At 74.1% G+C, this 56160-nt stretch carries 55 protein-coding genes and 1 riboswitch (2 of these 56 running past the window's edge); of the genes, 25 read left to right on the top strand and 30 right to left on the bottom strand.

From position 1 onward, the window contains the following. A protein-coding gene (locus G3T38_RS22600) for an alanine racemase (protein WP_163771945.1) crosses the window boundary here: on the top strand, positions 1-687 show its 3' portion. 384 nt of this gene lie to the left of the window's left edge; the window shows 687 of its 1071 coding nt (coding positions 385-1071); its start codon lies beyond the left edge, outside the window; the stop codon is at positions 685-687. A 53-nt stretch (positions 688-740) separates the two neighbouring features. Continuing rightward, positions 741-1469: a peptidylprolyl isomerase gene (locus G3T38_RS08930; RefSeq protein WP_163771944.1), complete on the top strand. Its 729-nt coding sequence runs from the start codon at positions 741-743 to the stop codon at positions 1467-1469. A 25-nt stretch (positions 1470-1494) separates the two neighbouring features. Here G3T38_RS08930 and G3T38_RS08925 read toward each other — a convergent pair whose 3' ends face one another. Continuing rightward, on the bottom strand, positions 1495-1899 hold the full coding sequence (locus G3T38_RS08925; protein ID WP_163771943.1) for an ArsR/SmtB family transcription factor: 405 nt from the start codon (positions 1897-1899) through the stop codon (positions 1495-1497). Positions 1900-2090: 191 nt separating this feature from the next. Here G3T38_RS08925 and G3T38_RS08920 point away from each other — a divergent pair, with 191 nt between their 5' ends. The 10 genes from G3T38_RS08920 (at position 2091) to G3T38_RS08875 (ending at position 14521) form a co-directional block, all read left to right on the top strand. Beyond that, a complete protein-coding gene (locus G3T38_RS08920; RefSeq protein WP_163771942.1) occupies positions 2091-2369 on the top strand; it encodes a Fe-S cluster assembly protein HesB in 279 nt (92 codons plus the stop codon). 127 nt (positions 2370-2496) lie between these two features. Then, positions 2497-4968, top strand: a complete 2472-nt coding sequence (pepN, locus tag G3T38_RS08915; protein ID WP_163771941.1) for an aminopeptidase N — start codon at positions 2497-2499, stop codon at positions 4966-4968. Between the two features lie 68 nt (positions 4969-5036). After that, entirely contained in the window at positions 5037-6230 is a 1194-nt protein-coding gene (locus G3T38_RS22595) for an exonuclease SbcCD subunit D C-terminal domain-containing protein (RefSeq protein WP_163771940.1), read from the top strand. Beyond that, complete coding sequence (locus G3T38_RS08905; protein WP_163771939.1) at positions 6227-9271, top strand: AAA family ATPase; 3045 nt, start codon at positions 6227-6229, stop codon at positions 9269-9271. Before G3T38_RS22595 ends, G3T38_RS08905 begins: the two co-directional genes overlap by 4 nt. A gap of 44 nt (positions 9272-9315) precedes the next feature. Beyond that, complete coding sequence (locus G3T38_RS08900; RefSeq protein WP_163771938.1) at positions 9316-10848, top strand: TldD/PmbA family protein; 1533 nt, start codon at positions 9316-9318, stop codon at positions 10846-10848. Then, a complete protein-coding gene (locus G3T38_RS22190; protein ID WP_163771937.1) occupies positions 10845-12236 on the top strand; it encodes a metallopeptidase TldD-related protein in 1392 nt (463 codons plus the stop codon). The genes G3T38_RS08900 and G3T38_RS22190 overlap by 4 nt, the downstream gene beginning before the upstream one ends. A gap of 88 nt (positions 12237-12324) precedes the next feature. Next, entirely contained in the window at positions 12325-12645 is a 321-nt protein-coding gene (locus G3T38_RS08890; protein WP_163771936.1) for a YtxH domain-containing protein, read from the top strand. A gap of 10 nt (positions 12646-12655) precedes the next feature. Next, a complete protein-coding gene (locus G3T38_RS08885; protein WP_338037550.1) occupies positions 12656-13063 on the top strand; it encodes a phage holin family protein in 408 nt (135 codons plus the stop codon). After that, the gene (locus tag G3T38_RS08880; protein WP_163771934.1) at positions 13050-13394 is read left to right on the top strand and encodes a DUF3618 domain-containing protein; all 345 of its coding nucleotides are present in this window, start codon (positions 13050-13052) and stop codon (positions 13392-13394) included. The genes G3T38_RS08885 and G3T38_RS08880 overlap by 14 nt, the downstream gene beginning before the upstream one ends. A 2-nt stretch (positions 13395-13396) precedes the next feature. Beyond that, the gene (locus G3T38_RS08875) at positions 13397-14521 is read left to right on the top strand and encodes a YihY/virulence factor BrkB family protein (RefSeq protein WP_338037549.1); all 1125 of its coding nucleotides are present in this window, start codon (positions 13397-13399) and stop codon (positions 14519-14521) included. Between the two features lie 4 nt (positions 14522-14525). Here the strand turns inward: G3T38_RS08875 and G3T38_RS08870 are convergent, their stop codons facing one another. From G3T38_RS08870 to G3T38_RS08810, 13 genes are all read right to left on the bottom strand, one after another. Further along, positions 14526-15899, bottom strand: coding sequence for a serine hydrolase (locus G3T38_RS08870; protein WP_163771933.1), 1374 nt, complete (start codon positions 15897-15899; stop codon positions 14526-14528). After that, positions 15896-18802, bottom strand: coding sequence for an aminomethyl-transferring glycine dehydrogenase (gcvP, locus tag G3T38_RS08865; protein ID WP_163771932.1), 2907 nt, complete (start codon positions 18800-18802; stop codon positions 15896-15898). The genes G3T38_RS08870 and gcvP overlap by 4 nt, the downstream gene beginning before the upstream one ends. A gap of 71 nt (positions 18803-18873) precedes the next feature. Continuing rightward, a riboswitch (glycine riboswitch) is annotated at positions 18874-18971 on the bottom strand. A 134-nt stretch (positions 18972-19105) separates the two neighbouring features. Beyond that, on the bottom strand, positions 19106-19714 hold the full coding sequence (locus tag G3T38_RS08860) for a MerR family transcriptional regulator (RefSeq protein WP_163771931.1): 609 nt from the start codon (positions 19712-19714) through the stop codon (positions 19106-19108). Positions 19715-19914: 200 nt separating this feature from the next. Beyond that, a complete protein-coding gene (locus G3T38_RS08855) occupies positions 19915-20382 on the bottom strand; it encodes a bifunctional nuclease domain-containing protein (RefSeq protein ID WP_163771930.1) in 468 nt (155 codons plus the stop codon). A gap of 51 nt (positions 20383-20433) precedes the next feature. Then, the gene (gene ftsR, locus G3T38_RS08850; RefSeq protein ID WP_163771929.1) at positions 20434-21183 is read right to left on the bottom strand and encodes a transcriptional regulator FtsR; all 750 of its coding nucleotides are present in this window, start codon (positions 21181-21183) and stop codon (positions 20434-20436) included. 2 nt (positions 21184-21185) lie between these two features. Then, positions 21186-21503, bottom strand: coding sequence for an FHA domain-containing protein (locus G3T38_RS22920; RefSeq protein WP_460786288.1), 318 nt, complete (start codon positions 21501-21503; stop codon positions 21186-21188). A 325-nt stretch (positions 21504-21828) separates the two neighbouring features. Next, on the bottom strand, positions 21829-22209 hold the full coding sequence (gcvH, locus tag G3T38_RS08840) for a glycine cleavage system protein GcvH (RefSeq protein WP_163771927.1): 381 nt from the start codon (positions 22207-22209) through the stop codon (positions 21829-21831). 46 nt (positions 22210-22255) lie between these two features. After that, the gene (locus G3T38_RS08835; RefSeq protein WP_163771926.1) at positions 22256-23032 is read right to left on the bottom strand and encodes a DUF881 domain-containing protein; all 777 of its coding nucleotides are present in this window, start codon (positions 23030-23032) and stop codon (positions 22256-22258) included. Further along, positions 23025-23357: a small basic family protein gene (locus G3T38_RS08830; RefSeq protein ID WP_163771925.1), complete on the bottom strand. Its 333-nt coding sequence runs from the start codon at positions 23355-23357 to the stop codon at positions 23025-23027. The genes G3T38_RS08835 and G3T38_RS08830 overlap by 8 nt, the downstream gene beginning before the upstream one ends. Further along, positions 23354-24238 (bottom strand): DUF881 domain-containing protein, encoded by an 885-nt coding sequence (locus tag G3T38_RS22590; protein ID WP_163771924.1) that lies wholly within the window; start codon positions 24236-24238, stop codon positions 23354-23356. The genes G3T38_RS08830 and G3T38_RS22590 overlap by 4 nt, the downstream gene beginning before the upstream one ends. Next, positions 24235-24864: a cardiolipin synthase ClsA gene (clsA, locus tag G3T38_RS08820; RefSeq protein WP_163771923.1), complete on the bottom strand. Its 630-nt coding sequence runs from the start codon at positions 24862-24864 to the stop codon at positions 24235-24237. The genes G3T38_RS22590 and clsA overlap by 4 nt, the downstream gene beginning before the upstream one ends. Before the next feature lie 80 nt (positions 24865-24944). Then, on the bottom strand, positions 24945-25997 hold the full coding sequence (locus G3T38_RS08815; protein ID WP_163771922.1) for a CNNM domain-containing protein: 1053 nt from the start codon (positions 25995-25997) through the stop codon (positions 24945-24947). Then, entirely contained in the window at positions 25994-27409 is a 1416-nt protein-coding gene (locus G3T38_RS08810) for a CNNM domain-containing protein (RefSeq protein WP_163771921.1), read from the bottom strand. The genes G3T38_RS08815 and G3T38_RS08810 overlap by 4 nt, the downstream gene beginning before the upstream one ends. A 303-nt stretch (positions 27410-27712) precedes the next feature. Here G3T38_RS08810 and G3T38_RS08805 point away from each other — a divergent pair, with 303 nt between their 5' ends. After that, on the top strand, positions 27713-29194 hold the full coding sequence (locus tag G3T38_RS08805; RefSeq protein WP_163771920.1) for a DUF1800 family protein: 1482 nt from the start codon (positions 27713-27715) through the stop codon (positions 29192-29194). Positions 29195-29217: 23 nt separating this feature from the next. Further along, positions 29218-30546 (top strand): DUF1501 domain-containing protein, encoded by a 1329-nt coding sequence (locus G3T38_RS08800; RefSeq protein WP_163771919.1) that lies wholly within the window; start codon positions 29218-29220, stop codon positions 30544-30546. A gap of 21 nt (positions 30547-30567) precedes the next feature. Here G3T38_RS08800 and G3T38_RS08795 read toward each other — a convergent pair whose 3' ends face one another. The 3 genes from G3T38_RS08795 to cobT are packed head-to-tail and all read right to left on the bottom strand — an operon-like array spanning position 30568 to position 33748. Then, positions 30568-31371 carry a TrmH family RNA methyltransferase gene (locus G3T38_RS08795; protein WP_163771918.1) on the bottom strand — a complete coding sequence of 268 codons (804 nt, stop codon included), beginning with the start codon at positions 31369-31371 and terminating at the stop codon, positions 30568-30570. Then, on the bottom strand, positions 31371-32675 hold the full coding sequence (cobA, locus tag G3T38_RS08790) for a uroporphyrinogen-III C-methyltransferase (protein ID WP_163771917.1): 1305 nt from the start codon (positions 32673-32675) through the stop codon (positions 31371-31373). The genes G3T38_RS08795 and cobA overlap by 1 nt, the downstream gene beginning before the upstream one ends. Next, the gene (cobT, locus tag G3T38_RS08785; protein WP_163771916.1) at positions 32675-33748 is read right to left on the bottom strand and encodes a nicotinate-nucleotide--dimethylbenzimidazole phosphoribosyltransferase; all 1074 of its coding nucleotides are present in this window, start codon (positions 33746-33748) and stop codon (positions 32675-32677) included. Before cobT ends, cobA begins: the two co-directional genes overlap by 1 nt. A 50-nt stretch (positions 33749-33798) precedes the next feature. Between cobT and G3T38_RS08780 the strand changes: the two genes are divergently transcribed. After that, positions 33799-34320, top strand: coding sequence for a YbhB/YbcL family Raf kinase inhibitor-like protein (locus tag G3T38_RS08780; RefSeq protein WP_163771915.1), 522 nt, complete (start codon positions 33799-33801; stop codon positions 34318-34320). A 216-nt stretch (positions 34321-34536) separates the two neighbouring features. Further along, positions 34537-35499: a type IV toxin-antitoxin system AbiEi family antitoxin domain-containing protein gene (locus G3T38_RS08775; RefSeq protein ID WP_163771914.1), complete on the top strand. Its 963-nt coding sequence runs from the start codon at positions 34537-34539 to the stop codon at positions 35497-35499. A 73-nt stretch (positions 35500-35572) separates the two neighbouring features. On the opposite strand, the gene G3T38_RS08770 is transcribed toward G3T38_RS08775, so the two are convergent. The 3 genes from G3T38_RS08770 to G3T38_RS22585 form a co-directional block, all read right to left on the bottom strand. Then, entirely contained in the window at positions 35573-36208 is a 636-nt protein-coding gene (locus tag G3T38_RS08770) for a CE1759 family FMN reductase (RefSeq protein ID WP_163771913.1), read from the bottom strand. Then, positions 36205-37353, bottom strand: a complete 1149-nt coding sequence (locus G3T38_RS08765; protein WP_163771912.1) for an LLM class flavin-dependent oxidoreductase — start codon at positions 37351-37353, stop codon at positions 36205-36207. Before G3T38_RS08765 ends, G3T38_RS08770 begins: the two co-directional genes overlap by 4 nt. A gap of 76 nt (positions 37354-37429) precedes the next feature. Then, a complete protein-coding gene (locus tag G3T38_RS22585; RefSeq protein WP_163771911.1) occupies positions 37430-38527 on the bottom strand; it encodes a SpoIIE family protein phosphatase in 1098 nt (365 codons plus the stop codon). Positions 38528-38583: 56 nt separating this feature from the next. Here G3T38_RS22585 and G3T38_RS08755 point away from each other — a divergent pair, with 56 nt between their 5' ends. Further along, a complete protein-coding gene (locus G3T38_RS08755; protein ID WP_163771910.1) occupies positions 38584-39537 on the top strand; it encodes an alpha/beta hydrolase in 954 nt (317 codons plus the stop codon). Between the two features lie 105 nt (positions 39538-39642). After that, positions 39643-40191: an RDD family protein gene (locus G3T38_RS08750; protein ID WP_163771909.1), complete on the top strand. Its 549-nt coding sequence runs from the start codon at positions 39643-39645 to the stop codon at positions 40189-40191. A 66-nt stretch (positions 40192-40257) separates the two neighbouring features. Here the strand turns inward: G3T38_RS08750 and G3T38_RS08745 are convergent, their stop codons facing one another. Next, positions 40258-41043, bottom strand: coding sequence for a sulfite exporter TauE/SafE family protein (locus tag G3T38_RS08745; RefSeq protein WP_420846786.1), 786 nt, complete (start codon positions 41041-41043; stop codon positions 40258-40260). A 6-nt stretch (positions 41044-41049) separates the two neighbouring features. Beyond that, positions 41050-41847: an ABC transporter ATP-binding protein gene (locus G3T38_RS08740; RefSeq protein ID WP_163771908.1), complete on the bottom strand. Its 798-nt coding sequence runs from the start codon at positions 41845-41847 to the stop codon at positions 41050-41052. A 52-nt stretch (positions 41848-41899) separates the two neighbouring features. Between G3T38_RS08740 and G3T38_RS08735 the strand changes: the two genes are divergently transcribed. Beyond that, positions 41900-42631, top strand: coding sequence for a hypothetical protein (locus G3T38_RS08735; RefSeq protein ID WP_163771907.1), 732 nt, complete (start codon positions 41900-41902; stop codon positions 42629-42631). A gap of 66 nt (positions 42632-42697) precedes the next feature. Then, positions 42698-44011: a phosphoserine phosphatase SerB gene (serB, locus tag G3T38_RS08730; RefSeq protein ID WP_163771906.1), complete on the top strand. Its 1314-nt coding sequence runs from the start codon at positions 42698-42700 to the stop codon at positions 44009-44011. Between the two features lie 19 nt (positions 44012-44030). Here the strand turns inward: serB and G3T38_RS08725 are convergent, their stop codons facing one another. The 4 genes from G3T38_RS08725 to G3T38_RS08710 all read right to left on the bottom strand — a co-directional run bounded on the left by G3T38_RS08725 (position 44031) and on the right by G3T38_RS08710 (position 46681). After that, complete coding sequence (locus G3T38_RS08725) at positions 44031-44573, bottom strand: histidine phosphatase family protein (RefSeq protein WP_163771905.1); 543 nt, start codon at positions 44571-44573, stop codon at positions 44031-44033. 219 nt (positions 44574-44792) lie between these two features. Beyond that, positions 44793-45563, bottom strand: a complete 771-nt coding sequence (gene fabI / locus G3T38_RS08720; protein ID WP_163771904.1) for an enoyl-ACP reductase FabI — start codon at positions 45561-45563, stop codon at positions 44793-44795. A gap of 64 nt (positions 45564-45627) precedes the next feature. After that, positions 45628-46359, bottom strand: a complete 732-nt coding sequence (gene fabG / locus G3T38_RS08715; RefSeq protein ID WP_163771903.1) for a 3-oxoacyl-[acyl-carrier-protein] reductase — start codon at positions 46357-46359, stop codon at positions 45628-45630. Positions 46360-46468: 109 nt separating this feature from the next. Further along, positions 46469-46681, bottom strand: coding sequence for a dodecin (locus G3T38_RS08710; RefSeq protein ID WP_163771902.1), 213 nt, complete (start codon positions 46679-46681; stop codon positions 46469-46471). Between the two features lie 87 nt (positions 46682-46768). Between G3T38_RS08710 and G3T38_RS08705 the strand changes: the two genes are divergently transcribed. Continuing rightward, positions 46769-47125, top strand: coding sequence for a DUF3099 domain-containing protein (locus tag G3T38_RS08705; protein WP_163771901.1), 357 nt, complete (start codon positions 46769-46771; stop codon positions 47123-47125). Further along, positions 47122-47418, top strand: coding sequence for a hypothetical protein (locus tag G3T38_RS08700; protein ID WP_338037547.1), 297 nt, complete (start codon positions 47122-47124; stop codon positions 47416-47418). Before G3T38_RS08705 ends, G3T38_RS08700 begins: the two co-directional genes overlap by 4 nt. An 81-nt stretch (positions 47419-47499) precedes the next feature. Here G3T38_RS08700 and moaA read toward each other — a convergent pair whose 3' ends face one another. Next, positions 47500-48555, bottom strand: coding sequence for a GTP 3',8-cyclase MoaA (gene moaA, locus G3T38_RS08695; RefSeq protein WP_163771900.1), 1056 nt, complete (start codon positions 48553-48555; stop codon positions 47500-47502). Between the two features lie 56 nt (positions 48556-48611). Here moaA and G3T38_RS08690 point away from each other — a divergent pair, with 56 nt between their 5' ends. Then, on the top strand, positions 48612-49466 hold the full coding sequence (locus tag G3T38_RS08690; protein WP_163771899.1) for an SURF1 family cytochrome oxidase biogenesis protein: 855 nt from the start codon (positions 48612-48614) through the stop codon (positions 49464-49466). Positions 49467-49505: 39 nt separating this feature from the next. On the opposite strand, the gene G3T38_RS08685 is transcribed toward G3T38_RS08690, so the two are convergent. Continuing rightward, positions 49506-51383, bottom strand: a complete 1878-nt coding sequence (locus G3T38_RS08685) for an ABC transporter ATP-binding protein (RefSeq protein WP_241728658.1) — start codon at positions 51381-51383, stop codon at positions 49506-49508. Between the two features lie 82 nt (positions 51384-51465). On the opposite strand from G3T38_RS08685, the gene G3T38_RS22580 reads away from it, so the two are divergent. Next, on the top strand, positions 51466-53022 hold the full coding sequence (locus G3T38_RS22580; protein ID WP_163771897.1) for an adenylate/guanylate cyclase domain-containing protein: 1557 nt from the start codon (positions 51466-51468) through the stop codon (positions 53020-53022). A gap of 76 nt (positions 53023-53098) precedes the next feature. On the opposite strand, the gene G3T38_RS08675 is transcribed toward G3T38_RS22580, so the two are convergent. Together G3T38_RS08675 and G3T38_RS08670 are read right to left on the bottom strand one after the other, a co-directional pair. Then, complete coding sequence (locus G3T38_RS08675) at positions 53099-54697, bottom strand: ABC-F family ATP-binding cassette domain-containing protein (protein WP_163771896.1); 1599 nt, start codon at positions 54695-54697, stop codon at positions 53099-53101. An 84-nt stretch (positions 54698-54781) separates the two neighbouring features. After that, positions 54782-55684 carry a phosphotransferase gene (locus G3T38_RS08670; RefSeq protein ID WP_163771895.1) on the bottom strand — a complete coding sequence of 301 codons (903 nt, stop codon included), beginning with the start codon at positions 55682-55684 and terminating at the stop codon, positions 54782-54784. 82 nt (positions 55685-55766) lie between these two features. On the opposite strand from G3T38_RS08670, the gene G3T38_RS08665 reads away from it, so the two are divergent. Next, positions 55767-56160: the 5' portion of a hypothetical protein gene (locus G3T38_RS08665; protein WP_163771894.1), read on the top strand. It continues 698 nt past the right edge of the window; the window shows 394 of its 1092 coding nt (coding positions 1-394); the start codon lies at positions 55767-55769; the stop codon falls past the right edge of the window.

Below are 56160 nucleotides of genomic sequence, written 5' to 3'. Positions count from 1 at the left end.
GTCGACTCCGGTCACCACCGCAGCGGCATCGCGCCGGCGCAGGCCGGGGCCGTCGCGCTGGCCGCGGCCGACCTCGGCGTCGCGGTCGAGGGCGTCTTCACCTTCCCGGGCCACGCGTACGCGCCAGGGGCGGCGCCCGAGGTGGCGGCGCAGGAGGCGGCCGCGCTCCACGAGGCCGCGACGGTCGTCGTCGCCGCGGGCATCCCGTGCCCCGTGCGCAGCGGCGGGTCGACGCCGAGCCTGGCGGCGAGCCTCGACAGCGGGGCCGCCCGGCCGGGCGGCACACCGGCGGCCGACGAGCTGCGCCCCGGCGTGTACGTCTTCGGCGACGCCCAGCAGTGGGAGCTCGGCCACCACGCGGCCGAGGACATCGCCCTCGTGGCCGTCGGCACCGTCGTCAGCCACGCCGGCGGGCGGGCCGTGCTCGACGCGGGCTCGAAGACGTTGGGGGCGGACCGCGCGGCGTACGCCACCGGGTTCGGGCGCCTGCTCGACCACCCCGAGGCCCGCATCGTGCAGCTCTCCGAGCACCACGCCGTGGTGGACCTCGCCGGGGCGTCGCTCCCGGCCGTCGGCGAGCGGGTCCGGGTGGTGCCCAACCACGTCTGCGCCGCCGTGAACCTGGCCGACGAGCTCGTCGTCGACGGCGAGCGGGTTCCGGTCGCAGCGCGCGGGCGCAACACCTGACGTCGGAACCCTCCGCGGGCGGGACTCAGGAACGCCCCCTACGATCGCGGGCCATGAGTCCCCGCAGCCGCGCCTCCCGTCATGTCCTCGCCGTCGCCGCGCTCGTGGCCGTGCCGCTCCTGGCCGGGTGCGGCTCGGACGACGGAGGCTCGGACAGCTCCTCGGACCGCTCGTCGAAGGGCTCGTCCGCGAGCGCCTCGGACGGCTCCTCCGACGGCGCGGCGGGCACGTGCGAGTACCGGGAGACCGGTCAGGCCGCGCGCGACGTCGACCTGCCCCCGTCCGAGCCGATGGTCACCGCCGACACGAGCGCGACGATCGTGACCAGCAACGGGGACCTGAACGTCACCCTCTTCGGCGCCGACGCGCCCTGCACGGTCGGCTCGTTCGTCTCCCTGGCCGAGCAGGGGTTCTACGACGACACCCCGTGCCCGCGCATCACGACCATGCCCGGCTTCGAGCTCCTCCAGTGCGGCGACCCGACGGGCACCACCTCCGGTGGTCCGGGCTACGAGTTCGACGACGAGCTCTCGGGCGACGAGACCTACGACGCCGGCACCCTCGCCATGGCCAACGCCGGTCCGGGCACCAACGGCTCGCAGTTCTTCATCGTGTACGGCGACACCCAGCTCAGCCCCGACTACACCGTCTTCGGCACGGTGTCGGCCGACACCCTCTCCGTGATCGAGGAGATCGCGGCTGACGGCGACGACGGCAGCAACCCCGCGGGTGGCGGCGCCCCGGTGACGCCGATCGACATCGAGTCGGTCACGATCGGCTGACCCCGCTCCGCCACCCCTCCGGGCGTCATGCGTCGCGGCGCCTCGAGCGACCGCGCCGCATGACGTCCGTCGGTCGGCGCGCGTCCCGGCGGGTCTCGTGTCCGCCCGGCACCCCCTCTGCGGCGGCCACCGCGTCGAGCCGGCGCTCCAGCACCTCGAGGCGGCGGTCCGCCGCGGCGCGGTACGGCGCGAGCCAGCGGTCCACGGCCCCGAGCGGCGTCGGGTCCAGGGCGTAGATCCGTCGCGCTCCCTCGGCCCGCACACGCACCAGCCCGGCGTCGGCGAGGACCCCCAGGTGCTTGGAGACGCTGGGCTGAGCCGCGCCGGTGGCCGCGACGAGCTCGCCCACCGACCGCTCACCGGCGACGAGCTCGTCGAGCAACGCCCGCCGCGCGGGCTCGGCCAGCACGGCGAAGAGGTCCCGACCCATGCCGCCATATTCCCCGACGGGCATAGACGGGACAAGGAATCCCGATGGCCGCCACGGCCCACGGTTGAGCGGGATCCGGCCCGCGCCGCACGGACGGGGGCGGGGGGCCTGCGCCCTGCGCGCTTGATCCACCTGCTGGGGCGGGCACGGTGGGACCGGTCAACGCACGCGACACGGAAAGGCGGAAGCAGATGCTGACCCTCACCGAGAACGCCAGCACGATCGTCAAGGACATCACCGACGCGCAGCCGGAGGCTGCGGGCCTGCGGATCAGCAGCGAGAGCGCGACGGAGCCGGCGTTCGCCGTGTCCGTGGCGCCCGCGCCGGAGGAGGGCGACCAGGTGGTCGAGCAGAGCGGCGCGACCGTCTACCTCGACACCGACGCCGCCCAGCAGCTCGACGACAAGGTGCTCGACGCCGCGGTCGACGACCAGGGCGGGGTGCAGTTCGCCCTGGGGATGCGGGACTGAAGCCGGCTCATTCCCTCGTGTAACGCGGTGTCCGGGCTACTGGAGTGGTGGTCTACCACTTCCATGGACGCTCGGACACCGCGTTACAGCACGGCACGGCGGCCACCCTTCTCCTAGGGTGGCCGCCGTGACTGCTTCCAGCGTGTCCCTCCGCCACGACGAGGCCCGGGAGCGGGCGAGCCTGCTCGACGTCACCGCCTGCGAGGTGGAGCTCGACCTCGCCTCGTCCGAGGAGACCTTCGCCTCGCGCACCACCCTCCGCTTCACCAGCCGCGGCGGCGCGACCTTCGTCGACGTGAAGCCGCGCGAGCTGCGCGCCGCCACCCTCAACGGCACCCGGCTCGACCCCGGCGCCCTCGACCGCGGGCGGCTCCCGCTCGCCACCGACGCGGGTGAGAACGAGCTCGTCGTCGACGCCGTCATGGCGTTCCGCACGGACGGCGAGGGCCTGCACCACCACACCGACCCGGCCGACGGACGGCGGTACGTCTACGGCATGAGCTTCATGGACGCCGCGCCCAGCGTCTTCGCCTGCTTCGACCAGCCCGACCTCAAGGCGCCGTACACGTTCACGGTCCGCGCCCCGCGCGACTGGACGGTGACCGCCAACGCGCCCGGCCGTGCGGTCGAGCCCGGACTGTGGCGGTTCGACGAGTCGCAGCCGCTCTCGACGTACTTCGTCACCCTCGTCGCGGGGCCCTACCACCACCTGCGGGAGAGCCACGACGGCATCGGGCTCGGCCTCTCCTGCCGCCAGAGCATCGCGCGGCACCTCGAGGCGGACGCCGACGAGCTGTTCACCCTGACCCGGCAGTGCTTCGACGAGTTCCACCGGCTGTTCGGGATCCGCTATCCCTTCGGCGACTACCACCAGGCGTTCGTGCCCGAGTTCAACGCCGGCGCGATGGAGAACCCCGGGTGCGTGACGTTCCGCGATCCCCTCGTCTTCACGAGCCGGGTCACCCGCGGCACCCGGATCCAGCGCGCCACGACCGTCGCGCACGAGATGGCGCACCAGTGGTTCGGCAACCTCGTCACGCCGCAGTGGTGGGACGACCTGTGGCTCAACGAGTCGTTCGCGGAGTACATGGGCAACCGGGTCACCGCCGACGTCACCGAGTACGGCGACGCGTGGGTCCACAACGCCCACCGCCGCCGTCAGTGGGGCCTGGTCGCCGACCAGCGACCGACCACCCACCCGGTCGCCGGCAACGGCGCGACGGACGCCGCGGGGGCGCTGCAGGACTTCGACGGCATCTCCTACGCCAAGGGCTCGAGCGTGCTCAAGCAGCTCAACGCGACGCTCGGCGACGACGTCTTCCTCGCGGGCGCGGTCGACCACTTCACCCGCCACCGCTTCGGCAACGCGACCATGCACGACCTCGTCGGGTCGTGGGAGCGGGCGGGGGCCGGGGACCTGTCCGCTTTCGTGGACGGCTGGCTCCGCACCCCCGGCGTCGACGACCTGCGGCTCGACCGGGCGGCCGGTGCCGTGCTGCGGGTGCCGCCCGCCGAGCACCCCGCCGACCGCAGCCACACGGTCCGCATCGCGACCGCGGAGCCCGTCGGGGAGCCCGTCGGGGAGCCCGTCGGGGAGCGGGACGGGGAGTGGGACGTCCGCACGGCGACGCTGGCGGGACCCTCCACCCCGCTCGCCGTCGGCCCGGACACCGCGGTCGTCATCGACGCGTTCGAGGACTCGTGGTCGCGCTCCGCCCCCGATGCCGCGACCCTGGCCGCGCTCCCCCGCCTGCTGCGGGCCGGGGGCGACCCGATGCTGCGCGCCGGGGTCTGGAACAGCCTGCGCACCGGCGTGCACACCGGTGCCGTCTCCCCGGAGCAGGCGGCCGACGTCGTCGCGGCGGGGCTGGGCCCCGAGCAGGACGACGACGGCGTGACGGTCGTCGGCGGCTGGGCGCTCGGTCGGCTGCGGGCCGTCGTCGACGACCCCGCGGCACTGGACGCCCGCGTGCACGCCGCCGCCGGCGAGGTGCTGGCCCGGGCGACGCTGGGCAGCACCCTGCAGCTCGCCGCCTTCGGGCTGCAGGTGACGTCGAGCGCCGACGTCGCCGGGCTCCGCGGATGGCTCGCCGGCGACGGCCTCCCGGCGGGAGTGGAGCTCGACGAGGCCGTCCGCTGGCGCGTCCTGCTCCGCCTCGCCGTCCTCGGGGCCGTCGACGCGGCGTACCTGGACGAGCGGCTCGCCGAGGCGCCGACCGCGGTGGCGCGGGTCGAGCACGCCCGCGCCCGGGCAGCGCTGCCGACCGCCGGGGCGAAGGCCTGGGCGTGGCGCCGGTTCACCGGGGAGGACACGGCGGCCAACTACGAGGTGGAGGCCGCGGGCCTCGCGTTCTGGCAGCGCGGCCAGGAGGACCTGACCGAGCCGTACGTCGAGCGCTACCTCGCCGGCGTGCCCCGGCTCGGCGACGTGTTCTCGGGCTGGCTGCTCGGCGACGTCGTCGAGGCGTTCTTCCCCCTCACCGCGCGGCGGTCCGACGTGGTGGAGCGGGTCCGTGACCTGGCCGACCGGGCCGAGCTGCCCGGACCGGTCCGCCGGCGGTTGACCGACATGGTCGACGAGCTCGAGCGGCGGCTGTGAGCGCCGCCCGCGCCGCTGTCCCGGCGTGGGTGCGCAGAACTGTCGGTGGGCGAACCTAGGTTCGACGCGTGCGCATCCTCCACACCTCCGACTGGCACCTGGGCCGCTCGTTCCACCGAGCCGACCTGCTGGGCCACCAGGCGGCGTTCGTCGACCACCTCCTCGAGGTGGTCGTCAGCGAGGGCGTCGACCTCGTGGTCGTCGCGGGCGACGTCTACGACCGTGCCCTGCCGCCGGTGGACGCGGTGCGGCTCGCCGACGACGCGATCGCCCGGCTGGCCGCGACCCCGGCGCGTGTCGTCGTCTCGAGCGGCAACCACGACTCCGCGCGCCGGCTCGGCTTCGGCGCGCGGGTGATGGATGCCGCGGGGGTGCACGTGCGCACCGATCCCGCGGGCGTCGGTGTCCCGGTGCTCGTCGACGACCGGCACGGGCCCGTCGCCGTCCACGCGCTGCCCTACCTCGATCCCGACGCGGTCCGCGAGCCGTGGGGCCTCCCTGCCCGCTCCCACGAGGCCGCGCTGGGAGCCGCGATGCAGCGGGTGCGGGCCGACCTCTCCGGTCGGCCGGGCACCCGGTCGGTCGTCCTGGCCCATGCCTTCGTGGCGGGCGCCCAGCCGAGCGAGTCGGAGCGCGACATCGCCGTCGGCGGCGTGGACCGCGTGCCGACGAGCGTGTTCGACGGGGTGGACTACGTGGCGCTCGGCCACCTCCACTCCCCCCACGTGCTCGACGACCGGTTGCGGTACTCGGGGTCCCCGTTGGCCTACTCGTTCTCCGAGGCCGCCCAGACCAAGGGCTCCTGGTTGGTCGACCTCGCCGCCGACGGCAGCGTGCGCGCCGAGCTCGTGCCCGCCCCGGTGCCCCGTCCGCTGGCGCGGCTGCGGGGCACCCTCGAGGACCTGCTCGCGGATCCCACTCTCGCCGGTCACGAGGACGCCTGGGTGCAGGCCACGCTGACCGACCCCGTGCGCCCCCGGGGAGCCATGGAGCGGCTCCGCCGCCGGTTCCCCCACGCTCTCGTCCTCGGCTTCGAGTCGTCCGACCGGCCCGCGGGGCTGCCGCCGCGACCCACCGCCGGGCGCGGTGCCCACGACGTCACCCTCGACTTCGTCTCCTTCGTGCGCGGCACGGCCGCCGACACCGCGGAGGCGGCCCTGCTGGCGACCGCGTGCGAGGCGTGCACCGGCGACCGGGAGGCCGACCCCGTGGCGGGGCCCGTGGCGGGGCCCCTGGAGGGTCCCGTGGAGGTGGCCGGGTGAGGCTGCACCACCTGGAGATCACGGCGTTCGGCCCCTTCGCGGGCACGGTGGCGGTCGACCTCGACGCGCTGGCCGACGGCGGGTTGTTCCTGCTGTGCGGGCCCACCGGCGCCGGCAAGTCCAGCGTGCTCGACGCCATCTGCTTCGCGCTGTACGGCGCAGTGCCCGGCGAGCGCAACGGCGCCCGCCACCTGCGCAGCGACCAGGCGGCGCCCGAGGTCGCGCCCCGCGTCGTGCTGGAGGCGACCCTGTCGGGGCGCCGCTTCCGGTTCAGCCGCAGCCCCGCGTGGGAGCGGCCCAAGAAGCGGGGCGAGGGGCTGACGACCCAGCAGGCCACGGTGCTCGTGGAGGAGCGCGTCGACGGGTCCTGGAGCCACCTGACGGGGCGCATCGACGATGCCGGTCACCTCGTGGCGCGGCTCGTGGGGCTCAGCCTCACCCAGTTCTGCCAGGTCGTGCTCCTGCCCCAGGGCGAGTTCCAGCGCTTCCTCCGCGCGGGTGGCGACGACCGGCAGAAGCTGCTCCAGAGCATCTTCCGCACCGGTCGGTTCGGTGACGTCGAGAAGTGGCTCGCCGAGCACCGCCGCGTGCTGCGCCAGGAGTCGCTCGCGCTGCAGCGTCCGATCGCCGAGGCCGTCAACCGCATCAGCGAGGCGGCGGCGGTCCCGCTGCCCGCCGAGGCCCGGTTCGACGATCCCGCCGGTGGCGTCGGAGCGGACGAGCTCGAGGCCTGGGCGGCTGGGGCCGAGGCGGACGCCGCCGAGCGGTCCACCGCGACGGCCGCGGCGCTCGCACCGGCCGTCGCCGCCGCGGCCGCAGCGGCGGAGACCCTCCGCGCGGCGGAGGAGCGCGAGGTCGCCCGGCGCCGGCAGCAGCAGCTCGCCGGGCGTCACGAGACCCTGCTCGCCCGCGGGCCGGAGATGGACCTGCTGCGACGCCGGGTCGAGGAGGCGCGGCGCGCCGCGCCGGTCCTCGGTCTGGTGACCACGCGGGACCGTGCCGCGGAGACGGTGCGCGCCGCGGACACCGCCCTCGCCGCCGGTCTCCGGCGCCTCGGTCCCGTCGCTGCCGAGACCGCGGGCACGCTCGTGCTCACCCTCGACGACGTGGTGGACCCGCTCGTCCAGGCCGCGCTCGACGAGCCGGCCATCCGGGCCGCGCTGACGGACGTCCGGTCGCGCCGCGAGCGCTGCACCGACGCGGTCGCCCGCCAGGCCGAGCTCGCCGAGCTGGAGGCCGCCTGCGCCCGGGCATCGGCCGAGCTGGCCGAGCTCGAGCGCCGCAGCACCGAGCTCGACGAGGCCGCGACGACCCTGCCGGCACGCATCGGCCGGGTGCGGACCGCCCTGCGGGCCGACAGCGCCGCCGTGGAGGCCCGTCGTGCGGCGGAGCACCGGCGCTCCACCGCTGTGGTCGCGCTGGCCGCCGCGGATCGGGTCGAGAGGCTCGCGGGCGTGCTCGCCGAGGCCGAGGTCGCGCTCGTCGCGGCGCGCGAGGAGACCCAGGCCCGCCGGGAGCACTGGCTCGACCTGCGCGAGCGCCGCCTCGACGGGATGGCCGCCGAGATCGCCCTCGACCTGGCGGTCGGCGACGCCTGTCCCGTGTGCGGTTCCTGCGACCACCCCCACCCGGCCGCGGCCGGTGCGGACGCGCCCGACGCCGCAGCCGAGCGCCGTGCGCGACGGGCCGTCGACGACGCCGAGGCCCACCAGCAGGCGCGGGTGGACGCCGTGCGCGCCGCCGCCGAGAACCTGGCGCGGGCGCGCGAGGCCGCCCAGGGCACCGACGTCGCCGGGTGGCGCACGGTCGTCGCCGACCTCGACGCGATGCTGGCCGACCTCACCGCGCAGCTCGGGGGTCTCGCCGACCGGGAGGCCGAGCTGGCGGACCTCGAGGCGCGCCAGCAGGCGCTGGCCGACGACCGTCGCGCGCTCGCCGACCGCACGGCCACGCTGACGGCCGAGCTGCAGCAGCACGCCGTGCGCAGCGGTGAGCTCGCCCGGGTCGTCGGTCGTGTCCGGGCCGTCGAGGGCCAGGAGCCCGCAGCGGCCCTCGCGACGTTGACCGCCACGACCGAGCAGTGGGAGCACGTGCTGGCGGCGCGGATCGACCGCGACCGGGCAGAGGTGCACCTCGCCGAGACCCAGGAGCTGGCGCTCGCCGAGGCGAAGGAGCACGGGTTCGACGACCTCGACGCCGTCACGGCGGCGGGGCTCCCCCACGCCGAGCTCGCCGCCCTCGAGCAGCAGCTGCGGCGCCACGACGAGGAGGTCGCCTCGACCCGGGAGCAGCTGGCCGACCCGCTCCTCGTCGCCGCGTCGTCCGCTGCGCCGGCCGATCTCGACCGGCTCCGTGACGCGGCCGAGGAGACGGCGCGCGAGGCCGGCGAGCTCCGCACGCGCCACGACGTGGCCGGGAGCCGCCACCACCGTCTGCGGGCGCTGGTCGCCGACCTCCGTGCAGCGCTCACGGCGTGGGTCCCGGTCCGCGAGCAGCACGACGTCGCCGACCGGGTCGCGACCCTGGCCTCCGGCCGCTCGGCGGACAACCGCCTGAGGCTCGGGCTCGCGGCGTACGTGGTGTCCTGGCGACTGGGGCAGGTGGTCGCTGCGGCCAACCAGCGCCTGGCGCCGATGACGGCGGCGCGCTACACCCTCGAGCAGGAGGCGGGGGTGCTCCGCCTCCTCGTGCGCGACGAGTGGAGCGGCGAGCTGCGGGACCCGGCCACGCTCTCGGGCGGCGAGACCTTCCTCGTGTCCCTGGCCCTGGCGCTCGGCCTGGCCGACGTCGTCGCCGGCGAGTCGGCCGCTGACGGCGAGGGAAGCGACCTGGAGACGCTGTTCGTCGACGAGGGCTTCGGCTCGCTCGACGCGGAGACCCTCGACGACGTCATGGACACGCTCGACGAGCTCCGTGAGGGGGGACGCGTGGTCGGCGTCGTGAGCCACGTCAGCGAGCTGCGCACGCGCATCCCGACCCAGCTGCAGGTCGCGCCGTCCCGCTCCGGGTCACGATTGAGCATCGTCCACGCCGACGGCTGAGGCGCGAGCCCGGTGCGGTGGCGCGGTGGTCTAGGTTCGGTCGCATGAGCGGTCTCGGCATCGACGCGTCATTCCTCGACCTCCCGTTCCGGCACCTCGCGGACGTCGCCCTCGGCCGCGCGGCCGACCTGGGGGTCACCCACGCGGACTTCCGGTTCGAGCGGGTGCGCTACCAGGACCTGCACGTGCGCGACGGCTCCCTGCTCGGCACGCAGGACAGCTCGGACGTCGGGTTCGCCGTCCGGGTCGTCCACGGCGGTGCGTGGGGCTTCGCCTCGGGCGTCGTGCTGACCGAGGCGGAGGCCCGCCACGTCGCGGAGCGGGCCGTCGAGGTCGCACGGGTCGCGGCGTCGATGACGACGGTGCCCGTCGAGCTGGCCGACGAGCCGGTCTACCCCGACGTGTCGTGGACCTCGCCCCACGAGATCGACCCCCTCGAGGTGCCGGTCGCCGAGAAGGTCGCCCTGCTCGTCGACTTCACGGAGCGCCTCCGGGCGCACGACGTGGTCGGCCACGCCACCGCCGGGCTCCGGCAGGTGCGGGAGAACAAGTTCTACGCCGACCTCGCGGGCACCCGCACCACCCAGCAGCGCGTGCGGCTCATGCCCGAGGTCACCGCGATGGGCGCCGACGCGGAGCGGGGCGTCTTCGACTCGATGACGTCGATCGCACCACCGGTGGGACGCGGCTGGGAGTACCTGGTCGGCGGGCCCGGCGGCGGAGGGTGGGACTGGGACACGGAGCTGGCCGAGCTGCCCGGGCTCCTGGCCGAGAAGCTCCGCGCCCCCAGCGTGGAGGCCGGCACCTACGACCTCGTCATCCACCCCTCGAACCTGTGGCTCACGATCCACGAGTCGATCGGCCACGCGACCGAGCTCGACCGTGCGCTCGGCTACGAGGCGAACTACGCGGGCACGAGCTTCGCCACCTACGACCAGCTGGGGTCGCTGCAGTACGGCTCGCCCGTCATGAACGTCACCGGCGACCGCACCGCGCCCCACGGCCTGGCCTCGATCGGTTGGGACGACGAGGGGGTCGCCACCCAGTCGTGGGACATCGTCAAGGACGGCGTGCTCGTCGGCTACCAGCTCGACCGGGTGATGGGCCGTCAGAAGCCCGAGCTCAACGACGGCCGGTCCAACGGCTGTGCCTACGCCGACTCGCCCGGCCACATCCCCATCCAGCGGATGGCCAACGTCTCGCTGCAGCCCGACCCCGAGGGCCCCAGCACCGAGGGGCTGATCGAGCGCGTGGAGCGCGGCATCTACGTCGTCGGCGACAAGTCGTGGTCGATCGACATGCAGCGCTACAACTTCCAGTTCACCGGCCAGCGCTTCTACAAGATCGAGGACGGCCGCCTGGCCGGCCAGCTGCGCGACGTCGCCTACCAGGCGACGACCACCGACTTCTGGGGCTCCATGGAGGCCGTCGGCGGTCCTGAGACCTACGTGCTGGGAGGCGCGTTCAACTGCGGCAAGGCCCAGCCCGGCCAGGTCGCGTCGGTGAGCCACGGCTGCCCCACGGCACTGTTCCGCGGCGTACGGATCCTCAACACCGGAGAGGAGGCGGGCAAGTGACCACCTCGCCCACCCCCCAGGAGCTCGTCGAGCGGGCCCTCGAGGCCAGCCGGAGCGACGACGCGGTCGTCATCGTCCGCACCACGTCGAGCGCGAACCTGCGCTGGGCCAACAACACGTTGACCACCAACGGCGAGATGAGCGGCGTCCAGGTCTCGGTGCTCGCCTTCGACCGCCGCAGCGACGGCGTGGCCGTCGGCTCGGTGACCAGCGCGGCAAGCGACCTCGCGCAGGTGCTCGCCCTCGTCGAGCTGGCCGACACGGCCGCGCAGGCGGCGGACGTCGCCGACGACGCCGCCGACCTCGTCAGCGGCGGCGCCTCCCCCGACTGGTCGGAACCGCCGGCCCGCACCTCCATCGGGGTGTACGACGCGGTCGCGCCCGCGCTCGGCACCGCGTTCGGCACCGCCGGGGGCGGTGGGCGGGTGCTCTACGGCTTCGTCGACCACGAGGTCGCGACGGTCTACGTCGGCTCCACCACCGGGTTGCGGCTGCGGCACGTGCAGCCGACCGGACACTGGGCGTGCACGGCCAAGCCGACGTCGCTCGACCAGAGCGCCTGGGTCGGCGGCGCCACCCGCGACTTCGCCGACGTCGACCCCGTCGCGTTCGAGGCCGAGCTCACCCGCCGTCTCGGCTGGGGCAGCCGTCGGGTCGACCTGCCCGCGGGTCGCTACGACACCGTGCTCCCCCCGACGTCGACGGCCGACCTCATGATCTACCTGCTGTGGATCTCGGGGGCGCTCGACGCCCACGACGGCCAGTCGGTCTGGAGCCGCCCCGGCGGTGGCACCCGCGTCGGCGAGCAGGTCGCCGCGCCCGGCGTCCGGCTGCACTCGGCACCCGCGTACCCCGGGCTCGAGTCCGTCCCCTTCGTCCACACCACCGCGTCGAGCGAGAGCGCCTCGGTGTTCGACAACGGCCTGCCGATCGTGCCCACCGACTGGATCCGCGACGGGGTGCTCACCTCGCTGCTGACGAGCCGGCACTCGGCGCGCGTCACGGGTCTCCCCGTCAACCCGGCGCCCGACAACCTGGTGCTCGACGTCGCCGGCGGTGCCGGCACGACCGAGGACCTCGTCGCCGGCACCGAGCGGGGCCTCCTCGTCACGTCGCTCTGGTACATCCGCGTCGTCGACCCGCAGTCGATGCTGCTCACGGGCCTCACCCGCGACGGCGTCTACCTCGTCGAGGGCGGCGAGATCACCGGCCTGGTCACCAACTTCCGCTTCAACGAGAGCCCGGTCGACCTGCTCAACCGGTTCAGCCACGCGGGTGCGACCGACCTCAGCTTCAGCCGGGAGTGGGGCGACTACTTCTCGCGCACCGCCACCCCCGCGCTGCGCATCCCCGACTTCAACATGTCGAGCGTGTCCCAGGCGCAGTAGCCACGCCTCGGTGGGTACCGGACGCCCGCTGCGCCGACCTGGCGCGGCGGGCGCACGAGCGCCGCACCACCGACCGAGGGAGACGGACATGCGCAAGCTGACGCTGGTGATCGGGATCGGCATCGGGTACGTGCTGGGGGCGCGAGCGGGCACCCAGCGCTACGAGCAGCTGAAGGCCCAGGCCCAGAAGGCCTGGAACAACCCCACGGTGCAGGACAAGGTCGACCAGGCCCAGGAGAAGGTCAAGGAGACCGCCCCGCAGGTCGCCGAGAAGGTGAGCGGCAAGGCCAGCGAGGTCGCCCACACCGTCACGGAGAAGGTCAGGGGCGAGGACAGCACGGACGACGGCGAGAACGGCGGCGCGCACGCGGCCGGTGCCGCGCAGCCCGGTTCCGCCTTCGGTGCGTGAGGGACCGTCGGTGAGCAGCGTCCACGGGGACGAGACGACCGGTGAGCTGATCGCCCGTCTGTCGACCCAGACGTCCGAGCTGCTCCGCGGCGAGATCCGTCTCGCCCAGGCGGAGATCAGCCAGAAGGTGAAGTACGCCGGGTTCGGCGCGGGGGCGTTCGGCGCGGCCGGTGTGCTCGCGCTGTACGGCGGGGGTGCCCTGGTGGCGACGGTGATCATCGCCCTCGCCCTCGTGCTCCCCGCGTGGCTGGCCGCCCTCGTCGTGACGCTGGCGCTCTTCCTCCTCGCCGGCCTCCTCGCCGTCGTCGGTCGGAGCCAGGTGAAGCACGCCGGTCCCCCGGTGCCCGAGCGCGCCGTCGAGGGGCTGAAGACCGACGTCCGCACCGTGAAGGAGGCCCGCGAGCATGGCCACGCCTGACGATCCGCACGAGGAGCACCAGCCGACGGTCGCCGAGCTGGAGGAGCAGGTCGAGCAGACCCGCGCCGACCTCGCCGACACGGTCGAGGCGTTGGCCGCGAAGGCCGACGTCACCGGGCGCGCCAAGCACAAGGCCGAGGAGATCGTGCAGCACGCCCGGACGTCCGCCGAGGTGACCGCTGGGCAGGCCGCCCAAGCGGTCGCGAACGCCCGCGACCAGCTGACCGACGACCGTGGCAAGCCGACGCCCGCCGCCCTCGGCGGCGCCGGTGGCCTGCTCGTGCTGGGCCTCGTCGTCGTCGCGGTCGTCGTCTGGCGACGGAGGAGGTAGCCGTGGCCCTGCTCGGACGACACCGCACGGAGCGTCCCGAGGACGCTCGCGACGAGCGCGCCGAGGAGCGCGCCGAGGAGCGCGCCGACGCTCCCTCGCCCGACGACCCGCGCAAGCCCGACTCGGTCGGCGACATCGAGGCGCCGTCGTGGCGCTACGTGCTGCGCCGCACGTTGCGGGAGTTCGGCAAGGACCAGTGCACCGACCTCGCGGCGGCGCTGACCTACTACGCCGTGCTGGCGCTGTTCCCGGGGCTGGTCGCGCTCCTGGCGCTGGTGGGCCTCGTGGGGCAGGGACAGGCCACGGTCGACACGCTGCTGCAAGTGCTCCGGGACGTCGGCGCGGGCAACGCCGCCACCACGCTGGAGCCCACGCTCCAGCAGCTGGCCTCCTCGCAGACCGCCGGCGTCGCCTTCGTCGTCGGTCTCGCCACGGCGCTGTGGTCGGCGTCGGGCTACGTCGGCTCGTTCGGCCGGGCGATGAACCGGGTCTACGAGATCCGCGAGGGCCGACCCGTGTGGAAGCTGCGTCCGGTGATGCTGCTCCTCACGGCCGTCGCCGTGGTGCTCGTCGCGCTGGTCGCGCTCGCCCTCGTGCTGACCGGCCCCGCGGCGTCCGCGGTGGGCGACGCCATCGGCCTCGGCGACACCGCCGTGCTCGTCTGGAACATCGCCAAGTGGCCCGTCGTGCTCGGTGCGGTGGTGCTGGTCGTCGCGCTGCTCTACTACGTGACGCCGAACGTGCAGCAGCCGAGGTTCCGCTGGATCAGCCTCGGCGCCGTCCTGGCGATCGTCGTCTGGCTCGTCGCGTCGACGGCGTTCGGCTTCTACGTCGCGAACTTCGGCAGCTACAACCGCACCTACGGCTCGTTGGCGGGCGTCGCGGTCTTCCTGCTGTGGCTCTGGATCACCAACCTCGCGCTCCTCCTCGGCGCCGAGCTCGACGCCGAGCTGGAGCGCGGTCGCGAGCTCCAGGCCGGGATCGCCGCGGAGGAGAGCATCCAGCTGCCGCCCCGTGACACCCACGCCATCGAGAAGAGCGACGAGAAGCACGCCGACGACGTCCGGGCCGGGCGCCGCCTGCGCCACGCCGCGCGCCGTCGGCCCGAGGGCTCCGACGAGGGGTGACCGGTCAGGTGCCGGTGGTCGGGTGCCCGCCCGGCACCGGCACCTCCGGGTCGTACGGCACGCGCGTGTAGACGAAGGTCGCCACCACCAGGTGGCTGACGCTGCCGTCGCGGCGGCGGTGCACCTCGAGGGTCTCGCCGTCGTGGTAGCCACCCGTGCCCACCAGCCGCTCCTCCCCCGGGCCGCCCCGCAGGGCGAACCTGTGCGCGACGGCGTCCCCGCGGCGCACGACGACCTGGTCGCAAGTCGAGCCCTCGACCCGGAACACGTAGGGCGTGTTGCCCCAGTGCCACACGCCGACGACCTCCCGCACCAGTGCCGGCACCTCGTCGGGGGCTCGCCACGGGGCCGGCAGCGTGGGCTCGTGCGCGTGCACCAGCTCGAGCAGGTCGGCGGCGAGCCCGCCCGCCGGTACGCCGGTGGTGGAGCCCGCGAGGACGACGGCGCCCGTGCGGCGCGGGGCGTCCACGAAGCAGGCCGCCTGGAACCCGGGCATCGATCCGGTGTGCCCGCGGAGCATCCCGGAGCCACCCGCCACGAGCGCGAGCCCCAGGCCGTGGGCGCTGGCCAGCCCCGACGCGCGCGTCGCCCCCAGCGAGTGGCTCGCCAGCTCCAGCCACGACCCGTCGAGCACATCGGGGTGGCCGGCGACCAGGAACGCGGCGTACCGGCCGAGGTCGGTGACGGTGGACCAGACCTGCCCGGCGGGTGCCATGGCCCCGGTGTCGGTGGCCGGCTCGGCCACCTGCTCGCTCGTGTAGGGGTGGACGGAGGCACCCGTGGCGTGCGGCGCCTCGGGCCCGTACGACGTGCGGGTCATCCCCAGCGGCTCGAGCACGGCGGATCGCACGAGCGACCACCAGTCGGTGTCGCGGGCCCGCGCGGCCGCCTCGCCCAGCAGGGCGAAGCCCAGGTTGGTGTAGTGGTACTGCTGGCCGGCCGGGAACACCGCACCGGCACCCGGGTTGGCGGCGACGAGCTCGGCGAAGGAACCGCCGTCCGTGCGCTCCCACCACTCGCCGGCGGGTTCGGACTGCATGCCGGAGGTGTGCGAGAGCAGCTGCCGCAGGGTGCGGTCGCCGTACGCCCCGATCGGCTCGCCGAGCGCGTCGGCGATCGTGTCGCCCAGGTCGAGCAGCCCGTCGCGCACGGCCTGGAGCACGACGACCGCGGTGAGGGTCTTGGTGATCGACCCGATCCGGTACTGCGTGTCCTCGACGGGTCCCGGCACCGTCCCCCAGCCGCCCGACCACACCAGCGCCCCGTCCCGCACCACGCCGGCGACGAGGGAGGGTGCCCGAGCGGCGACCTGGATCTCCGCGACCCGGGTCAGCAGGGCACGGGCGGTCCCGGGCAGGACCGGGGTGTCGTCCCTCACGCGCCCTCCTCCACGAGCACGCCGTCCTCGGCGAAGGCCTCGAGCGGCGGGCAGGCGCAGACCAGGTTGCGGTCGCCGTACGCCTGGTCGATGCGGGCGACCGGGGGCCAGTACTTGTCGACGTCGTGGCCCTGGGGGAACACGGCCGTCTCGCGGGAGTAGGCGCGGTCCCAGTCGCCGACGAGGGCGCGCGTGGTGTGCGGCGCGTGGCGCAGCGGCGACTCCTCCGCGCTCCACTCCCCCGCCTCGACCCGGGCGATCTCCGCGCGGATCGAGATCATCGCCTCGCAGAAGCGGTCGAGCTCGGCGAGGTCCTCCGACTCGGTCGGCTCCACCATGAGGGTGCCGGCGACCGGGAACGACATGGTCGGAGCGTGGAAGCCGTGGTCGACGAGGCGCTTCGCGACGTCGTCGACCGTCACGCCCGTCGCCTTCGTCAGCGGCCGCAGGTCGAGGATGCACTCGTGGGCCACCAGCCCGCCGGCCCCGCGGTAGAGCACCGGGAAGTGCTCCCCCAGCCGCGCGGCGACGTAGTTCGCCGACAGGACCGCCACCGCCGTCGCCCGCGCGAGCCCGGCAGCACCCATGAGCCGCACGTAGGCCCACGAGATGGGCAGGATGCCGGCCGACCCGTGCGGCGCCGCGCTGATCGGGCCGATCCCGTCGCGCCGCTCCGGGTCCGGGTGGAGGGGGTGCGACGGCAGGTACGGCGCGAGGTGCGCCCGCGCGGCCACGGGGCCCACGCCGGGACCGCCGCCACCGTGCGGGATGCAGAAGGTCTTGTGCAGGTTGAGGTGGGAGACGTCGCCGCCGAAGGCGCCCGGCCGGGCGTGGCCGACGAGGGCGTTGAGGTTGGCGCCGTCGACGTACACCTGCCCGCCGTGGGCGTGCACGACGTCGCAGAGCTCGGTGATGCTCTCCTCGTAGACGCCGTGCGTCGAGGGGTAGGTGACCATGATGGCCGCCAGGTCGTCGGCGTGCTCGGCGCAGGCGCGGCGCAGGTCGTCGAGGTCGACGCCGCCGTCGTCGCGGGAGGCGACGACCACGACCCGCATCCCGGCCATGACGGCCGAGGCCGCGTTGGTGCCGTGGGCGGAGGCCGGGATCAGGCAGACGTCGCGGGTGCTCTCCCCGCGTGCCTGGTGGTAGGCCCGGATGGCCATCAGCCCGGCGAGCTCGCCCTGCGAACCCGCGTTGGGCTGGATCGAGACCCGGTCGTAGCCGGTCACCGCCGCCAGCCAGCCCTCGAGGTCGGCCACGAGCCGCTGGTAGCCGGCCGCGTCCTCCGCGGGCACGAACGGGTGCAGGTCGGCGAAGCCCGGCAGGCTCACCGGCTCCATCTCGGTGGTCGCGTTGAGCTTCATCGTGCACGAGCCCAGCGGGATCATGCCGCGGTCCAGGGCGTAGTCGCGTCCCGAGAGCCGCCGCAGGTAGCGCAGCATCTGCGTCTCGCTGTGGTGGCTGGAGAAGACCTCGTGGGTGAGGTACGGCGTCGTGCGGGCGAGCCCGGCGGGGAGGGCGTCGCGGACCGGGTCGACCCGCGCGGGCACCACGTGCAGCGCCGTGTGCAGGGCGCGGAGCGTGTGCGGCCCGCTCACCTCGGAGAACGCAACCCCGATCGTGTCCGCGTCGACGAGCCGCAGGTGGAGGCCCTCCTCGCGCGCTGCCTCGACGACGGCGGCGGCCCCGCCGGGGACCCGCACCGTGAAGGTGTCGAAGAACGCGGTCGTGGGCACGTCGAGCCCCGCCGCCCGCAGGGAGGCCACGGCCCGTGCGGCCAGGTCGTGGGTACGCTCCGCGATCCGCCGCAGGCCGTCGGGCCCGTGGTAGACGGCGTACATCGACGCCACGACGGCGAGCAGCACCTGGGCGGTGCAGATGTTGGACGTCGCCTTGTCCCGGCGGATGTGCTGCTCGCGCGTCTGCAGCGCCAGCCGGTACGCCGGTCGCCCCTCCGCGTCCACCGACACCCCGACCAGCCGCCCGGGCAGGTTCCGCTCCAGCCCGGCGCGCACCGCGACGTACGCCGCGTGCGGGCCGCCGTGGAAGAGCGGCACCCCGAAGCGCTGCGTCGATCCGACCGCCACGTCGGCACCGAGCGTGCCCGGCGACTCGAGCAGGGTGAGGGCCAGGAGGTCGGCGGCGACGACCGCGAGGCCGCCGTGCTCGTGGGTGGCCTCGATGACCGGCCGCGGGTCGCGCACCTCGCCGGAAGCGCCGGGGTACTGCACCAGCACGCCGCACAGGCCGCTCTCGGCGACCGACGCCGGCAGGCCGTCGCCGAGGTCGGCCACCACGACGTCGATCCCCATGGCCGCCGCGCGGGTGCGCACGACCGCGATCGTCTGCGGGAGCGCGTCGGCGTCCACGACGAAGGGGCCGCGCGCCTTCCGGTTCGCGCGGCGGACCAGCGTCATCGCCTCCGCGGCCGCCGTGCCCTCGTCGAGCAGGGACGCGTTGGCGGTGGGCAGGCCCGTCAGGTCCCCGACCATCGTCTGGAAGTTGAGCAGCGCCTCGAGGCGGCCCTGGGAGATCTCGGGCTGGTAGGGCGTGTACGCCGTGTACCAGCTCGGGTCCTCCAGCACGTTCCGGCGGATCACGGGCGGGGTCACGGTGCCGTGGTATCCCAGCCCGATCATCGGCTCCGCCAGCCCGTTCGCCGCGGCGAGGGCGCGCAGCTCGGCGGCGACCTCCTGCTCGGCGGCGGGGGCCGGCAGCGCCAGGTCGACGTCGCGGTCGCGGATGGACGCGGGGACGGCGGCGTCCATGAGGGCGTCGAGCGAGTCGTGGCCCAGGCGGGCCAGCATGGTGGCGACGGCGTCGGCGTCGGGGCCGATGTGGCGGCGGGCGAAGCCCAGCACGTCGTCCGTGGCGAGGTCGGGGGTCGTGGGGTCGGCGTCCATGAGGCGCTCCGTTCGGGGTCGGCCGGTTCGCCTCCCCCTCTGTCCCGACCACGGCGTGCGGTTCAGAGTCGCCTGCCCGTGCGGTCCGGGTGCCTGAGAGGTTCCGGGGAGGAATTGCCCCTTCGGCGCGCCGCGGGCGGACCCGCGGAGGCTCTCCCGCACGGGATGAGCAGCGAACGCCAACCTAGCACCCGCGCCACGACGACGTAGTCCCTGACGTTTCCGACCGGTGGATCGATCCAGGTGGTCGGAAACGTCAGGGACTACGGGGAGGAGGAGCGCCCGTACGGCGCGGGGAGAGCGTCAGCCGATGCGGCGGGCGCGACGCGCGGCGAGCTCGTCGACCGCGGTCGGTGCCGACGCGGCGGCGTCGTCGCCGGTGCGCTCGCTCGGCAGCTCGGCCAGCGAGCCCTCGATCTCGCGCCACACGCCGCCGATGGCGATGCCGAACACGCCCTGGCCACCCTGGAGCAGGTCGATGACCTCGTCGTTGGTCGTGCACTCGTAGACCGACGCGCCGTCGCTCATCAGCGTGACCCGCGTCAGGTCGTCGGTGCCGCGCTCGCGCAGGTGCGAGATCGCCGTGCGGATCTGCGGCAGCGAGATGCCCGCGTCGAGCAGCCGCTTGATGATCTTGAGGATGAGGATGTCGCGGAAGGAGTACAGGCGCTGCGAGCCCGAGCCCTTCGCGCCACGGATGGTCGGCTCGACCAGCCCGGTGCGGGCCCAGTAGTCGAGCTGGCGGTAGGTGATCCCGGCCGCGTTGCACGCCGTGGGGCCGCGGTAGCCCTGGTCGCTCGGGAGCGGCGACACGTCGTCGGTGAACAGCAGACCCTGCTCCTCGGCGACCTCCGTCGCCTCGACGACCGCGCGGTCGTCAGCCGCACCGCGCGAGTGCTGCTCGTCGTTCATGCCCACTGCGACCTCTTCTCCGGTTCCTCCGCGCAACGCAACTCCGGTGGGGGAAGGGTGTCGTGCGGAGCACAACGGTGGAGTTACAGCGAAGGGGTCCAACGTAGGCCTGCCCCGGACCCCGGTCAACGCACGACACGCCGACCGCAAGCCTCAATCTCAAGTTGAGGGTCAGACTCGTGCCCGCGGCACCGTCCGCGTCAGTCCGACTCGAAGTCCTCGGGCGTCACGTGGTCGAGGAACTCGCGGAACTTCTCGACCTCGTCCTCCTGCTCGGCAGGGACCGCCAGGCCGGCCTCGTCGAGCACGTCGTCGGCACACACGATGCGCGAGCCGGTGCGGAGCGCCAGCGCGATCGAGTCGGACGGGCGGGCGCTGACCTCGACGCCCGACGCGAGCACGAGGACCGCGAAGAACACGCCGTCACGGACCTCGACGATCCGGACCTCCTCGAGGGCGTTGCCGGTCGCCTCCAGCAGGTCCTTCATCAGGTCGTGCGTCAGGGGGCGCGGCGGGGTCACCCCCTGCTGCGCGAACGCGATCGCGGTGGCCTCCACGGCACCGATCCAGATCGGCAGGTACCGCTCCCCCGCCGCCTCGCGCAGCAGCACGATCGGACTGTTGGAGGGCATCTCCACCCGGACTCCGACGACATCGACCTCGCGCACGACGTCCACCATAGACGCACCACCGAACCGGTGGCGGCGAGGTGGCCGCACTCAGCGGTCGGGCAGGGCGGCCTTGACCAGCGTCGCGTGCAGGCGCACCGTGAGCGCGGCGATCTGGGCCGCCGTGTCGGCCGCCCGCGCCTCGGCGGCGGCGTCACGGCTGCGGCGCACGGGAGCGACGACCTGCTCCACCAGGCCCGCCTCGCGGTCCGCCGCGGCGCGGAACGCCCGCAGGTGACGCGGCTCGATGCCGAACGCGTCGAGCTCCCGGGCGGTGTCGGCGACGACGAGGTCCTCCGCGTCGTAGTGCCCCGACGCACCGGCACGCACGAGCCCGAACTGCTCGAGCACGGCCAGGAACGCGTCGTCGATGCGGGCGACCTCGATCAGCTCGCGGCGGGTGAGGCGCATCGACGTGCGCCGGCGGAACTCCTCCGGGCCCGGGAGACCGTCGGCGGCGAGCGCCACCTTGGGCACCTGCGGCTGCAGTCCCTCCAGCGGCGGCGGCTCCAGGCCGCGGTCGATGGCGTCGAGGTGCTCGCCGATCACCTTGAGCGGCAGGTAGTGGTCGCGCTGCATCACCAGCACGTACCGCAGCCGCTCCACGTCGTGCGCCGAGAACTTGCGGTAGCCCGCCGAGGTGCGCTCGGGCTTGATGAGCCCCTTGTCCTCGAGGAACCGGATCTTGGGGATGGTGATCCCCGGGAAGTCCGGACGGAGCAGGTCGAGGACCTGCCCGATGGTGAGACGCCCCGTTGCTGCGTCCTCGCTCCGGCGCGGGGCCGGGCCGGGTGCCGCCATGCTCAGACCGGCGAGCCCGAGAAGAAGACGAGCCGGTACTTGCCGATCTGCACCTCGTCGCCGTCCTTCAGCGTGACCTCGTCGATGCGGTCGCGGTTCACGTAGGTGCCGTTGAGGCTGCCGACGTCGCTGACCGTGAACACCCCGCCGTCGCGGCGGAAGTCCGCGTGCCGCCGGGAGACGGTCACGTCGTCGAGGAAGATCTCGCTGTCCGGGTGGCGACCGGCGGACACCAGGTCGGTGTCGAGCAGGAACCGGCTGCCCGCGCCGGGACCCCGCTGGACGACGAGCAGTGCGTGCCCCGGCGGCAGGGCGTCCACGGCGGCGGCGTCGACCGCGTTGAGCGCACGGTCGGAGCTCTCCGTGGCCGACGACGACGGGATCGAGATCGTCGCCGTCGCGTCCGACACCGCGCTCGGCGCCGAGGTCACCATCTTGGTGCCGCACTGGGAGCAGAACCGCGCATCGTCCGGGTTCTGCCTACCGCAGGCTGTGCAGAACGGCATGGTGATGGCCTCCTGAGCGTCCTTCGTCGATGGCACGAACCCTCAGCACGCGGCTGAGGGTGTCGGGTGGTGAGAACCTATCAGTCACGCCTGTCCGATCAAGCCGAAAGGGCAGGTCGGCGGGCGGCTGGTCCGGGCGTCAGCCCGGGAGGTCGGCCTGGTACGCCGCGGCGTCGAGCAGCCCGTCGACCGCGGTCGGGTCGGCCGGCACGACCTCGAACAGCCAACCGTCGCCGTACGGGTCCGCGTTGACGACCTCCGGTGTGGCGTCGAGGGCCCCGTTGACCGCCACCACCTCGCCGGTGACGGGCGCGTAGATCTCGCTCACCGACTTGTGGGACTCGAGCTCGCCGCAGGGCGTCCCGGCCGTGACCGTCTCGCCCACCTCGGGCAGCGTGACGTAGACGATGCCGCCCAGCTCGTCCTGGGCGTAGTGGGTCACGCCCACCCGCACGGCCGGGCCGTCGCCGGTGCGGACCCACTCGTGCTCGGCGGTGTACTTCAGGTCGTCGGGGTACACACGGCGCTCCTCGCGTCGAACGGCTGCGGTCGTGACCGACCCTAGGTCAATCGGAGCGGCGGGCGAACTGCGGCTCGGCGACGTCGGGCACGGTCGACGCGATCTCGAGCTGGTCGACCTCGTCGACCTCGACGGTCGCCGCGGCGTCGCGCTCGAAGGTCTGCGTCGGCCCGTCGGGGAAGGACATCGCCCCGTCGAGCGTGGTCGCGGTGCCGATCGCCTCGACCACGTACGGCGGGCGCAGCGGCACCCCGTCCACCTCGATGCCGTCGCCGTCCTGGATCGCCCACGACCCGGCGACGAGGCGCACCTGGTCGTTGATCTCGATCGCCTCGGCGCCGGCGGAGCGGAGCTCCTGCACCATGTCGACGATCGCCGAGGCGCGGATCGTGCCGCGGTCCTCCTCGATGGTGACGCGGATGCCCGGACCGCCGACGGGGACGGTGCCGGCGAGCACCTCGAGGGCACGGGCCTCGCGCCGCGCCTCCTCGATGGCCGCGCTGCGGGCCGTGGTCGAGGAGCGCAGGTCGTCGCGGATGTCCTCGAGGCGGGCGATCTCGGTCTCCGCCCGCTGCGTGGTGCCCGCGAGGCCGGTCAGCAGGTCGATCAGGTCCTGCTCGCGGTATCCCGAGTAGGTGTCGTCCTCCGCGGTGGTCCGCACCTGCACGATGCCCGCGAAGCCGACGACCGCCAGCAGCACCGCCACCACGACCTGGCTGCGCGACGGGCGGGTGAGCGCGTCCCGCAGGCGCGCCACCCCGGGGGGCACCTCCCGCTCGGTGGGCGCCTCGGCGCGCTCCTGCTCCGGCGTCGGCTCAGGCATGGAAGACGTGCCGGCGGATCGCGGCCATGTTGGAGAAGATGCGGATGCCGAGGACGACGATGACGCCGGTCGACAGCTGGCCCCCGACGCCGAGGCGGTCGCCCAGGTAGACGATCACCGCGGCGATGACCACGTTGCTGACGAACGAGACGACGAACACCTTGTCGTCGAAGATCCCGTCGAGGTAGGCGCGCAGGCCGCCGAAGACCGCGTCGAGCGCGGCGACGACGGCGATCGGGAGGTAGGGCTGCAGCGCGAGCGGCACCTCGGGCTCGAGCACGATCCCGAGCACGATGCCGACGAGCAGGCCGAGGGCGGCGATCATGGGGTGTCCTCCGGGGAGCGACCGGACGAGCTGGTCGGGGTGGTCGGGCTGGAGAGCGTCGGCGCCTCGGCGCCGAGGGGCAGGGCGTTGCGGAGCACCGGCGTGCTGCCCGCCGGCAGCTCGAGGGCCTCCACGTTGTCGATCTGGACCTGCAGGCCGAAGCGTGACACCACGGCGAAGAAGGTCTGACCGTAGACCGTGTCGGCGAAGTCCGCCTGCAGCGACCGCGTGTCGCCGATGGCCGAGACGACGTACGGCGGGGCGAGCGAGCGCTGGTTGACCGTGATGGCCGTGCCGGAGGTCGTGATCGAGGAGAGGGCCGTCAGGCGCAGCCCGTTGACGGAGATGGCCTCCGCGCCCACCTCCCAGAGCCCGGTGACCAGCTGGCGGAGGTCGCGCGCCATGACGACGCTCTCCCCGCCGTCCTCCCCGTCGTCGATGACGAACCGGACCCCGGGACCGGTGACGGCGCTGTAGCCGGTGGCGAGCCGCAGGACGTCGACCTCCGAGGTCACCGCGTTCTCCTGCTCCAGGGTGCGGTCGTAGGTGGTCTGCAGGTCGGTGGTCTCCTGCGTGAGGTCCGCGATCCGGTCCTGCAGGTCGGCGAGCCGGTCGCGACCGTCGTTGGCCCGGTGGACGAGCTCGGCACGCGACGTCTCGTCGGTCGAGGCCTGGCGCTCCGTCTGCACGGCGGCGGTGGCGACGAGCAGCCCGAACACCCCGACGACCACGGCGGCCGTGCGGCCGACCTTCCGCTCCCGGGGCGCCGGGGAGCTACCGGACCGCGCCCGCTTCGCCGCGACGTGCGCGTAGTCGCCCTCCAGCGCCTGCTGGACCACCCGGTCCAGCAGCGGGAGGGTGACCGGCGACCGGTCGCTCACCGCGGACCGTCCGCCGCGGACCGGGACCCGCGCCTCGCGCGCGGCACCGGCTCGGTGGTGGCGAGCAGGCGGCGTACCTGCCAGGCGTAGAGGAGACCGGCCCACCAGTACAGGCCGATGCCCCACACCGCGAAGGCCCACCCGAAGACCAGGGCGAGCGTCGCCACGACCCCGTCGCCCTCGCCGAGGAGGAGCAGGGGGAAGGCGTAGAGCAGGTTGAACGTCGCGGCCTTGCCGAGGAAGTGCACGGGCAGGGCGCTGTAGCCGCGGGTGCGGAGGAAGGGCACGAGACCCCACAGGAGGGCGTCGCGGAGCGGGAGGATCACGACCACCCACCACGGGATGACGTCACGGAGGCCCAGGCCGATGATGACCGCGAGGATGTAGAGACGGTCCGCGACGGGGTCGAGGATCTCGCCGATCGACGAGCGCTGGTCGAGGCGGCGGGCGAGGTAGCCGTCGAGGAAGTCCGTGATGCCCGAGACCACGAGCACGAGGAGGGCGAGCTCGTCCTCCTCCGGGCCGAGGACCAGCCAGAGGAACAGGGGCACGCCGAGCAGCCGGAGACCCGACAGGACGTTGGGGATCGTCCACACCCTCGCGTCGCGGGTCACCTCGTCTGCCACGAACGGCACCTTAACCACCGCCGTCGCCCGGTGAGCGGACCGGGCGGTCGGCCGCCCGTGTCCGCCCGCTCCGCCACCGCTCAGCCCACTGCCGGCTCGTCCGCGTGGGCGGCGTCGCGGATCTCGCCCACGAGCTCCTCGAGCACGTCCTCGAGGGTCGCGAGACCGAGCACCCGACCCTCGTCGTCGACGACGCGCGACATGTGCGCGCCCTTGCGCTGCAGCACCTCGAGCGCGTCGTGGAGCAGGTCGGTGGCACGGACGCCCGCGAGCGGCCGGATCCACTTGTCGTCCACGACGCGGCCACGGCGCTCCTCGTCGGTCTCGAGCACGTCCTTGATGTGGAGGTAGCCCACGAGGTCGTCGCCGTCGCGCACCGGGAAGCGGCTGAAGCCCGTGGAGGCGCACAGGTCCTCGACGTCGGCCACCGTCGCGCCGCGTGGCACGGTGGCGAGGGAGCCGAGCGGCATGATCACCGCGTCCACCCGCTTCTCGGTGAAGCCGAGGGCACCGGCGAGCCGGTCGTACTCCCCCGCCTCGATCAGGCCCTCCCCGCGCGACTCCTCGACGAGCGCCGCCACCTCCTCACGGGTGAAGGTGGACGAGACCTCGTCCTTGGGCTCCACCCGGAGCAGGCGCAGGGTCGTGTTGGCGACCGCGTTCAGCGCGATGATGACGGGCTTCAGCACGAAGACGACGACCATGAGCGGCGGCCCGAGCACGACGGCCGCGCGCTCGGGGGACGCGAGGGCGATGTTCTTCGGGATCATCTCGCCGAGCACCACGTGCAGGTAGACCACCAGGGACAGTGCGATGGCGAAGGAGATCGGGTAGACGAGGCCGTCCGGCACCCCGACCGCCTCGAACACGGGCTCCAGCAGGTGGGCGACCGCGGGCTCGCCCACGGCGCCGAGACCGACGGAGCAGATCGTGATGCCGAGCTGGGCGCCCGCCATCATGACGGAGACCTGCTCCATCGCGCGGAGGGTCACCTTGGCCCAGCGCGACCCGCCCTGCGCGATCGGCTCGATCTGGCTGCGGCGCGCCGCGACGAGCGCGAACTCCGCGCCCACGAAGAAGAAGTTGAGGGCCAGCAGCAGCACGGCCACCCCGACCGCGACGTAGTCGTTCACGGCTGCTCCTTCCGGAAGGTGCGGGTCTCCGCGATGCCGCGGACCTCGTGCTCCCCCGCGTCCGCGACGGGCTCGTCGTCGAGCAGCCGCAGGCCGACGCGGTCGACGCGCAGGCCGTCCATGTGCTCCACCGTGAGCACGGCGAGCCGCTCGCGCGGCTGCTCGTCGTCGTCGCCCGCAGGGCCGGGGACCGGCACCTCCGCGACGTCGCCCGTCACGGGGATGCGGCCGACCTGCCGCACGACGAGGCCGGCGACCGTGTCGTAGTCCTCGTGCTCGGGGAGCTCGATGCCGGTCACGTCCTCCACCTCGTCGGGGCGCAGCAGCCCCGACAGGGACCAGGTGCCGTCGCGGCGCTGCCGGGCCCGCGCACCGAGGCGGTCGTGCTCGTCGGCGATGTCGCCGACGATCTCCTCGACGACGTCCTCCAGCGTGACGATGCCCGCCTGCCCGCCGTACTCGTCGACCACGACGGCCATCTGGAACCCGTCCCGCCGCAGCAGCGCGAGCAGCGGGTCGAGGGGCAGCGTCTCGGGCACGAACCGCGCCGGCGCCATGATGCTCCGGATGCGGGTGGTGGGGCGCTCGTGCACGGGGAGGCCCACGGCGTGCTTGACGTGCACGGCACCGACGACGTTCTCGTCCGCGTCGAGCACGGGGAAGCGGGAGTGGCCCGTGGCGCGGGCGAGGGCGATCACGGCGCTGGCGCGCTCGGTCTGCTCCAGGCTGTCGGTGCGCACCCGGGGGGTCATGATCTCGCCCGCCGTGCGCTCGCCGAACTCGACCGAGCGACCCATCAGCTCGGCGGTGTCGGCGTCGAGCGTGCCCTGGTCGGCCGAGCGGGCGATGAGGGAGGCCAGCTCACGGGAGGACCGCGCGGAGCGGAGCTCCTCCTGCGGCTCGAGGCCGAGGCGGCGCACCGCCGAGTTCGCGGAGCCGTTGAGCACGCGGATCGGACCGGCCATGACGGCGGTGAAGGCCCGCATGAACCCCTGGGTCGCCTTGGCGGTGCGCAGCGGGAGCGCGATCGCCAGGTTCTTCGGCACGAGCTCGCCGAACACCATCGTCAGGGCGGTGCCGATCACCAGGCCGAGCGTCACCGACACCGGGGTGAGCGCGCCGTCGGGGACACCGGCTGCTCCCAGCGGGCCGCGCAGCAGCGCGGCGATCGCGGGCTCGGCGAGGAACCCCACCGCCAGGTTGGTGACCGTGATGCCCACCTGGGCGCCGGACAGCTGGGTGGAGAGCTGCCGCAGCGCCCGCTGCACACCGGCCGCGCCCGCCTCCTCCTCGGCGACGGCGCGCTCGACCTGACCGCGATCGACCGTGACGAACGAGAACTCGGCCGCCACGAAGAGCCCGCAGGCCACCACGAGCAGCAACGACACGGCCAACAGGACCCACTCGGTCACCGCTGTCGCCCCCCGACGTGGTCGAGGTCAGGGGGCGTCGGACTTTGCGCTGCGTCCATCGGTGGGGTCGAACCGTCCTTCGCGATCGGGGTGTGGTGCCGTGCCCGGGCGGCGTCGCGCCGCGGGCCAGGGCATCAAGGTACCGGAGTCGCCCGCCCTCCTCCGCGCCTCCGCCCCGTCGTCCGCGTGCCAGGCGCACGCGGACTTTCCTCCGGTTTTCCTCAAGGCGCCCGCGTCGCCGCCGATGACGTGCTCACGGAGCGAACCACTCGGGTCCCGCTCGCAGGCCGCCTGGAGGCACCCGTGTCCCCCGCCACCACCGCCCGCGCGTCCGCCACCCCGACCCGGTACGGCGCGGGTGCGCCCCTCGACGCCGAGCAGCGCCACTTCGTGAGCCGCTGGTCCTACGGCTACACCCCCGCCCTGGCGCGGGACGTCCTCACGGCCGGGGGCACGGCCGCCTGGTTCCGCCAGCAGCTGCAGCCGAGCACGATCCCGGACGCCGCGGCGGACGCCACGTGGGGGTGGTGGCCGTCCCTGGCCCGCACCGCCGCCGACCTGTGGCAGCGCCAGGTGGAGGAGGTCGAGGGTGGCTGGGAGGTGATGGCCTACTACGGCAGCTGGCTGATGCTGCGGCGCATCACCAGCAAGCGGCAGGTGCACGAGCTCATGACGGAGTTCTGGGAGGGCCACTTCCACGTGCCCGTGAACGGCGACTCCCACTTCGTCTACCGCGTGCCGTACGGGCAGGCGATCCGCCAGCACGCCCTCGGCAACTTCGCGGACCTGCTCAAGGCCACGATCACCCACCCGGCCATGGGGCTGTTCCTCGACAACGCGGTCTCCACCAAGAGCAAGCCGAACGAGAACCTGGGCCGTGAGCTGCTCGAGCTCCACACCGTGGGACGCGGGGAGTACACGGAGGCGGACGTCAAGGAGTCGGCGCGCATCCTCACGGGCTACCGCGTCGACGTGTGGCGGACGTGGGACGCGTCGTACCGGCCCGCGGACCACTCCACGGGCCCCGTGCGCGTCATGGGGTTCTCCCACGCGAACAGCGACCCCGACGGTCGCGTGGTCACGGCGGCGTACCTCGACTACCTGGCCCGTCACCCGGCGACCGCGCGCCGCATCTGCCGCAAGCTCGCGACCCGCTTCGTGCAGGACGAGCCGTCGACGGCACTCGTCGAGCACCTCGCACAGGTCTACCTGGCGAGCGGCACGAGCATCCCCGCCGTGCTCCGGGCGCTCGCCGTGCGCCCCGAGTTCCGCGCCGCGCGGGGCACGAAGATGCGGGACCCCGGCGCGGACGTCGTCGCGACGTACCGCGCCCTCGGGGCGACCTTCGCGAAGCCGACCAGCACGGAGGCCGCGGCGACGCAGATCCTGTGGATCGCCTCCAACCTCGGCCAGCGTCCCTTCGAGTGGGGCCGACCCGACGGTCCTCCGCTGGTCAACAGCGCCTGGAGCTCGACGTCGCGCGCGCTCGCGTCGTTCTCGTTCCACTGGAGCGCCGCCGGACGGTGGTGGCCGGTGAAGGACATCGCCTACCAGTCCCCCGCCCAGTGGCTCCCCCAGGCGAGCCTGACCCTCGCCCAGCTCGTCGACCACCTCTGCGTGCGCATGCTCGGCGTGCCCTCCACGGCCGCGCTGCTGCAGGCGTGCTGCGAGGTCACGAACTACGCGCCGACGACCCGGATCACGGCGGACCACGCCCTCGTGAAGTGGGAGTTCCACCGCCTGCTCAGCAGCCTGCTCGACTCCCCGCAGCACCTCACGCGATGACCTCGCCGGCCCTCGGAGCCCCCATGACCGCCACCCCTGCTTCCCCGTCCGCCTCCCCGTCCTCTTCCCCCGACTGCTGCGCCGAGTTCGCCCGCCTGTCCCCGCGCGGACCGAGCCCGACCCGCCGGGGGCTGCTGCGCGGCGGCCTCGGCGTGGGCGCCCTGGCCGCCTTCAGCGCGACGTTCGGCGACGCCGTCGTCAGCGCGGCCCCGGCGCTCGGGTCCAGCGCGGCGGCGCCCAACGGCAACGTCCTGGTCGTGCTGTCGCTCCGCGGTGCGGCGGACGGCCTGTCGCTCGTGGTGCCCCACGCGGACCCGGTCTACTACCAGGCGCGCCCGGGCATCGCCATCGCCGCGTCGACGTTGCTGGCGAAGGACGGGATGTTCGGTCTCCACCCCGAGTTCGCGCCGCTCCTGCCGCTCTGGACGGCCGGGAAGGTCGCCGCGGTCCACGCGACCGGCCTGCCCGCGCCCAACCGGTCGCACTTCTCGGCGATGGAGGAGGTCGAGGACGCGGCGCCGGGCAGCGCGGCCCGGGAGGGCTGGCTCAACCGTCTGCTCGGCCGCGACGAGGTCGTCGGGTCCGACGGTCCGCTGCACGGCGTGGCCGTGGGCGACGGCGTCGTGCCGACCTCGTTGTACGGCGCCGAGCCGGTGCTCGCGATGCGCGACCCGGGCTCGGTGCAGCTGGCCGGTGCCGACCAGTGGGACACCTTCGGCGGGCGCCGGACGTCCATCCAGACGCTGTGGGGCGGGTCGTCCGCGCCGCTCGCCCCGAGCGTGCGCGACGCGTTGGCCGCCATCGACGACTTCGCGCCCGTGCGCACGGGTGCCTCGGCCCCCGCGAACGGCGCCGTCTACACGAGCTCGAGCCTGGGCAAGGCGCTCTCCTACGCCACGCGGATCGTCCGCGGGCAGATCGGCACCAGCGTCATCACGGTCGACCAGGGCGAGTGGGACATGCACAGCGACCTCGGGACCCTGTCCTGGGGCGCCATGCGGGGCAACGTGAAGGACCTCGCCACCAACCTCGCGGCCTTCTTCAAGGACCTGGGCACGCTGGGCGACAAGGTCACCCTCGTCGCGCTCAGCGAGTTCGGCCGCCGTGTGCGGGAGAACGCCAACTACGGGCTCGACCACGGCTACGGCAACGTCATGTTCCTGGCCGGCGCGGGCGTCAAGGGCGGGCGCTACTACGGCTCGTGGCCGGGGCTCACCAACACGGCGGACGCCGACCTGCTGGTGACGACCGACTACCGCAGCGTGCTCGCCGAGGTGGTCTCCAAGCGCTTCGGGGCCAGCACCGCGGAGGTCTTCCCGGGCTTCTCCCCCACGCGCATCGGGGTGCTCTGAGGGGGTCGCCGCGGCGTACCGTCAGCGTCGCGACGCGACGTAGCAGGCGACCGCGCTCGCCGCGGCGACGTTGAGCGAGTCGATGCCGCGGTGCATGGGGATGATCGCGCGCCGGTCGGCGGTCTCCTGCCAGCGCGGCGAGATGCCGTGGCCCTCCGAGCCGAGCACGAGAGCGATCTTGTCGACGCCGCGCACGGCGTCCTCGAGGTCGACGGCGTCGTCGGCGAGGGTCAGCGCGACGGTGGTGAACCCGTACGACGCGAGCCCGGGCAGGGCGTCGTACCAGTCCGGCAGACGGGTCCACGGGAGCGAGAAGACGGCGCCCATGGCGACCTTGACCGCCCGGCGGTAGAGCGGGTCGGCGCACCGCGGGGCGAGGAGCACCGCGTCGAAGCCGAGGGCGGCGCCGCTGCGGAGCACCGCGCCGACGTTGGTGTGGTCGACGATCTCCTCCAGCACGAGCACCGACCGGGCGCCCGCGAGCACGTCGTCGAGGGAGGGCAGCGGACGGCGCTCCAGCGACGCGAGCGCGCCCCGGTGCACGTGGAAGCCCGTGACCTCCTCGGCCAGCCGCTCGGAGAGCACGAAGCAGGGCGCGTCGGTCGTGGCGAGCACGTCCGCGAGACCGTCCAGCCAGCGGGGCGCCATGAGGAAGGAGCGAGGCGTGTAGCCCGCCTCGACCGCGCGCCGCACCACCTTCTCCCCCTCGGCGAGGAACAGCCCGTGCTCGGCCTCGACGTGCTTGCGGAGGGTGACGTCGCGCAGGTCGCGGTAGTCCCCGAGGCGCGGGTCGTCGGCCCGCTCGACCTCGACGAAGGTCGCCATCAGCCGGTGGGAGCGCGCACGCCGTAGTGGCCCGGGTTGGCGACCGCCACCACCTCGCCCACGACGATGATCGCCGGCGGCCGCACGCCGGAGGCCGCGATGTCGTCGGCGAGGGTGGCGAGGGTGCTGAGCACGGTGCGCTGCTCGGGCATGGTGCCCTCGGCGACGACGGCGACCGGGGTGTCGGCGGGGCGACCGCCCTCGACGAGCGCCGCGGCGATCGCGCCGGCGTTGGCCACGGCCATGAGCAGCACGAGCGTGCCCCGGAGCCGCGCGAGCGCGTCCCAGGCGACGAGGGAGTCGGGGTGACCGGGCGGGATGTGTCCCGAGATGACGGTGAACTCGTGGGCCACGCCGCGGTGGGTGACGGGGATGCCGGCGACGCCGGGCACGGAGATGGACGACGACAGCCCCGGGATGATCGTCACCGGGACGCCGGCGGCCTCGCAGGCCTGGATCTCCTCGTAGCCGCGACCGAAGACGAAGTTGTCGCCGCCCTTGAAGCGCACCACCCGCTTGCCCTCGCGGGCCCGCGCGACGATGACGTCGTTGATGGCCTCCTGGCTGGCGGCCCGGCCGCGGGGCAGCTTGGCCACGTCCACCAGCTCGACGTGGGGCGCCAGCTCGTCGAGCAGCTCGCGCGGCGCGAGGCGGTCGGCGACGACCACGTCGGCCGAGGCGAGCGCCTGGCGGGCGGCGACGGTGACGAGGCCGGGGTCGCCGGGACCCCCGCCGACGAGCACCACGCCGGGGCGGTGGTCGGTGGCGCCGGTGCTGATCCGACCGTCGACGAGGGCGCCGACGATCGCGTCGCGCAGCGCCGCAGAGCGCCGCGGCTCCCGGTTGCCGAGCACGGCGACGGTCACGCCGCCGTGGCGCCCGGTGGCCGGTGTCCACGCCGAGGCCTCGCGGGCGTCGTCCGCCCGCACGCAGAAGATGCGACGCTCGTCGGCCGCCTGCACGACCGCGTGGTTGACGCTCGCGTCGTCGGTGGTGGCCAGCGCGTACCACGCCCCGTCCAGGTCGGCCGGCTCGAAGCGGCCCTCGCGCCAGGTGATCTCCGCGAGCATCCCCTCGAGCGCCGGGGTCAGGACGGGCGAGACCACGAGCACGTCGGCGCCGGCGGCGATGAGCCCCGCCACGCGGCGCTGGGCCACGTGGCCGCCCCCGACCACCACGACGCGGCGGCCGGTGAGGCGCAGTCCGACGGGGTACGGCGGGTGCTCGGCCAGCTCGTCCAACCGGTCGGCGTCGGGGTTGGCCGCGCTGCGGGCGTGGGTGGGGCGGTCGGGCTCGGTGCTCATCAGACCTCCTTGCGGGCCACGCCCGCGGAGTCGAAGGTGGCCATCTCGGACAGCACGAGCGCGGCGCTGCGCACGAGCGGGAAGGCGAGGGCCGCGCCGCTGCCCTCACCGAGACGCAGGTCGAGGTCGACGAGGGGACGCAGGCCGAGGTGCGAGAGGGCGGCGAGGTGGCCGAACTCGGCGGAACGGTGGCCGGCGAGCAGGTAGCCCGTGACCGCGGGCGCGAGGGCGTGCGCGACGAGCGCGGCCGAGCCGGCGATGAAGCCGTCGAGCAGCACGGGCACCCCGGCCGCGGCGCCACCGAGGACGAAGCCCGCGAGCGCCGCGTGCTCCAGGCCGCCGACCGCGGCGAGGGTCGCGACCGGGTCGGTGGCGGGGTCGGCCACGGGGGCGCCCAGCCGACGCACGGCCTCCGCCACCACCCGGGTCTTGAGCGCGAGGGTGGCATCGTCGACGCCGGTGCCGCGGCCCGTCACCGCGGCGGGGTCGGCGCCCGTGAAGGCGGCGACCAGGCAGGCCGCCGGGGTGGTGTTGCCGATGCCCATGTCGCCGGTGAGCAGGAGGTCGTGGCCGCGCGCGACGAGCTCGGTCGCGACGTCGATGCCGACCTGGAGCGCGGCCAGCGCCTCGTCACGGGTCATCGCGGCCTCGGTGCGCAGGTCGGCCGTGCCGCGCCGTACGTTGCGGTCCCAGACCACGTCGTCCGCGGCGACGGGAGCGGCCACGCCGACGTCGACCACCACGACCTCCGCGCCGCAGGCGCGGGCGAGCACGTTGACGGCCGCGCCGCCGGCCCGGAAGTTCTCCACCATGCCGAGGGTCACCTCGGCGGGCCAGGGCGAGACCCCCTGCGCCAGCACGCCGTGGTCGCCCGCGAAGACCGCCACCACCGGCCGCTCGGGGGCCGGGGGCGGGCAGGTGCCCGCGATGCCGGCCAGCTGCACCGAGACGTCCTCCAGCACGCCGAGGGCCCCGGCGGGCTTCGTCAGCTGGGCCTGCCGCTCGAGGGCCGCCGCGCGGGCGGCGGTGTCGGGCGGGGCGATGCGGGCGAGCGTCTCGTCGAGGGTCGGCACGCGGGCATTCTCCCCTGCCCGGGCTTCCCTCGACCTCCTAGGGTCGAGGCATGAGCCTCGATCGCCCGGTGAGCCCGGACCCCTACACCCTGCTGCCCGCCGTCCCGTCGTTCACGGTCACGAGCACCGACGTCACCGACGGTGCGCCGCTGAAGGACGACCAGGTCGCCGCCCTCGGCAACACCTCGCCCCAGCTGAGCTGGAGCGGAGCGCCGGAGGGCACGAAGTCCTACGTCGTCACCTGCTTCGACCCCGACGCGCCCACGCCCAGCGGCTTCTGGCACTGGGTCCTCGTCGACCTGCCGGCCTCGGTGACGTCGCTCGACACGGGCGCGGCCGCCGCCGACCTGCCCGCGGGCGCCTTCCACGTGCGCAACGACGGCGGCGAGCACGGCTTCATGGGCGCCGCCCCGCCGGAGGGCGACCAGGTGCACCGGTACTTCTTCGTGGTGCACGCCGTGGGCGAGGAGACGCTCGGCGTCGACGAGTCCGCGAGCCCCGCGGTGGTGTCGTTCAACCTCGCGTTCAAGACCCTCGGCCGCGCCATCCTCCACGGGACGTACCAGCACTGAGGGGGTCGTCTCGGGCCGGCACTTTCCCCGGTCGACCGGGGAACACGCCGCTTTGACCATCAACGTTGATGGTCAAAGCGGCGTGTTGTTGTTTCAAGCGACGCGCGGTACGCCGCGGCGGCCCGTTCGTCGTCCCCAGGTGCCGAAGGGAACCGCGCCATCCACCGGTCGGCACGTCGCCGCTGGAGCGGACCGCGGAGCGGGAACGACGCGGCCATGCATCCACGACTCCGAGACCTCGACCGAGCGCAGGGCTACTTCCTCACGCGCGACGCCCTCGCCGCGGGCTACACGACGTCGGCCTTCTACCGCGCCCGCCGTGCTGGCGAGATCGTCGCCATCCGTCACGGCACCTACGCGGTGGCCAGCACCTGGAGGGAGCGCTCGGAGGTGGACCGGCACCGGGCCCGGCTCAGCTCGGCCCTCGAGCGGGCCGATGTAGGTCACGTCGCGTCCCACACGTCGGCGGTGGTCCTCCACACCGATGGCCACTGGGGCCTCGATCTGTCGACGGTCCACCTCACGCATCCGCGGCGTCGCTCCGAGCGGCGTGAGTCAGGGCTGGCCCACCACCGTGCCGTCCTGCCGGAGGAGCACGTCGTGGACATCGGGGGTGTGCCCACCGTCGTACCCGCGCGAGCGGCCGTCGAGCTGTCCACGATCCCGGACACCGAGCGCTCGCTGGTCGTGATGGACAGCCTCCTCCGGGAGGGGCGCATGACGGTCGGGGAGCTCGACGCGATGGTCACCCACGCGCGCAACTGGCCGGGAACGCTGCACACAGCCGTTGCAGCGAGCCTGGCGAGCCCGCTGGCGGGATCCGTCGGCGAGAGCCGGCTCTTCTACAGACTCTGGCGCGGCGGCATCCCCGCACCGGTCCGTCAACATCCCGTGTACGACGGATCTGAGCTGGTCGCGGTGCTCGATCTCTGGTGGCCCGAGCACGGTGTGGCGGGCGAGTTCGACGGCGCCGTCACGTACACCCGGTTGCTGCGGCCCGGTGAGAGCGCGGCGGACGCCGTCGTGCGCGAGAAGGTGCGCGAGGATCGAGTGCGAGAGCTCCTTGACTGCGGGTTCGTCAGGTACGTGTGGCACGACCTCGACGACCAGGATCGGCTCGTCGTGCGCACGCGGCGAGCGCTCGGGCTACCGATGGGCGCACCCAAGGTGTCGCTTTGACCATCAACATCGATGGTCAAAGCGCCACCTTCCCCGGTCGACCGGGGAAAGTGGCGGACCAGGGCCTCGACCTTCAGAGCCCCTCGCCGCGCAGCAGCGCCTCGAAGGGCACGACGTCGCCGAACTCCTCGTCGGCGGCGGGCAGCGCCGTCGCGCGCCGCGGGGCGACCGTCGGAGCCCCCGCGACCAGCACCGCGAGCTCGCCCGCTGCGCGGTGCACCCGGGCCGCGAGCTGGCTGTCGCCGCCGAAGTCCTCGGTGGCGGCGAACACCCCGGTGGGCACGGTGACGGCCCGCAGGTAGGCGAACAGCGGCCGCAGCGCATGCTCGATCACGAGCGAGTGCCGTGCGGTGCCGGCGGTCGCGGCGAGCAGCACCGGCTTGCCCGCGAGGGTCTCCGGCTCCAGCACGTCGAAGAAGGTCTTGAACAGACCGGAGTACGACGCGCTGAAGACCGGCGTGACCACGATGAGGGCGTCGGCCCGCGCGACGTCGCCGATGGCCTCGGCGAGCCCGCCCGTGGCGAAGCCCGTCAGCAGGTGGTCGGTGAGCGCGTGGGCGACGTCACGCAGCTCGACGACGTCCACCGAGACGTCCTCGCCCGCAGCGTCGAGCGCCGCCACCGCCGCGTCGGCGAGCTGGTCGGCCAGCAGCCGGGTGGTGGACGGCTGGGAGAGGCCCGCCGTCACCACGGCGATCCGGCGGGTCACGCCCCCACCTCCACGGCGTCCTCGGCACGGGCGCCGGTGACGTCGTCGGTGGCGTGCACCGTCGTGTCGCGCGCCCCGCCGGCGGCGGCGACGAGCGAGGCGTGCGTCGGCGCGTCGGGGACGTGGGCCGGGCGGCCCTCGGCGAAGCCCTTCCGCATCTCCGGCAGGATCTCGCCCAGCAGGTCGAGCTGCTCGAGCACCGTCTTCAGCGGCAGGCCGGCGTGGTCGACGAGGAACAGCTGCCGCTGGTAGTGCCCGGCGTAGTCACGGAACGACAGCGTCCGCTCGAGCACCTGCTGCGGCGAGCCGACGGTCAGCGGCGTCTGCGAGGTGAAGTCCTCGAGCGACGGGCCGTGCCCGTAGACGGGCGCGTTGTCGAAGTAGGGCCGGAACTCGCGCACCGCGTCCTGGCTGCTCCTCCGCATGAAGAACTGCCCGCCCAGGCCGACGATGGCCTCGTCCGCCGTGCCGTGGCCGTAGTGCTCGAACCGGCGCCGGTAGAGCGCCACCATCTGCCGCGTGTGCGAGGCCGGCCAGAAGATGTGGTTGTGGAAGAAGCCGTCGCCGTAGTAGGCCGCCTGCTCGGCGATCTCGGGGCTGCGGATCGAGCCGTGCCACACGAAGGGCGCGACGCCGTCGAGCGGGCGCGGCGTCGAGGTGTAGCCCTGCAGCGGCGTGCGGTGCTTGCCCTGCCAGTCGACGACGTCCTCACGCCACAGGCGACGCAGCAGCGCGTAGTTCTCGATCGCGAGCTCGATGCCCTTGCGGATGTCCTTGCCGAACCAGGGGTAGACGGGACCGGTGTTGCCGCGGCCCATCATCAGGTCCACCCGACCGTCGGTGAGGTGCTGGATCTTCGCGTAGTCCTCCGCGATGAGCACCGGGTCCGTCGTCGTGATGAGGGTCGTGGCCGTGGAGAGGATCAGCCGCTCCGTCTGGGCCCCGATGTAGGCGAGCGTCGCCGTGGGGTTGGAGGAGATGAACGGCGGGTTGTGGTGCTCCCCCGTCGCGAACACGTCCAGGCCGACCTCCTCGGCCTTCCGCGCGATCGCGACGGTCGCCTTGATGCGCTCGTGCTCGCTCGGGGTGCGGCCCGTCGTCGGGTCCGCCGTCACGTCGCCGACGCTGAAGATGCCGATCTGCATGTCGATCACTCGCTCCTCGTGTAGTTGAAAGTGAAACTATCACGTCAACCGGGTGCGCTCCAGCTTTGTTCCCGGATCAGTCCCGCGCCACCAGGAGCACGGCACGGTCGTCGTCGCCGCGGCGCACCTGCGCGATGATCCGCCCCGCGGCGCCCTGGAAGCCGCCGGCCACCTCGCGGGCGGCCGTGGCCTGGAGCCAGGCGATGCCGGCGTCGAGGTCGGCGTCCCGCGACTCGACGACGCCGTCGGTGTAGAAGAGGAGCGCCTCGCCCGGGTGGAGCGTGCCGCGGCTCTCCACGAGCTCCGGACGCGCGACGATCCCCAGCGCCGTGCCGCGGGCGTTGTCCACGAGCCACCGCGCCGCACCCTCGTCGTACCGCAGCGCGGGCGGGTGCCCCGCGCTGACGATGCCGTAGGCGCCCGTCTCGAGGTCGAGCCGGACGTGCACGGCGGTGGCGAACGAGTCGTCGTCACCGCGGCGCAGGAGGAAGTCGTTGGCGGCACCCATGAGCGCGACCGGCGGCAGCGCCCCGAGGAGCCCGCCGAGCGCCCCCGCGAGCTGCAGCGCCTGCGTGCCCGCGCCCACGCCCTTGCCGCAGACGTCGACGAGGATCATCTCGAGGTGACGGCCGTCGCCCGTCGTGTCCGCGACGAGGAAGTCGCCGGCGTACGCGACCCCGTAGGCCGGGCGGTTCGCCGACTCGGCCGACCACCCGGCGGGCAGCGGCGGCACCACGCTCTGCGACTGCAGCCGGTCGCGCAGGTCGACCAGCATCGCCTCGCTGACGACCGTGGGCAGGCCCGTGCGCTGACGGCGGGCGTGGGCCAGCACGAGCGCCGAGGCGATGAGCAGGGCGACGAGCGCCGAGATCCGGGGCGCCGTGAGCTCGCCGGCCACGAGCACGGCCGTGAACCCCAGCACCGCGCACACGGCCGCGAACACCGCGAGGGGCCAGAAGCGCAGCAGCATCATGCCGACGATGAGCCAGACGAGGTAGACGGTGACCGGCATGACGCCGTAGTCCCAGACGGACACGCCGAAGCACACGACGACCCCGACCACGAGGAGGTCGAGCACCCACCGCTGCCCGCTCGCGGACCCCGTGCGCCACCGTCCGACGCGGTCGGCGAGGTAGGCCGCGGCGCCCGAGCGCAGCCGCGTGGTGGTGCTCACCGCCGAAGCGTACGGCCTGCGCACCGCCCGTCAGTGCCGGATGGTGAGATGGCCCCATGAGCCAGCCCGACGTCCTCGGAGCCCCGTACACGGCCGAGACGATCCCGCTCCGCCCCGACGACGAGGGCGAGGTCGTCGCCACCCTCGTCCACCGCCCCGCCGTCGGCCCGTCGCGGGGGGCCGTGCTCCACGTGCACGGGTTCTGCGACTACTTCTTCCACACGGAGTACGGCACGTGGTGGGCGGAGCAGGGGTACGACGTCTACGCGGTCGACCTGCGGAAGTACGGCCGGTCGCTCCTCCCCCACCAGACCCCCACCTACGTCGACGACCTCGCGGCGTACGACGAGGAGCTCGACGCCGCCTGGCAGCGGATCACCGAGCGGGACGGCCACGAACGGGTCGTCCTCTCCGGCCACAGCACCGGCGGGCTGGTCGTCGCGCTGTGGGCCCACGGCCGCAGCCCGCGGGGCCTGGTCGGACTGGTCCTCAATGCGCCCTGGTTCGACCTGCGCGGGTCCCTGCTCGCGCGCACCGTCGGCACCGCGGTCATCGACGTGCTCGGCGCGCGGTTCCCCCGCCGCGTGCTCCCCCGCAACGTCAGCGGGCTCTACGGGCGTAGCCTGCACCGCGACCACGGGGGCGAGTTCGACTACGACCTGCGGTGGAAGCCGCTCGAGTCGGTGCCGGTGCAGCTCGGCTGGCTCCGCGCCGTGCGCCGCGCCCACGCGCGCCTCCACCGCGGCCTGGCGGTCGGCGTGCCGGTGCTCGTGCTCTCCTCGGACCGCACCACGGCGCCCGCCGACATGGACGAGGACGTGTTCACCAGCGACATCGTGCTCGACGTCGAGCAGATCCGGCGGTGGTCGCCCTACGTGGGGGCGCGGCACCTCACGTTGGTGACCGTGCCGGGCGCGGTCCACGACGTGATCCTGTCGCGCCCGCCGGCCCGCGCGCACGCCTACGACGAGCTGGGTCGCTGGCTGCGGAGCCGCATCGACGAGGACTGAGGGGCGTGTGACGCGCCCCGACGGTGGTCGGGTGCGCGCGGCGCAGCGCTCCCGCCGATACGGTGGTGGCCACCGCAGCACACACCCCACCGAAGGAGACACCCCGTGAGCTACAACCAGCCCCCGCCGCCCGGTGGGTACGGCGCGCCCCAGCCCGGCGCGTACGGCGCGCCCCAGCCCCGCCCGGCCGAGCTGATGGACCGCTTCCTGGCACGCCTCATCGACGGCATCCTGCTGACGATCGTCAGCTTCGTCATCGGCATCGTGCTCGCAGCGATCCTCATCGGCTCCGGCGGCGAGGCGAACTACGCGGTCACCGCGATCGGCGCGATCCTGGGCCTCCTCATCTCCTTCGGCTACTACGTCTTCTTCGAGACCACGTCGGGCCAGACCCTCGGCAAGATGGCGATGAAGCTCAAGGTGGTCGGCCCGGCCGGTGCACCCGTGACCGTCGAGCAGTCGCTGAAGCGCAACTTCTTCTACGCCTTCGGGCTGCTGGCCCTCGTGCCGCTCCCGGGCCTCAGCTTCCTTGGCAGCCTGCTGCAGATCGCGGCGTACATCTTCGTCGCCGTGACCATCAGCAAGGACACGCAGCTCCGCCAGGGCTTCCACGACAAGCTGGCGAACGAGACCTACGTGATGAAGCTCGGCTGACCCGAGCACCCACCACGACGAGGGGCCCCTGCCGCACACCGGCAGGGGCCCCTCGTGCGTCGGGCGTCAGCCCGCCAGGAACACGCCGAGCGCGACGACGCCGACGACCACGATGATCCCGCGGAGCACGCCGTCGGGCAGCCGCCGGCCGTAGCGCGCGCCGACCTGGGCGCCGAGCACCGCGCCGACGCCGACGAGCAGCACGACGAGCCAGTCGACGTCGACGAACACCGCGAACAGCACGCCCGCGATGCCGTTGACGAGGGCCACGAGCAGGTTCTTCATGGCGTTGAGCCGCTGCAGCGTCTCGTCGAGCCCGATCCCGAGGAAGGCCATCATGATGATGCCCTGCGCCGCGCCGAAGTAGCCGCCGTACACCCCGCAGAGCGCGACGACCGGCCACAGCCACGCAGGCCCGTGCTCGGGCCGCTCCCCCAGCCCGCGCGCCTCGCGACGCCGCGCGATGGCTGCGGAGATCCGCGGTCCGGTGACGACCAGCACGAGGCCGAGCACGATGAGCGCCGGCACGATGGCGGCGAACGCGCCGTCCGGCAGCGCGAAGAGCAGGACCGCTCCGATGACACCACCGAGCACGGACGCGCTGGCGAACCGCAGGATCCGCGCGCGCTGGCCCGCCAGCTCGCGACGGTAGCCCCACGCGCCCGACAGCGATCCCGGCACGAGACCGATGGTGTTCGAGGCGTTCGCGACGATCGGGGGCACGCCGAAGGCGAGGAGGGTCGGGAAGGTCACCAGCGTGCCCGAGCCGACGACGGTGTTGATGGCGCCGGCGGCGCCGCCGGCGACGAGGATCGCCGCCATCTCCGCCAGGGACGGGTCGAAGCCGCTCACCGGTGCTCAGGCCTGCCGGCGCGACCGGCGGCGCGCGGACCAGCGACCGTCCTCGAGGCGGACGGTGAGGGGGGTGTCGAACGTGGCCGAGAGGTTGGCCTCGGTGAGCGTCTCCGCGATCGGCCCCGCCGCCGTGACGCGGCCCTCGCGGAGCAGGAGGGCGTGGGTGAACCCCGGCGGGATCTCCTCGACGTGGTGGGACACCAGCACCGTCGCGGGCGAGTCCGGGTCGTAGGCGAGCACCGACAGCGTGCTGACGAGGTCCTCGCGCCCGCCGAGGTCGAGCCCCGCACCCGGCTCGTCGAGCAGCAGGAGCTCGGGGTCGGTCATGAGCGAGCGCGCGATCTGCACGCGCTTGCGCTCGCCCTCGCTGAGGGTGCCGAAGGTGCGGTCGGCGAGGTGCTCGACGCTCATCTCGCGCAGCAGCGCGTCGGCGCGCGCGTGGTCGGGCTCGTCGTAGGTCTCGTTCCAGCGCCCGACCACCGCGTACGCCGCGGTGAGCACCAGGTCGCGCACGGTCTCCCCCCGCGGGATGCGCTCGGCGACGGCCGCGCTGGCCACGCCGATCCGGGGGCGGAGCTCGAAGACGTCCACGGTGCCGAGGAGCTCGCCGAGCAGGCCGACCGCCCCCGAGGTGGGGTGCAGCTGGGCGGCGGCGATCTGGAGGAGCGTGGTCTTCCCGGCGCCGTTGGGCCCGAGCAGCACCCAGCGTTCCCCCTCGGAGACCACCCAGGTGACCCGGTCGAGCAGGACCGCGTCCCCCCGTCGGACCGTGACGTCGGCGAGCTCGAGCACAGCGGTCATGCCCGGCACCCTATCGAGGTCGGGCGCCGGGCCCGCGCCGTACCCTCGCCCCGTGGAATCCCAGCCCGTCTCCCTCACCCTCGCGTGGTGGGGCACCGCCTGGCTGCGCGGGCACGTCGCGGCCGACGACCTCCTCGACGCCCTCGGCGAGCATGCGGTCCGTCACGTCGTGGCCCCGGCACCCGGGGGCCCGTCGACCAGCCTGCTCGAGGCGCTGGGGCTCCTGCGCAGCGCGGGGGCGCAGGAGATCGGCGCCGCGTTCCCCGTCGCCGGGGACCTCGTCGGGCTGGGTGGTCCGGCCGCGTTCAACGCCGCCGCGCTCGACGCCGGCGAGGCGGTCCTGGCGACCGCCGTCGGGGTGGGCTGGACGCCGGCCGGCGTCGGCGCGGCGGTCGAGTGGACCGCTCACGCGGTCGGACGACGTCCGCTGCCCGACGTGGGCGACGCGGACCGCGGGTTGCGGGCCGCGCTGGTCGACACCGCCGACCGGCTCGCCCGGCTCGACGTGGCGCGCTGGCAGCCGGAGGTCGCCGACGAGCTCCTCGACCTGCGTCGGGTGGGCAGCGACCTGGAGGCGCCGCACGGCGTTCCCGCCCGCTGCGTCGACCTGGCGGGGCGTGCGCTGCGCCTGCAGCGTGTCGCGGCGCTCGCCGGTCGCAGCGACGGCGCCGCCGTCACCGCGCTGGAGATCGACGCCCGGCGGGACGCGGTCCACGGGCTGGCCCGTGCCGCCCGCCACGCGCTCACCGCCGCCGCGTCGCCCGAGGTCTGGCCGCCCGCCTGACCCCCGCCCGCGCCCCGCCGACGCTGGGCGCGTGCCGGACGCCGACGAGCGGTAGCCTCGCCTCCGATGAGCGCTCCCGCCGACCCCAGCCAGCCCCGTCCGACGGACGGCGGTCCCGCCCACCCCGCACCGCACGGTGCGGCGTACCCCGCCGGCGCTCCCGGTGCGGAGCGGACCCTCCTCCTCACGCTCACGGGCAAGGACCGTCCCGGCGTCACCACGTCGATGCTCGGCGTGCTGGCGCAGGCGGGTGTGGACGTGCTCGACGTCGAGCAGATCGTGCTGCGCGGTCGCCTCGTGCTGGGCCTGCTGGTGACGGCGCCCGACGCCCCGGCCGACGTCGACCGCCTGCGGGACGACGTCACCCGGGCCGCCACCGCGGTCGGCATGCAGGTCGAGGTCGAGCAGGGCACCGGCGACAACCACAGCCGCGGCGCCGGCCGGGTGCACGTCTCCGTGATCGGCGCGCCGCTGCGCGCCGAGGCGCTGGCCGAGATCACCGGCCGCATCGCCGACGCGGGCGCCAACATCGACCGCATCGAGCGCATGGCGCGCTACCCCGTGACCGCGATCGACCTCCACGTGTCGGGGGCCGATCCCGAGCGGCTCCGGCTCTCCCTCGCCGCCGAGGCCGCCCGGCAGGGCGTCGACGTCGCGGTGCAGCCGGCGAACCTGCTGCGGCGCAGCATGCGGCTCATCGTGATGGACGTGGACTCGACCCTCATCCAGGGCGAGGTCATCGAGATGCTGGCGGCCCACGCCGGCTGCGAGGACGAGGTCGCCGCGGTCACCGAGGCCGCGATGCGCGGCGAGATCGACTTCGAGGAGTCGCTCCGCCAGCGCGTGGCGCGCCTCGAGGGAGTCGAGGCGACCGCGCTCGACGAGGTCTACGCGAGCATCCGCCTGGCCCCCGGCGCCCGCACGATGGTGCGCACCCTCAAGCGGCTCGGCTACCGGTTCGCCATCGTCTCGGGCGGCTTCAGCCAGATCACCGACCGCCTGGCCGCCGACCTGGGCATCGACTTCGCGCGCGCGAACGAGCTCGAGATCGTCGACGGGCGGCTCACCGGCCGCATCGTGGGGCCGGTCGTCGACCGCGCGGGCAAGGCGACGGCGCTGCGCCAGTTCGCCGCCGAGGTGGGCATCCCCGTCGAGTCCGTCATCGCCGTCGGCGACGGTGCCAACGACCTCGACATGCTGGGGGTCGCGGGCCTCGGCATCGCGTTCAACGCGAAGCCGGCCGTGCGCGAGGCCGCCGAGGTGGCCGTCAACGTGCCCTACCTCGACACGATCATCTACCTGCTCGGCATCTCCCGCGAGGACGTCGAGGCCGCCGACGCGGCCGCCGGACTCGTGACCCCCGCCCCCGTCGCGGGCTGAGCAGCGGCGTACCGGCCGGTCAGGGGCGCGGCGGCCGGAAGTCGACGAGGCGGGCGAGACCCCAGGCGAGGTCGCGCCACGCCACCGGCACCGCGAGCACGGTGACCGCCGCGGGCGGGTAGCCCTGGGCCATGCGGAGCGCCGCGCGCTCGCTACCGCGTCCGTCGTGGAGCAGGTGGGCGAGCGAGGCCACCGTGGGGTTGTGGCCGACGACGAGCAGGGTGCCCACGCCCGTGTCGGTCGCCCGCACGAGGTCGAGGGCCGACTCCGGCCCGGCGCTGTAGAGCGCGGGCGCGTGCTCGACGGGGACGTCGAGCAGGTCGCCGGCGGCGGCGACCTCCTCCCACGTACGGCGCGTGCGACGCGCGTCCGACACGAGGGCGGCGTCGGGCAGGTGGCCCTCCGCCCGCAGCCACCGGCCCACGCCCGCGGCCTCTGCGCGCCCCTGCTCGGTCAGGTCGCGCTCGTGGTCGCTCGCGGCGGCGCCGACGGCGGTGCCGTGGCGCAGCACGACGAGACGACGGACGGCCGCGGGGGCCGCCAGGGGATCCGGGTCGGTCACGAGGACCAATGTCCCACCGCGGCGGAGCCCGTGTCCGGCCAACCCACCGATCGGGGCCGCACGAGTGGCGCGATGGGCTACGCTGATCCCGCTCTCATGGGAGGGAGGCTCAGCCTCCCGGGGCACCATGCCGGCAGCCCCGACTGGGAGGGAGGGGCTGCACTGGTGTGGTGCCCCGCACCCGTGGGGCGGGATCGACCCGCCCCCTGTGCCGCCGCGTCAGGCGCCCAACGCGTGGAAGCCGCCGTCGACGTGCACGATCTCGCCCGTCGTCGCGGGGAAGAAGTCCGAGAGCAGCGCCACGACCGCCTTGGCGGTGGGCGTCTGGTCGGCGTTGTCCCAGCCCAGCGGTGCGCGGTCCTCCCACGTCTGCTCGAGCCGCTCGAAGCCGGGGATCGCCTTGGCGGCGAGCGTCTTCAGCGGGCCCGCCGAGACGAGGTTGACGCGGATGCCCTCGGGGCCGAGGTCGCGCGCCAGGTAGCGCGAGGCCGACTCGAGCCCGGCCTTCGCCACGCCCATCCAGTCGTAGGCCGGCCACGCGACGGTCGCGTCGAACGTGAGCCCGACGATCGACGAGCCCGAGGAGAGCAGCGGCCGGGTGGCGGTGGCGAGCGACTTCAGCGAGTACGCCGAGACCTGCACCGCCTGCGCCACGTCGTCCCAGGGTCCGTCGAGGAACTTCCCGCCGAGCAGCGTCTCCGGGTTGCCGTAGGCGATGGAGTGCACGACGCCGTCGAGGCCGTCGACGTGCTCGCGCACCTGCGCCTCGAGGCCCGCGAGGTGCTCCGGGTCGGTCACGTCGAGCTCGAGCACGGGCGGCTCGACGGGCAGCCGCTTGGCGATGCGTCGCGTGATGCCGAGCGCGCGGCCGAAGTTGGAGATGAGGACGGTCGCGCCCTGCTCCTGCGCGACCTTCGCCGTGGCGAAGCCGATGGACGAGTCCATCGTGACGCCGGCGACCAGGATGCGCTTGCCCTCGAGGATGCCCATGTGTGCGTGTCCTTCTCTCTGCGGTGCGGGAACGTGCGGGTGTCGTGCGGGTGGTGCGGCGGGGTCAGTGCCCCATGCCGAGGCCGCCGTCGACCGGGATGACGGCCCCGGTGACGTACGCGGCCTGCTCGCTCGCCAGCCAGGTCACCGCGCCGGCGACCTCCTCGGGGCGGGCGTAGCGGCCCAGCGGCACCTGTGTCTTGATGGCGGCGCGCTGCTCGTCGCTGAGCACCTCGGTCATGTCGGTCTCGACGAAGCCGGGGGCCACGACGTTCGCGGTGATGGAGCGGCTGCCCAGCTCGCGGGCGATCGAGCGGGCCATGCCCACCAGGCCGGACTTGGAGGCCGCGTAGTTGACCTGCCCGGCCGAGCCCAGCAGCCCCACGACGGACGAGACCAGCACGATCCGACCGCGGCGCAGCTTCAGCATGCCCTTGGCGGCGCGGCGCACGAGCCGGTAGGAGCCCGTGAGGTTGGTGTCGATGACCGACGACCAGTCCTCGTCGCTCATGCGGAGCAGCAGCGTGTCCTTCGTGATGCCGGCGTTGGCCACGAGCACCTCGACCGGCCCCAGCTCGGCCTCGATGGTGGTGAAGGCGGCGTCGACCTGCGCGGCGTCGGTGATGTCGCACCGCACGTCGAGCGCGCCGTCGGGGGCACCGCCGTTGCGGGTCGTCACGGCGACGCGGTCGCCCTGCGCGATGAACGCCTCGGCGATGGCGCGGCCGATGCCGCGGTTGCCGCCGGTGACGAGGACGATGCGCCCGGGGGCGCCGTTCTGGGCAGTGTCGGTCACGTGCGGTGACGCTAGTGCTTACTGCGAAGTACACGAAAACCTCCCGGCCGCGCCGGGGCGCGACCGGGAGGTCCGGTGGTCGGGAGGGGCGTCGCGGGGACGCCCCGGGTCACTCGTCCTCGAGGCGGAAGCCCACCTTGAGCGACACCTGGAAGTGGTCGACCTGACCGTCCTTGACGTGGCCGCGCACCTGCGTGACCTCGAACCAGTCGAGGTGGCGCAAGGTCTTGCCGGCCCGTTCGATGCCGTTGCGGATGGCCTGGTCCACGCCCTCCGGGGAGGTTCCGACGATCTCGGAGATGCGGTAGGTGCGGTCCGTCATGGGGGCTCCTCGTGGCAGTGCGGTCGGCGCGGGCAGGTCACACCGCGCCCGCTGGTGTCGTGATGCTACCGACGTACGCTGGGGGCCATGCCGTCGCTCCGTCGTACCTCGTCCAGGGACGAGCCCGTGCGCATCACCACGGCGCAGACCGCCCCCGACGAGAGCCTCGACAGCCGCCAGCGGCGCTACATCTTCGCGATGGCGGTGCGCACGCTGTGCGTCGTGGGCGCGTACGCCGTCGGGCCGGGCTGGTTGCGGTGGGTGCTGCTCTCCGGCGCCGTGTTCCTGCCGTGGTTCGCGGTCGTGGCCGCCAACGTCACCACCCAGCGCTCCGACGGGTTCGAGGTGGAGGCGGTGGACGCCCCGGCGCTGCCCGCCGGTGGACAGGCGATCCACATCGAGGCCGGGGACTGGGAGACGCGCGAGGAGCGCGACCCCGCGTGAGCATCTTCGCCGGGCTCGGCGGCCCCGACCCCACGCCGGACCGGCACCACGACGCCCACGACGCCCCGGACGGTCCCGACGGGCCGGCCGCGCCGCTGTGCTCGGCCCGGGGGTGCCGCGCGACCGCCACGTGGGCGCACCGCTGGAACAACCCCCGGCTCCACGCCCCCGAGCGTCGGAAGGTGTGGCTCGCGTGCGACGAACACCGGTCCTCCCTCGCCGACTTCCTCGGCGCGCGCGGGTTCCTGCGCGACACCGTCGCCGTCGGCGACCTGACGTCCCAGGACGGCTGAGGACGACTGAGGACGACTGAGGACGGCTGAGGACGGCTGAGGACGGCTGAGGACGGCTGCCCGCACGCTCCTGGCGCCGGGTCAGCCCCCGATGGCCGACATCGGGCGCGCCGGCTGCAGGAACGCCGGGTCGTCGATCCCGTGACCGGGCGCCTTGGGCCACATCGCCGTCCGCCACAGGTCGGCGATCGTCGCGTCCGCGGCACCGTCGCGGAGCGCTCCCCTGAGGTCCGACTCGCCGCGCGCGAAGAGGCAGTTGCGCACCTGGCCGTCGGCGGTCAGCCGGACGCGGTCGCAGTCGCCGCAGAAGGGCCGCGTGACGGAGGCGATCACGCCCACCCGGCCGCGGAGCCCGTCGCCCGCGTCGACGACGAACCGCTCGGCCGGGGCGCTCCCGCGCTCCTCGTCGTCCGGCCGGACGTCGAAGGCGGCCTCGAGCGAGGCGAGGATCTCGTCCGCCGTCACCATGGTGTCCCGCGACCACCCGTGCTGGGCGTCCAGCGGCATCTGCTCGATGAAGCGCAGCTCGTGCCCGGCGCCGAGGGCCCAGCGCACCAGCTCGGGCGCCTCCGCGTCGTTGACCCCGCGCAGCAGCACCGCGTTGATCTTGACGGGGCTCAGCCCGGCGGCCGCTGCGGCCTCGATGCCCGCGAGCGCGTCGTGCAACCGGTCGCGACGGGTGAGCGCCGCGTAGGACTCCGGGCGCACGCTGTCGAGGCTGACGTTCACCCGGGTGAGGCCGGCGGCGGCGAGCGCCGTCGCCGTGCGGGCGAGGCCCAGCGCGTTGGTGGTGAGCGAGAGCTCGAGCCCCGGCGCCGCCCGGTGGACACGGTCGACGATGTCGACGAGACCGCGGCGTACCAACGGCTCGCCGCCGGTGAACCGGACCTCGCGCACCCCCAGGTGCTCCGCGGCGATGGTCACGAGCCGCACGACCTCGTCGTCCGTCAGCACGTCCTCCCCCGGCAGCCACTCGAGGCCTTCGGGCGGCATGCAGTACGAGCAGCGGAGGTTGCAGCGGTCCGTGAGGGACACGCGCAGGTCGGTCGCGACCCGACCGTGCCGGTCGACGAGCCCGCGCTCCGTCGCCGGGCGCGCGTGCGCCACGGGGGTCGGCAGGTCCACGAGCTCGCTCATGGACCCAGGATAGGTGGCTGCCGGGCAGCGGCGCCCCGGCGAGTAGCCTCTGGAGGGTGGGCTCCTTCCGCTTCCTGCTCTCCCGGCGCTGGATCCTCTTCGGCATCGCGGTCGTCCTGCTGACGTACGTCGCCTACCTCCTCGGCCAGTGGCAGTTCCACCGCCTCGACGACCGCCGCGAGCGCAACGCGATCGTCGAGCGCAACGAGGGACGCACCGTCGACGTCGGCGTGATCATGAGCCCCGGCGGCGACGTGGACGCCGAGGACGAGTGGACCGCCGTGACGGCGACCGGCACCTACGACGTCGAGAACACGGTCGTCGTGCGCTACCGCACCCGCGACGGCCAGCCCGGCGCCGACGTCGTGGTGCCGCTGCGGCTCGACGACGGCACGAGCGTGCTCGTCGACCGCGGCTGGATGGCGACGGAGAACTCGGGCGACCTCGCGGGCACCGAGCCCGAGACGCTCCCGGCGCCGCCGAGCGGCGAGGTGGAGGTCGTGGGCTACGCACGCAGCGACGCCGAGGGGCGCAGCACGGACGTCACCGACACCCAGTCGACCCGCGCCATCTCCTCGGTCGCCATCGGGGACGCGCTGGACCTCGACCTCCTCGGCGGGTTCGTCGACCTCGCGGAGGAGACCCCCGCGGCCGCCGAGCCGCTCGCCCCGCCGCCGCTCCCCGAGCTCGACGAGGGCCCGCACTTCTTCTACGGCCTGCAGTGGTGGTTCTTCGGCGCCCTGGCCGTCTTCGGCTTCTTCTACCTGATGTACGACGAGGTGCGCGGCGGTCCGGCGCGCCGCGACCGCCTCCGCGCCGAGAAGCGGGCGCGCGTCGAGGCGCAGGAGCAGCAGCAGGCGGAGATCCAGGCGCGGATCCGCGCCGAGCGGGAGGCGAGCCGCCGCGGCTGAGCCGGGTCCCGGCGTACGCCGCGGAGCGTTCCCGCCGGCTCAGGCCACGGTCGGGGTGACGTCGTCCACCAGCTGGGTCGCGTGGAGGCGGGCGTAGAGGCCGTCGCGCAGCAGCAGCTCGGTGTGGGTGCCGCTCTCGACGATCCGTCCCCCGTCGACGACGAGGATCTGGTCGGCGTCGCGCACCGTCGACAGCCGGTGCGCGATGACCAGCGAGGTACGTCCCTCCAACGCGGTCGCCAGCGCCTCCTGCACCGCCTGCTCCGACCCACCGTCGAGGTGGGCGGTGGCCTCGTCGAGCACGACGAGGGGCGGTGCCTTGAGCAGGAGGCGGGCGATCGCGAGACGCTGGCGCTCGCCCCCGGAGAGGCGGTAGCCCCGGTCGCCCACCACCGTGTCGAGCCCGCTCGGCAGCGACCGGACGAGGTCGCCGACGCGCGCGGCCTCGAGCGCCTCCCAGATCTCCGGGTCGGTGGCCGAGGGGCGGGCGTAGCGGAGGTTGGCGCCGATCGTGTCGTGGAAGAGGTGGGCGTCCTGCGTCACGTAGCCGACGGCGTCCTCGAGCGAGTCGAGGGTCACGCTGCGCACGTCGTGCCCGGCGAGACGGACCGTGCCGGCGTCGACGTCGTACAACCGCGCCACGAGGTGGGTGATGGTCGTCTTGCCGGCGCCCGAGGGCCCGACCAGGGCGACCTTCTGGCCGGGCTCGGCCACGAAGGTGACGTCGTGGAGCACGGGGCCTCCCCCGTTGCGGTCGGGCGACGACACGGTCTCCAGCGAGGCCAGGGTCGTGCCGGCGGCGTTCGGGTAGGCGAACGAGACGTGGTCGAGCTCCAGCCGCACGCCGCCCGTGCCCTCGCGACGCGGCAACGGGACCGCGTCGGCGCGCTCGGGCACGCTGGCCGGGAGGTCGAGCACCTCGAAGACGCGCTCGAAGCTGACGAGCGCGGTCATGACGTCCACGCGCACGTTGGAGAGGCCCTGCAGCGGGCCGAGCAGGCGGAGGAGCAGGGTCGCGAGGGCCAGCAGGGTGCCGAGCGTCAGCTCCCCCTGGACCACGAGGTAGCCGCCCACGCCGTACACGAGCGCCGTCGCCATCGCCGGGACGAGCATCATCGCCGCGGCGAACAACCGGGTCAGGAGCGCGATGCGCACGCCGAGGTCGCGCACCACCTCCGCCTTGCGGGCGAAGAGGGCGTCCTCCTCGGGGCGGCGGCCGAACAGCTTGAGGAGCATGGCGCCGCCCACGTTGAAGCGCTCGGTCATCATGTTGCCGAGGTCGGCGTTGCCGTCCATCTGGCGCCGCGTCAGGCCGGCCAACCGGGCGCCCACCCAGCGCGAGACCCCGAAGAGCAGCGGGAACATGAGCAGGCACAGCAGGGTGACCTGCCAGCTCAGCGCCACCATGGTGATGCCCACGACGACGACCGCGACGGTGTTCGACACGGCGCTGGACAGCACGCTCGTGAACGCCTTCTGGGCGCCCACGACGTCGTTGTTGAGGCGCGAGACGAGGGCGCCGGTCTGGGTGCGGGTGAAGAACGCCAGCCCCTGCCGCTGCACGTGCGCGAACACCTGGCGCCGCAGGTCGTAGATGAGGCCCTCGCCCAACCGGGCCGAGAGCCAGCCGCCGAGCACGCCGAGCACCGCGTCGACCACGGCGGTGAGCGCCATGAGCCCGGCGACGACCGCCACCACCCGGAGGTCGCGGGCCACGATGCCGTCGTCCACGAGACGCTGCACGAGGAGCGGCGTGACCACCACGAGGAGGGCGTCGAGCACGGTGACGCCGCCGAACCAGCCCAGCACGCGCCGGTGGGGGCGCGCGGCGCCGAGCACGCGACGTACGACGGCGCGGTCGACCTTGGTCGACACCGCGGACCGGTCGGTGCGCAGGTGCCGCCACGACGCGCCCATTCCCGACATCCCTGACATGCCCCTCCCAACCGTCCCGGCGCGTCGCGTGTTCCCGCTCGCCGCCGGCGCTCCTGACCCTACGATGCGATCCGTGAGCACCGAGCCGTCCGTCGCTGCCGCGGCGTACGGGTCGCGCCTCCTCGGCCGCACCGACCAGAGCACCCGGTCGCTGCGGGTCCGGGTGCAGCTGCTGCTCACCGCCGTGCTCCTCACCGCCAACCTCATCGGCGCCGTCGTCGTGGCGTCGGTGCTCCTGCTGGTGCGCCCCTCGGAGCCCGTCACCGGCGCGTACTGGCTCGCCCACGCGATCGCGGTGCCCGTGTACGTCGCGGCTGCCGCCGTCGTCGGCGTCCTCACCATCACCAGGGCGCTGCTGCGCGTGCTCACCTGGGCCCGGGAGGACCGGGCGCCCCGGGAGGACGAGGTGCGGGCCACCCTGCGGGCGCCGCGCCTCGCGCTCGTGCGGCAGGGCGTCCTGTGGGCGGGCGGCGTCGCCCTCTTCACCGCCGTCCCCCTGTGGCTGCAGCCGTCGATGGCGCTGACCGAGGGCATCGCCGTGACCCTCGCCGGGGTGCTGGTCTGCGCGATCTCCTACCTGTGGACCGAGTTCATCCTGCGACCCATCACCGCGCGCGCCCTCGTGCAGGGACCGCCTCCGGTGGGCCGCACCTCGGGGGTCCACCGGCGCCTCATCGTCTTCTGGGTGCTCGGCACCGGTGTGCCCGTCGCCGTGCTGATGCTCTGCGGGATCCTCGCCCTGGCCGGTGACGACCAGGTCGACCTGACCCGGCTGGCGGTCCTGTGCCTCGTGCTGGGCGGCGTGGTGCTCCTCTTCGGCTACATGATCATCGGGCTCACGTCCCGGTCGATCGTGGCGCCGATCGCCTCCGTCCGCCACGCGCTCGCCGCGGTCGAGGACGGGCGCCTCGACGTGACCATCCCGGTCTACGACGCCACCGAGATCGGTCACCTGCAGAGCGGCTTCAACCGGATGGCGGCGGGGCTGCGGGAGCGCGAGCGCATCCGCGACCTGTTCGGGCGCCACGTCGGCCAGGAGGTGGCGGCCGCCGCCGTGAGCGCCGACGTCGAGCTCGGCGGCGAGACGCGGGTCGTCTCGGTGCTCTTCGTGGACCTCATGGGTTCGACGGCGATGGCGACGCGGCTCGAGCCGCAGGAGGTCGTCACGGTGCTGAACCGGTTCTGCGCGGTGGTGGTCGACGAGGTCGACCGCGCCGGCGGGCTCGTCAACAAGTTCATGGGCGACGCCGTCCTCGCCGTGTTCGGTGCACCGGTCCCCCGCGACGACCACGCGACGGCGGCGCTCCGCGCCGCGCGGGCCATCGCCGCCCGTCTGGCAGCGGAGGTGCCGGAGATCCGGGCGGGGGTGGGCGTGGCCACCGGTGAGGCCGTCGCGGGCAACGTCGGCGACGAGCGCCGCTTCGAGTACACCGTCATCGGCGACGCCGTGAACTCCGCGGCCCGGCTCACGGAGCTCGCCAAGAAGCGCCCCGGCCTGGTGCTCGCGGCCGACGCGTCGCTCGCCGCCGCGGACGACGACGAGGCGGCGCGCTGGCGGCCCGACGGCGAGGAGGTCCTCCGTGGCCGTGCGACGCCGACGGGCCTGGCGGTCCCGCGCTAGTCAGCCCCGGGTCGTGGTGTGAGGCCGCGCAATTCCGCGGGTCTGGCACCACGACCCCCGGAGGGTGGGCGATCGCTCAGGCCAGCGAGACCAGCTCGGCGTAGGAGGCGTTCCAGAGGTCCTCGACGCCGTCGGGGAGGATGAGCACCCGGTCGGGCTCGAGCGCCAGCACGGCCCCCTCGTCGTGGGTGACGAGGATGATCGCGCCCTCGTAGCGACGGATCGCGTCGAGCACCTCCTCGCGCGACGCCGGGTCGAGGTTGTTCGTCGGCTCGTCGAGGAGCAGCACGTTCGCGCTCGACACCACGAGGGAGGCGAGCGCGAGCCGGGTCTTCTCGCCGCCGGACAGCACGCCCGCCGGCTTGTGCGCGTCCTCGCCCGAGAAGAGGAACGATCCCAGCACGGTGCGCGCCTCGGTGTCGGTGAGCTGGGGCGCGGCGCTCTGCATGTTCTCCAGCACGGTACGGCGCGTGTCGAGCGTCTCGTGCTCCTGGGCGTAGTAGCCGATCTTCAGGCCGTGGCCCGGCACGACCTTGCCCGTGTCGGGCGCGTCGACCCCGGCGAGGATCCGCAGCATCGTGGTCTTGCCGGCACCGTTGAGACCGAGGATGACGACCCGGGAGCCCTTGTCGATGGCCAGGTCCACCCCGGTGAACACCTCGAGCGCGCCGTAGGTGCGCGAGAGGCCCTCCGCGGTCAGCGGCGTCTTTCCGCACGGGGCGGGCGAGGGGAACTTGATCTTGGCGACCTTGTCGGCGGCCCGCTCGCCCTCGACGCCGGCCATCATCTTCTCGGCACGCTTGAGCATCGACTGCGCGGCCTGCGCCTTCGACGCCTTCGCCCGCATCTTGTTGGCCTGGTCGGTGAGCGTCTTCGCCTTGTTCTCGGCGTTCATCCGCTCGCGCTTGCGACGCTTCTCGTCGGTCTCGCGCTGCGTGAGGTAGTGCTTCCAGCCCATGTTGTAGACGTCGATGACGCAGCGGTTCGCGTCGAGGTGGAAGACCTTGTTGACCGTGTCCGCGAGCAGCTCGTTGTCGTGGCTGATCACGATGAACCCGCCGCGGTGCGCCTTGAGGAAGTCGCGCAGCCACACGATGGAATCGGCGTCGAGGTGGTTGGTGGGCTCGTCGAGGATGAGCACGTCCGCGCCGGAGAAGAGGATGCGCGCCAGCTCGACCCGCCGGCGCTGGCCGCCCGAGAGCGTCTTCAGCTGCTGGCCGAGGATGCGATCGGGGATGCCCAGGCTGGCCGCGATCGTCGCGGCCTCCGCCTCCGCGGCGTACCCGCCCCCGGCGTGCAGCTCCGCGTCCGCCCGGGCCCAGCGCTTCATCGCGCGCTCGGCGACGGCGGGGTCGTCCGCGCCCATCTGGGCCTCGGCGTCACGCAGGCGGCGCACGACGTCGTCGAGCCCGCGGGCGGAGAGGATGCGGTCGCGCGCGAGCACCTCGGGGTCGCCGACGCGGGGGTCCTGCGGGAGGTAGCCGACGTCGCCCGAGCGGTGCACCGAGCCGCTGGCGGGCAGCGCCTCGCCAGCGAGGATCTTGGTCATCGTGGTCTTGCCCGCACCGTTGCGGCCCACGAGGCCGATCTTGTCGCCGGCGGCGACGCGGAACGAGACGTTCTCCATCAGAAGCCGGGCACCCGCACGGACTTCGAGGTTCTGTGCGGTGATCATCGTTGCCGCACTCTACGGCGCCGCGGCGTCGGCGACCGCATCGCGCCCGCGGGTGGACGGCACGCCCGGAGCCCGCCGGAGCCGCTAGAGCAGTGCCTCCAGGTGCGCGAACTGCCGCTGGAGGGTGCGCAGGTGCGGCAGCACGCTCGGGTGCCGGAACTTCCCGGCGAGGGCGCCCTCGCCGTCCGCGACGCGCGCGAGCGCCCACTCCGCTCGGTTGAGCGCCGTGTAGACCGCCGTCACGCGCGCCCCCAGCAGCGCGTCCTCCGCACGGGCCGCACCCGGCGGGAGCGCCTCGAGGTAGGCGTCGAGCAGCACCTCCAACGACGCCGGCACGGTCAGTGCGACGTAGCCGAGATCACCACCGACCGGGCCGGTGCCGAGACTGCCCCAGTCGAGGGCGAGGACCGCGTCGTCGACCCGGGACGTGAAGTTCGCCGGGACGGGATCGCCGTGCTGCAGCACCTGGGGCAGCGCGTCCAGGCGGGCCAGCAGGGTGCCCCGCCGGTTCCAGAGCCGGTCGGCGGCGTCAGCGATGCTCGTCCGCGACAGCGTGCGCCAGCCGCCGCGCCACTCGACCCGTGCGAGCCGGGAGCGGAGCTGGTCGCGCGCCAGCCACGGCACGTCGGGCACCGCGTTGCCGGCGAACGCACCGAGCCGGCTGGCGAGGAAGAGACCGGGCAGGGTCTCCCCCGCGGCGTACGCGAAGCGCATCGTGATGCCCTCGGGGTCCTCCGCGACATCGCGCACCGGTACGCCGCGCACCCCGGCCGTGCTGTCGACGAGCCCCCGGAGCGCGACGACCGCCGGCCGCTTCCACCACGCCGGATGGGTGGGGTCGGAGAGCTCGGCGGGGTCGCCCGGCACCGGGGCGAGCAGGCGCTTGACGACGGTCGGGGTCTCGCCCGCGGGGTCGAGCCAGACACCACCGGTCGAGGTGCCGCGCCCGCCGGGCAACGGCTCCCACCCGTCCTCGGGGCGCCACATGCCCGGAGTCTGTCAGGTCCGCGCTCGAGATCGGTGCAGCGACGCGGGTTTTGGCCCGGTCGGCCCGGGTACGCCGCCTCCCATGCCTGCTCGTCCTCACCGCCCTGCCCGTGTCGTCGCCGTCGTGGCCATGAGCGCGGTGCTCCTCGGCGGCACGCTGACCGCGTGCGGGACGGGCGGTGGCGACCGTGAGGCGGACCCCGCGGAGGGCCGGGGCGGCAGCGCCGACGCTCGTGGCGAGGGCCTGGTCCGGACCGCGGTGGCCGCGCTGCCGACGACCGCGCACGACGAGTTCCAGATCCGCGTCGGCGACCTCGACCGGGCCACCGAGCTCGGCGACCTCCAGCGGCCCACGGATCCCGGCGACGCGGACGCCGTCGCAGCCTGGGTGCAGGGGCTCGCCGGGCTCGGGGGCGGCGTCGACCTCGGCCTCGACGTCCCCGAGGTGCTCGGCGGCGCCAGCTCCCTCGACCAGA

Source organism: Nocardioides zeae (assembly GCF_010686755.1).
Taxonomy (GTDB): Bacteria; Actinomycetota; Actinomycetes; order Propionibacteriales; family Nocardioidaceae; genus Nocardioides; species Nocardioides zeae.
Note: the sequence above shows the minus strand (reverse complement) of the source record. Positions and strands in the feature narration are given on the sequence as shown.

Excerpts from the sequence above, each read along its gene's own strand:
- G3T38_RS08930 (WP_163771944.1), top strand. The coding sequence starts at position 741 with ATGAGTCCCCGCAGCCGCGCCTCCCGTCATGTCCTCGCCGTCGCCGCG.
- G3T38_RS08925 (WP_163771943.1), bottom strand. The coding sequence starts at position 1,899 with ATGGGTCGGGACCTCTTCGCCGTGCTGGCCGAGCCCGCGCGGCGGGCG.
- G3T38_RS08920 (WP_163771942.1), top strand. The coding sequence starts at position 2,091 with ATGCTGACCCTCACCGAGAACGCCAGCACGATCGTCAAGGACATCACC.
- G3T38_RS08900 (WP_163771938.1), top strand. The coding sequence starts at position 9,316 with ATGAGCGGTCTCGGCATCGACGCGTCATTCCTCGACCTCCCGTTCCGG.
- G3T38_RS08890 (WP_163771936.1), top strand. The coding sequence starts at position 12,325 with ATGCGCAAGCTGACGCTGGTGATCGGGATCGGCATCGGGTACGTGCTG.
- G3T38_RS08880 (WP_163771934.1), top strand. The coding sequence starts at position 13,050 with ATGGCCACGCCTGACGATCCGCACGAGGAGCACCAGCCGACGGTCGCC.
- gcvP (WP_163771932.1), bottom strand. The coding sequence starts at position 18,802 with ATGGACGCCGACCCCACGACCCCCGACCTCGCCACGGACGACGTGCTG.
- G3T38_RS08860 (WP_163771931.1), bottom strand. The coding sequence starts at position 19,714 with ATGAACGACGAGCAGCACTCGCGCGGTGCGGCTGACGACCGCGCGGTC.
- ftsR (WP_163771929.1), bottom strand. The coding sequence starts at position 21,183 with ATGGCGGCACCCGGCCCGGCCCCGCGCCGGAGCGAGGACGCAGCAACG.
- G3T38_RS08835 (WP_163771926.1), bottom strand. The coding sequence starts at position 23,032 with ATGCCTGAGCCGACGCCGGAGCAGGAGCGCGCCGAGGCGCCCACCGAG.
- G3T38_RS08830 (WP_163771925.1), bottom strand. The coding sequence starts at position 23,357 with ATGATCGCCGCCCTCGGCCTGCTCGTCGGCATCGTGCTCGGGATCGTG.
- G3T38_RS08800 (WP_163771919.1), top strand. The coding sequence starts at position 29,218 with ATGACCGCCACCCCTGCTTCCCCGTCCGCCTCCCCGTCCTCTTCCCCC.
- G3T38_RS08795 (WP_163771918.1), bottom strand. The coding sequence starts at position 31,371 with ATGGCGACCTTCGTCGAGGTCGAGCGGGCCGACGACCCGCGCCTCGGG.
- cobA (WP_163771917.1), bottom strand. The coding sequence starts at position 32,675 with ATGAGCACCGAGCCCGACCGCCCCACCCACGCCCGCAGCGCGGCCAAC.
- G3T38_RS08780 (WP_163771915.1), top strand. The coding sequence starts at position 33,799 with ATGAGCCTCGATCGCCCGGTGAGCCCGGACCCCTACACCCTGCTGCCC.
- G3T38_RS08775 (WP_163771914.1), top strand. The coding sequence starts at position 34,537 with ATGCATCCACGACTCCGAGACCTCGACCGAGCGCAGGGCTACTTCCTC.
- G3T38_RS08765 (WP_163771912.1), bottom strand. The coding sequence starts at position 37,353 with ATGCAGATCGGCATCTTCAGCGTCGGCGACGTGACGGCGGACCCGACG.
- G3T38_RS08755 (WP_163771910.1), top strand. The coding sequence starts at position 38,584 with ATGAGCCAGCCCGACGTCCTCGGAGCCCCGTACACGGCCGAGACGATC.
- G3T38_RS08740 (WP_163771908.1), bottom strand. The coding sequence starts at position 41,847 with ATGACCGCTGTGCTCGAGCTCGCCGACGTCACGGTCCGACGGGGGGAC.
- serB (WP_163771906.1), top strand. The coding sequence starts at position 42,698 with ATGAGCGCTCCCGCCGACCCCAGCCAGCCCCGTCCGACGGACGGCGGT.
- fabI (WP_163771904.1), bottom strand. The coding sequence starts at position 45,563 with ATGGGCATCCTCGAGGGCAAGCGCATCCTGGTCGCCGGCGTCACGATG.
- G3T38_RS08710 (WP_163771902.1), bottom strand. The coding sequence starts at position 46,681 with ATGACGGACCGCACCTACCGCATCTCCGAGATCGTCGGAACCTCCCCG.
- G3T38_RS08705 (WP_163771901.1), top strand. The coding sequence starts at position 46,769 with ATGCCGTCGCTCCGTCGTACCTCGTCCAGGGACGAGCCCGTGCGCATC.
- moaA (WP_163771900.1), bottom strand. The coding sequence starts at position 48,555 with ATGAGCGAGCTCGTGGACCTGCCGACCCCCGTGGCGCACGCGCGCCCG.
- G3T38_RS08685 (WP_241728658.1), bottom strand. The coding sequence starts at position 51,383 with ATGGGCGCGTCGTGGCGGCACCTGCGCACCGACCGGTCCGCGGTGTCG.
- G3T38_RS22580 (WP_163771897.1), top strand. The coding sequence starts at position 51,466 with ATGCGATCCGTGAGCACCGAGCCGTCCGTCGCTGCCGCGGCGTACGGG.
- G3T38_RS08675 (WP_163771896.1), bottom strand. The coding sequence starts at position 54,697 with ATGATCACCGCACAGAACCTCGAAGTCCGTGCGGGTGCCCGGCTTCTG.
- G3T38_RS08670 (WP_163771895.1), bottom strand. The coding sequence starts at position 55,684 with ATGTGGCGCCCCGAGGACGGGTGGGAGCCGTTGCCCGGCGGGCGCGGC.